Source organism: Streptomyces sp. NPDC059443 (assembly GCF_042750105.1).
Taxonomy (GTDB): Bacteria; Actinomycetota; Actinomycetes; order Streptomycetales; family Streptomycetaceae; genus Streptomyces.
Genome location: NZ_JBHYVM010000004.1, coordinates 1 through 56835, shown reverse-complemented (window position 1 = coordinate 56835; position 56835 = coordinate 1). Strand labels below are relative to the sequence as shown.

At 72.1% G+C, this 56835-nt stretch carries 49 protein-coding genes and 1 pseudogene (1 of these 50 only partly in view); 25 read left to right on the top strand and 25 right to left on the bottom strand.

Features of this window, described 5'->3' with window-relative positions; genetic code table 11:
• The 6 genes in view from ACFXDJ_RS04840 to ACFXDJ_RS04815 are tightly spaced (at most 26 nt apart) and all read left to right on the top strand, a layout consistent with a single transcriptional unit that may run on beyond the window.
• Positions 1-1001, top strand: the 3' portion of a protein-coding gene (locus ACFXDJ_RS04840; RefSeq protein ID WP_384651838.1) for an NAD-dependent epimerase/dehydratase family protein. The gene continues 19 nt to the left of window position 1, outside the view; 1001 of the gene's 1020 nt are visible here — the last part of the coding sequence; the start codon falls outside the window, past its left edge; it ends in the stop codon at positions 999-1001.
• A complete protein-coding gene (locus tag ACFXDJ_RS04835; protein ID WP_384651836.1) occupies positions 998-2185 on the top strand; it encodes a DegT/DnrJ/EryC1/StrS family aminotransferase in 1188 nt (395 codons plus the stop codon). Before ACFXDJ_RS04840 ends, ACFXDJ_RS04835 begins: the two co-directional genes overlap by 4 nt.
• Entirely contained in the window at positions 2182-2973 is a 792-nt protein-coding gene (locus ACFXDJ_RS04830; RefSeq protein WP_384847803.1) for a NeuD/PglB/VioB family sugar acetyltransferase, read from the top strand. The genes ACFXDJ_RS04835 and ACFXDJ_RS04830 overlap by 4 nt, the downstream gene beginning before the upstream one ends.
• Complete coding sequence (locus tag ACFXDJ_RS04825; protein ID WP_384651832.1) at positions 2970-4085, top strand: DegT/DnrJ/EryC1/StrS family aminotransferase; 1116 nt, start codon at positions 2970-2972, stop codon at positions 4083-4085. Before ACFXDJ_RS04830 ends, ACFXDJ_RS04825 begins: the two co-directional genes overlap by 4 nt.
• A 26-nt stretch (positions 4086-4111) precedes the next feature.
• Entirely contained in the window at positions 4112-7411 is a 3300-nt protein-coding gene (locus ACFXDJ_RS04820; RefSeq protein ID WP_384847800.1) for a DUF4082 domain-containing protein, read from the top strand.
• A complete protein-coding gene (locus ACFXDJ_RS04815) occupies positions 7408-8454 on the top strand; it encodes a glycosyltransferase (RefSeq protein WP_384651828.1) in 1047 nt (348 codons plus the stop codon). Before ACFXDJ_RS04820 ends, ACFXDJ_RS04815 begins: the two co-directional genes overlap by 4 nt.
• Before the next feature lie 68 nt (positions 8455-8522).
• Here the strand turns inward: ACFXDJ_RS04815 and ACFXDJ_RS04810 are convergent, their stop codons facing one another.
• Positions 8523-9212: a hypothetical protein gene (locus ACFXDJ_RS04810; RefSeq protein ID WP_384651826.1), complete on the bottom strand. Its 690-nt coding sequence runs from the start codon at positions 9210-9212 to the stop codon at positions 8523-8525.
• Positions 9213-9292: 80 nt separating this feature from the next.
• Between ACFXDJ_RS04810 and ACFXDJ_RS04805 the strand changes: the two genes are divergently transcribed.
• Both ACFXDJ_RS04805 and ACFXDJ_RS04800 read left to right on the top strand, forming a co-directional pair.
• A complete protein-coding gene (locus ACFXDJ_RS04805) occupies positions 9293-11335 on the top strand; it encodes an O-antigen ligase family protein (RefSeq protein ID WP_384651824.1) in 2043 nt (680 codons plus the stop codon).
• Positions 11281-12279 (top strand): glycosyltransferase, encoded by a 999-nt coding sequence (locus tag ACFXDJ_RS04800; protein ID WP_384651822.1) that lies wholly within the window; start codon positions 11281-11283, stop codon positions 12277-12279. Before ACFXDJ_RS04805 ends, ACFXDJ_RS04800 begins: the two co-directional genes overlap by 55 nt.
• Before the next feature lie 8 nt (positions 12280-12287).
• On the opposite strand, the gene ACFXDJ_RS04795 is transcribed toward ACFXDJ_RS04800, so the two are convergent.
• From ACFXDJ_RS04795 to ACFXDJ_RS04755, 9 genes are all read right to left on the bottom strand, one after another.
• Positions 12288-13094, bottom strand: coding sequence for a glycosyltransferase family 2 protein (locus ACFXDJ_RS04795; protein WP_384847797.1), 807 nt, complete (start codon positions 13092-13094; stop codon positions 12288-12290).
• 52 nt (positions 13095-13146) lie between these two features.
• Complete coding sequence (locus ACFXDJ_RS04790; RefSeq protein WP_384651818.1) at positions 13147-14265, bottom strand: hypothetical protein; 1119 nt, start codon at positions 14263-14265, stop codon at positions 13147-13149.
• A gap of 4 nt (positions 14266-14269) precedes the next feature.
• Positions 14270-15757: an oligosaccharide flippase family protein gene (locus ACFXDJ_RS04785; protein WP_384651816.1), complete on the bottom strand. Its 1488-nt coding sequence runs from the start codon at positions 15755-15757 to the stop codon at positions 14270-14272.
• Positions 15754-16536, bottom strand: a complete 783-nt coding sequence (locus ACFXDJ_RS04780) for a chain length determinant protein (RefSeq protein WP_384847794.1) — start codon at positions 16534-16536, stop codon at positions 15754-15756. Before ACFXDJ_RS04780 ends, ACFXDJ_RS04785 begins: the two co-directional genes overlap by 4 nt.
• Positions 16537-16619: 83 nt before the next feature.
• The gene (gene wecB / locus ACFXDJ_RS04775) at positions 16620-17735 is read right to left on the bottom strand and encodes a non-hydrolyzing UDP-N-acetylglucosamine 2-epimerase (protein WP_384651812.1); all 1116 of its coding nucleotides are present in this window, start codon (positions 17733-17735) and stop codon (positions 16620-16622) included.
• Between the two features lie 4 nt (positions 17736-17739).
• Positions 17740-18996 (bottom strand): nucleotide sugar dehydrogenase, encoded by a 1257-nt coding sequence (locus tag ACFXDJ_RS04770; protein ID WP_384651810.1) that lies wholly within the window; start codon positions 18994-18996, stop codon positions 17740-17742.
• On the bottom strand, positions 18996-19766 hold the full coding sequence (locus tag ACFXDJ_RS04765; protein ID WP_384651808.1) for a WecB/TagA/CpsF family glycosyltransferase: 771 nt from the start codon (positions 19764-19766) through the stop codon (positions 18996-18998). The genes ACFXDJ_RS04770 and ACFXDJ_RS04765 overlap by 1 nt, the downstream gene beginning before the upstream one ends.
• Complete coding sequence (locus tag ACFXDJ_RS04760; RefSeq protein ID WP_384651806.1) at positions 19763-20932, bottom strand: hypothetical protein; 1170 nt, start codon at positions 20930-20932, stop codon at positions 19763-19765. Before ACFXDJ_RS04760 ends, ACFXDJ_RS04765 begins: the two co-directional genes overlap by 4 nt.
• 436 nt (positions 20933-21368) lie before the next feature.
• Positions 21369-21968 (bottom strand): DapH/DapD/GlmU-related protein, encoded by a 600-nt coding sequence (locus ACFXDJ_RS04755; protein WP_384651804.1) that lies wholly within the window; start codon positions 21966-21968, stop codon positions 21369-21371.
• Positions 21969-22270: 302 nt separating this feature from the next.
• Between ACFXDJ_RS04755 and ACFXDJ_RS04750 the strand changes: the two genes are divergently transcribed.
• The 5 genes from ACFXDJ_RS04750 (at position 22271) to ACFXDJ_RS04730 (ending at position 28391) form a co-directional block, all read left to right on the top strand.
• Complete coding sequence (locus ACFXDJ_RS04750; RefSeq protein ID WP_384651852.1) at positions 22271-23359, top strand: pentapeptide repeat-containing protein; 1089 nt, start codon at positions 22271-22273, stop codon at positions 23357-23359.
• A gap of 177 nt (positions 23360-23536) precedes the next feature.
• Positions 23537-24853, top strand: a complete 1317-nt coding sequence (locus tag ACFXDJ_RS04745) for an erythromycin esterase family protein (RefSeq protein ID WP_384651802.1) — start codon at positions 23537-23539, stop codon at positions 24851-24853.
• Between the two features lie 181 nt (positions 24854-25034).
• The gene (locus ACFXDJ_RS04740; protein WP_384651800.1) at positions 25035-26555 is read left to right on the top strand and encodes a cellulose binding domain-containing protein; all 1521 of its coding nucleotides are present in this window, start codon (positions 25035-25037) and stop codon (positions 26553-26555) included.
• Between the two features lie 115 nt (positions 26556-26670).
• Positions 26671-27714 (top strand): DJ-1/PfpI family protein, encoded by a 1044-nt coding sequence (locus tag ACFXDJ_RS04735; protein ID WP_384651798.1) that lies wholly within the window; start codon positions 26671-26673, stop codon positions 27712-27714.
• A gap of 191 nt (positions 27715-27905) precedes the next feature.
• Positions 27906-28391 (top strand): rhodanese-like domain-containing protein, encoded by a 486-nt coding sequence (locus ACFXDJ_RS04730; RefSeq protein ID WP_384847791.1) that lies wholly within the window; start codon positions 27906-27908, stop codon positions 28389-28391.
• Positions 28392-28424: 33 nt separating this feature from the next.
• Here ACFXDJ_RS04730 and ACFXDJ_RS04725 read toward each other — a convergent pair whose 3' ends face one another.
• Together ACFXDJ_RS04725 and ACFXDJ_RS04720 are read right to left on the bottom strand one after the other, a co-directional pair.
• Entirely contained in the window at positions 28425-29432 is a 1008-nt protein-coding gene (locus tag ACFXDJ_RS04725; RefSeq protein ID WP_384847789.1) for a hypothetical protein, read from the bottom strand.
• Positions 29433-29449: 17 nt separating this feature from the next.
• Entirely contained in the window at positions 29450-30475 is a 1026-nt protein-coding gene (locus tag ACFXDJ_RS04720; protein WP_384651792.1) for an LGFP repeat-containing protein, read from the bottom strand.
• 292 nt (positions 30476-30767) lie between these two features.
• Here ACFXDJ_RS04720 and ACFXDJ_RS04715 point away from each other — a divergent pair, with 292 nt between their 5' ends.
• Entirely contained in the window at positions 30768-31778 is a 1011-nt protein-coding gene (locus ACFXDJ_RS04715) for a helix-turn-helix domain-containing protein (RefSeq protein ID WP_384847786.1), read from the top strand.
• Here ACFXDJ_RS04715 and cynR read toward each other — a convergent pair.
• Complete coding sequence (gene cynR / locus ACFXDJ_RS04710) at positions 31751-32653, bottom strand: transcriptional regulator CynR (protein WP_384656988.1); 903 nt, start codon at positions 32651-32653, stop codon at positions 31751-31753. The genes ACFXDJ_RS04715 and cynR overlap by 28 nt on opposite strands.
• Positions 32654-32776: 123 nt before the next feature.
• On the opposite strand from cynR, the gene ACFXDJ_RS04705 reads away from it, so the two are divergent.
• The 3 genes from ACFXDJ_RS04705 (at position 32777) to ACFXDJ_RS04695 (ending at position 34525) form a co-directional block, all read left to right on the top strand.
• Positions 32777-33376: a carbonic anhydrase gene (locus ACFXDJ_RS04705; protein WP_384656985.1), complete on the top strand. Its 600-nt coding sequence runs from the start codon at positions 32777-32779 to the stop codon at positions 33374-33376.
• Positions 33377-33439: 63 nt separating this feature from the next.
• Positions 33440-33910: a cyanase gene (cynS, locus tag ACFXDJ_RS04700; protein ID WP_384656982.1), complete on the top strand. Its 471-nt coding sequence runs from the start codon at positions 33440-33442 to the stop codon at positions 33908-33910.
• Between the two features lie 114 nt (positions 33911-34024).
• On the top strand, positions 34025-34525 hold the full coding sequence (locus ACFXDJ_RS04695) for a VOC family protein (RefSeq protein WP_384847783.1): 501 nt from the start codon (positions 34025-34027) through the stop codon (positions 34523-34525).
• A gap of 42 nt (positions 34526-34567) precedes the next feature.
• Here ACFXDJ_RS04695 and ACFXDJ_RS04690 read toward each other — a convergent pair whose 3' ends face one another.
• A complete protein-coding gene (locus ACFXDJ_RS04690) occupies positions 34568-35842 on the bottom strand; it encodes a glycosyltransferase (protein WP_384656976.1) in 1275 nt (424 codons plus the stop codon).
• Positions 35843-35985: 143 nt separating this feature from the next.
• Positions 35986-36972, bottom strand: coding sequence for a helix-turn-helix domain-containing protein (locus tag ACFXDJ_RS04685; RefSeq protein WP_384656973.1), 987 nt, complete (start codon positions 36970-36972; stop codon positions 35986-35988).
• Between the two features lie 104 nt (positions 36973-37076).
• Here ACFXDJ_RS04685 and ACFXDJ_RS04680 point away from each other — a divergent pair, with 104 nt between their 5' ends.
• Entirely contained in the window at positions 37077-38117 is a 1041-nt protein-coding gene (locus ACFXDJ_RS04680; RefSeq protein WP_384656970.1) for a saccharopine dehydrogenase family protein, read from the top strand.
• Between the two features lie 49 nt (positions 38118-38166).
• Here the strand turns inward: ACFXDJ_RS04680 and ACFXDJ_RS04675 are convergent, their stop codons facing one another.
• From ACFXDJ_RS04675 to ACFXDJ_RS04665, 3 genes are all read right to left on the bottom strand, one after another.
• The gene (locus tag ACFXDJ_RS04675) at positions 38167-39615 is read right to left on the bottom strand and encodes a beta-propeller fold lactonase family protein (protein ID WP_384656967.1); all 1449 of its coding nucleotides are present in this window, start codon (positions 39613-39615) and stop codon (positions 38167-38169) included.
• A gap of 147 nt (positions 39616-39762) precedes the next feature.
• Complete coding sequence (locus tag ACFXDJ_RS04670) at positions 39763-40956, bottom strand: aromatic amino acid transaminase (protein WP_384656965.1); 1194 nt, start codon at positions 40954-40956, stop codon at positions 39763-39765.
• Positions 40949-41971, bottom strand: a complete 1023-nt coding sequence (locus ACFXDJ_RS04665; RefSeq protein ID WP_384656962.1) for a DMT family transporter — start codon at positions 41969-41971, stop codon at positions 40949-40951. The genes ACFXDJ_RS04670 and ACFXDJ_RS04665 overlap by 8 nt, the downstream gene beginning before the upstream one ends.
• Before the next feature lie 127 nt (positions 41972-42098).
• Between ACFXDJ_RS04665 and ACFXDJ_RS04660 the strand changes: the two genes are divergently transcribed.
• Positions 42099-42575, top strand: coding sequence for an Lrp/AsnC family transcriptional regulator (locus ACFXDJ_RS04660; RefSeq protein ID WP_384656959.1), 477 nt, complete (start codon positions 42099-42101; stop codon positions 42573-42575).
• Between the two features lie 34 nt (positions 42576-42609).
• Here ACFXDJ_RS04660 and ACFXDJ_RS04655 read toward each other — a convergent pair whose 3' ends face one another.
• Complete coding sequence (locus tag ACFXDJ_RS04655) at positions 42610-45261, bottom strand: SpoIIE family protein phosphatase (RefSeq protein ID WP_384656957.1); 2652 nt, start codon at positions 45259-45261, stop codon at positions 42610-42612.
• Between the two features lie 317 nt (positions 45262-45578).
• On the opposite strand from ACFXDJ_RS04655, the gene ACFXDJ_RS04650 reads away from it, so the two are divergent.
• Positions 45579-46838 (top strand): MFS transporter, encoded by a 1260-nt coding sequence (locus ACFXDJ_RS04650; protein ID WP_384656954.1) that lies wholly within the window; start codon positions 45579-45581, stop codon positions 46836-46838.
• 23 nt (positions 46839-46861) lie between these two features.
• Here the strand turns inward: ACFXDJ_RS04650 and ACFXDJ_RS04645 are convergent, their stop codons facing one another.
• Genes ACFXDJ_RS04645 through thpR form a run of 3 tightly spaced genes read right to left on the bottom strand, consistent with a single transcriptional unit; the run spans position 46862 to position 48672 of the window.
• A complete protein-coding gene (locus tag ACFXDJ_RS04645; RefSeq protein WP_384656951.1) occupies positions 46862-47065 on the bottom strand; it encodes a hypothetical protein in 204 nt (67 codons plus the stop codon).
• Between the two features lie 31 nt (positions 47066-47096).
• Positions 47097-48038, bottom strand: coding sequence for an NAD-dependent epimerase/dehydratase family protein (locus ACFXDJ_RS04640; protein WP_384656948.1), 942 nt, complete (start codon positions 48036-48038; stop codon positions 47097-47099).
• A gap of 49 nt (positions 48039-48087) precedes the next feature.
• On the bottom strand, positions 48088-48672 hold the full coding sequence (gene thpR / locus ACFXDJ_RS04635) for an RNA 2',3'-cyclic phosphodiesterase (RefSeq protein ID WP_384847780.1): 585 nt from the start codon (positions 48670-48672) through the stop codon (positions 48088-48090).
• A 347-nt stretch (positions 48673-49019) separates the two neighbouring features.
• Between thpR and dacB the strand changes: the two genes are divergently transcribed.
• The 5 genes from dacB to ACFXDJ_RS04610 all read left to right on the top strand — a co-directional run bounded on the left by dacB (position 49020) and on the right by ACFXDJ_RS04610 (position 54072).
• Entirely contained in the window at positions 49020-50465 is a 1446-nt protein-coding gene (gene dacB / locus ACFXDJ_RS04630; RefSeq protein WP_384662427.1) for a D-alanyl-D-alanine carboxypeptidase/D-alanyl-D-alanine-endopeptidase, read from the top strand.
• A 74-nt stretch (positions 50466-50539) separates the two neighbouring features.
• Positions 50540-51133 carry a TetR/AcrR family transcriptional regulator gene (locus tag ACFXDJ_RS04625; protein ID WP_384662429.1) on the top strand — a complete coding sequence of 198 codons (594 nt, stop codon included), beginning with the start codon at positions 50540-50542 and terminating at the stop codon, positions 51131-51133.
• Positions 51130-51984, top strand: a complete 855-nt coding sequence (locus tag ACFXDJ_RS04620; protein ID WP_384662431.1) for an alpha/beta fold hydrolase — start codon at positions 51130-51132, stop codon at positions 51982-51984. Before ACFXDJ_RS04625 ends, ACFXDJ_RS04620 begins: the two co-directional genes overlap by 4 nt.
• Positions 51985-52095: 111 nt before the next feature.
• Positions 52096-53727: a VWA domain-containing protein gene (locus tag ACFXDJ_RS04615; RefSeq protein ID WP_384662434.1), complete on the top strand. Its 1632-nt coding sequence runs from the start codon at positions 52096-52098 to the stop codon at positions 53725-53727.
• Between the two features lie 93 nt (positions 53728-53820).
• A complete protein-coding gene (locus ACFXDJ_RS04610; protein ID WP_384662437.1) occupies positions 53821-54072 on the top strand; it encodes an EF-hand domain-containing protein in 252 nt (83 codons plus the stop codon).
• Between the two features lie 63 nt (positions 54073-54135).
• Here ACFXDJ_RS04610 and rox read toward each other — a convergent pair whose 3' ends face one another.
• From rox to ACFXDJ_RS04595, 3 genes and pseudogenes are all read right to left on the bottom strand, one after another.
• The gene (gene rox / locus ACFXDJ_RS04605) at positions 54136-55581 is read right to left on the bottom strand and encodes a rifampin monooxygenase (protein ID WP_384662440.1); all 1446 of its coding nucleotides are present in this window, start codon (positions 55579-55581) and stop codon (positions 54136-54138) included.
• A gap of 190 nt (positions 55582-55771) precedes the next feature.
• The gene (locus tag ACFXDJ_RS04600) at positions 55772-56611 is read right to left on the bottom strand and encodes an ABC transporter permease (protein WP_384847777.1); all 840 of its coding nucleotides are present in this window, start codon (positions 56609-56611) and stop codon (positions 55772-55774) included.
• A pseudogene (locus ACFXDJ_RS04595) lies at positions 56608-56835 on the bottom strand (ABC transporter ATP-binding protein); the annotation flags it as partial. The gene ACFXDJ_RS04600 and the pseudogene ACFXDJ_RS04595, both read right to left, overlap by 4 nt.

Below are 56835 nucleotides of genomic sequence, written 5' to 3'. Positions count from 1 at the left end.
AGAAGATTCTGGTCACCGGCGGAGCGGGCACGATCGGCTCCCACCTGGTCGACCTGCTGGTGGACAACGGGGCGCGCGAGATCGTGGTCCTCGACAACTTCGTCCGGGGGCGGACCGCCAACCTGGCGCGGGCCCTGCCGAGCGGCCTGGTCAACCTGGTCGAGGGCGACATACGGGACGCGGCCACGGTGCACAAGGTGACCGAGGGCGCCGACCTGGTGTTCCACCTGGCGGCCATCCGGATCACCCAGTGCGCGGCGGAGCCGCGGCTGGCGAACGAGGTGATGGTCGACGGCACGTTCAACGTGCTGGAGGCCGCGGCCGCCGCCGGGGTGGGCAAGGTCATCGCCTCCTCCTCGGCGTCCGTCTACGGGCTCGCGGAGTCCTTCCCGACCACGGAGCGCCACCACACGTACAACAACGACACCTTCTACGGGGCCGCGAAGGCCTTCAACGAGGCGGTGCTGCGCAGCTTCCACTCCATGTACGGGCTGGACTACGTGGCGCTGCGCTACTTCAACGTGTACGGCCCCCGGATGGACATCCACGGGCTCTACACCGAGGTGCTGATCCGCTGGATGGAGCGGATCGCCGACGGCGAGCCGCCGCTGATCCTCGGCGACGGCACCCAGACCATGGACTTCGTCGACGTCAGGGACATCGCGCGCGCCAACCTGCTGGCCGCCGAGTCGGATCTGACCGACGAGGTGTTCAACATCGCGAGCGGGTCCGAGACCAGTCTGCTCGGCCTGGCGAACGGCCTCCTGGAGGCCATGGACGCGCAGGGCATGGTCCCGGAGCACGGGCCGGCCCGCGCGGTCAACGGGGTGACCCGCCGTCTCGCGGACACCTCGCAGGCCGCGGAGCGCCTCGGCTTCAGGGCCGAGATCGACCTGCGGACCGGGCTGCGCGACCTGGTCGACTGGTGGCGGGCCGAGCGCGCGGCCGACGCGGCCGCGGCCGCCACGCGCGCCGCCGCGGCCGAGGGAGCCGCCCGATGAGTGCGCAGGACGCCCCCGCGCAGGACGCCCCCGCCGCCGCGCAGGACGCCCCCGCCCGCATCCCGGTCATGATCCCGTGGCTCGGCGAGGAGGAGGCGAAGGCCGCCGCCGACGCGGTCCTCTCCGGATGGGTGGCCCAGGGCCCCAGGGTCGCGGAGTTCGAGCGGGCCTTCGCCGAGCGGGTGGGCGCCGAGCACGGCATCGCCGTCAGCTCGTGCACCACGGCCCTGCACCTGGCCCTGATCGCCCTGGACCTCGGACCGGGCGACGAGGTGATCGTCCCCTCGCTCTCCTTCATCGCCACCGCCAACGCGGTGCGCTACGTAGGGGCCCACCCCGTCTTCGCGGACGTGGAGGAAGCCACCGGGAACCTCACCCCGGTCACCGTGGACGCCGTGCGCACCCCGCGCACCAAGGCGGTGCTCGCCGTCCACCAGGGCGGGGTGCCGGCCGATGTGCACGCGCTGCGCGAGGCCTGCGCCGACTGGGGCCTCCCGCTGGTGGAGGACGCGGCCTGCGGCATCGGCGCCACCGTCGGAGGCAAGTCCGTCGGCCAGGGAGCACTGCTGGCCGCCTGGTCCTTCCACCCCCGCAAGGTGATCACCACCGGCGAGGGCGGCATGGTGACCACCGACGACGCCCGGTGGGCGGAGCGGCTGCGCCGACTGCGCGAGCACGGCATGAACGTGTCCGCGGCGCAGCGGCACGCGAGCAGCAAGCCGATCGCCGAGAGCTATCTGGAAGTCGGCTACAACTACCGGATGACCGACATCCAGGCCGCGGTCGGCCTGGTGCAACTGGGCAAGCTGGACGAGATCGTGGCCCGGCGGCGGACCCTCGCCGCCCGGTACGCGGAACTGCTCGACGGGATTCCCGGCCTGCGCCCCGTCCAGGACCCCGCCCACGGTGAGGGGAACTTCCAGTCGTACTGGGTGCTCCTGACCGAGGAGTTCCCCGTGGGCCGGGACGAGCTGCTCGCGGTGCTGGCCGAGGCCGGGATCTCGGCCCGGCGCGGGATCATGGCCTCGCACCTGGAGCCGGCGTACGCCGGTCACGGAGCGGCGCCGCTGCCCGTGACCGAGCGGATCAGCCGGGACTCGCTGATCCTGCCGCTGTTCCACACGATGACGCGCGACCAGCAGGACCGGGTGGTGACGGTGCTGCGCGGACAGGCCGCCGGATGAGCGGGCCCCGCACCGGTACCGCCGGAGCCGCCGCCGTCACCGAGGACCTGCTGGTCGTCGGCGCGGGCGGATTCGCCCGCGAGGCCGCCCAGGCCGTACGGGACGCGGCCGCCGCAGACCTGGCGGGCGGCCGCGTACCGCGCTGGCGGCTGGCCGGGCACCTGGACGACAACCCGGCCCTGCACGGCCGGGACGTGGACGGCGTGGAGGTGCTGGGCGGCTGCGACCTGGTGCACAGCCGCCCGGCCGCCCGCGTGGTGGTCTGCGTGGGCAGTCCCCGCGACTACGCGGTACGGGCCCGGCTGGTACGCCGCCTCGCGCTGCCCGAAACCCGCTACGCGACGGTGGTCCACCCCACCGCTTCGGTCTCCGGATCCTCGGAGCTCGGCGCGGGCTCGGTGCTGCTCGCGCACTGCGTGCTGACGGCGGCCGTACGCGTCGGGGCCCACGTGGCGGTCATGCCGCACACGGTCCTCACCCACGACGACACGGTCGGGGACTTCGCGACCCTCGCCTCCGGGGTCCGCCTCGGCGGCGGGGTGCGCGTCGGCCGGGGCGCGTACGTGGGCGCGGGCGCGCTGGTGCGGGAGTACACCACGGTCGGCGCCTGGTCGCTGACCGGGATGGGAAGCACGGTCCTGGCCGACGTGCCGCCCGGCGAGGTCTGGGCGGGAAGCCCGGCCCGCCGGCTGCGCGAGGCCGGTGGCCCGGCGCTCGAAGAGCTGCGGGCCGATGTCTTGGAGACCGGCCGGAGGCCGGAGACACGGATGGGGAGCACAGCCCGATGAACCAGATACCGCTCGTAGACCTCAAGGCCGCGCACGCCGAGGTCGCCGATGAGATACGCGCCGGATTCGACCGCGTGCTGGCCGGCACCGCCTTCATCGGCGGCGAGGAGGTACGCGCCTTCGAGCGCGAGTACGCGGCCTTCGCCGGGACCGGCCACTGCGTCGGCGTGGCCAACGGCACCGACGCGCTGGAACTGGCCCTGCGCGCCGTGGGAGTCGGCGTCGGCGACGAAGTGGTGCTGCCCGCCAACACGTTCATCGCCACCGCCGGGGCCGTCGCCCGCATCGGAGCCCGGCCGGTCCTGGTGGACTGCCACCCCGACACCCTGCTGATCGACCCGGGGGCCGCGCTGGACGCGGTCGGGAAGGCCACGCGCGCCGTGGTCCCGGTCCACCTGTACGGACAGTGCGCCGACGCCGGGGAACTGGCCGCCGCGCTGCCCCCGCACGCCAGGGTCGTGGAGGACGCCGCGCAGAGCCAGGGCGCCACCCGCGCCGGCCGGTCTCCCGGCACCGGCGGGATCGCCGCGACCAGCTTCTACCCGGGCAAGAACCTGGGTGCGTACGGGGACGCGGGCGCGGTGGTGACCGACGACGAGGAGACCGCCGACCTGGTGCGGGCGCTCGCCAACCACGGCGGCATCGCCAAGTACCGCCACGACGTGGCCGGGTTCAACAGCCGCCTCGACGGGCTCCAGGCCGTCGTGCTGCGGGCCAAGCTGGCCCGGCTGGCCGAGGGGAACGCGGCCCGCCGCGCCGCCGCCGCCCGCTACGACGAGCTGCTCGCGGACCTCGCCGCCGACGGAAGCCTGATCCTGCCGGTCACGGCGGAGGGCAACGTCCACGTCTGGCACCTGTACGTCGTCCGGGTCCGCGCGGCGGACCGCGACGCGGTCGTGGGCAAGCTCAACGCGGAGGGCATCGGCGCGGGCGTGCACTACCCGGCCCCCGTCCACCTCACTCCGGCCTTCGCCCACCTCGGCCACGGACGCGGGGACTTCCCGCACGCAGAGCTGGCCGCGGACCGGATGCTGTCCCTCCCGCTCTTCCCCCAGATCACGCCCGCTCAACAGCAGCGGGTCGTGGAAGCGCTCACCGACGCCCTGCGCTGACGCCAGAGACGCATAAGAAGGTACAGATGAACAGACGGACAAGGCTGCTCCGATACGGACTCTTCACCGCCATCGTGGCTCTGATGGCCACGGTTTTACCTCCGGCCGCGGTGGCGGGTGCGGTGGACCCCTGCGGTCCCGGCACGAACGCGATCGTGTGCGAGAACTCCAAGGCGGGCACGCCGATGTCCGACTGGTTCGCACCGAGCGCCTACGGTGACATCAAGGGCTTCAGCGCCCAGATGAGCGTCCAGACGGGCGACACCGTGCAGTTCAAGGTCCAGTCGCCGACCCCGTACAAGGTGTCGGTCTACCGGCTGGGCTACTACGGGGGCAACGGGGCCCGCCTGCTGTCCACCCCCGCGCAGGCGGCCCAGACCTACCCGGCGAACTTCCAGCCGGGCGGCAAACCGCGCAGCTGCACCACCAAGGCCGCCACCGGCCTGGTCGACTGCGGCAACTGGCCGGTCACGGCGTCGTGGACGGTGCCCCCGGACGCCGTCTCCGGCCTGTACGTCGCCAACTTCGACCAGGCGGACGGCAACGGCGTGATGCCCTACCCGTTCGTCGTCCGCAACGACTCCAGCCACTCCGACGTCGTCGTGCAGACCAGCGACGAGACCTGGCAGGCGTACAACGACTACGGCGGCCAGGACCTGTACGGCGGCGGCGGCCCGGCGCCCGACGGCCGGGCGTACGAGGTCAGCTACAACCGGCCGATGGACATCGGCGGGGAGAACGGGATCTACGGGTCCGAGTTCCAGATGATCTCGTGGCTGGAGCGCAACGGGTACGACCTGAGCTACATGTCCGGCATCGACATGTCGACCCGCGGCGCCACCCAGCTCCAGAACCACAAGGTCTTCATGTCCTCCGGGCACGACGAGTACTGGACCCAGGACCAGTACACGAACGCCCTGAACGCCCGCCACGCCGGGGTCAACCAGACCTACTTCAGCGGCAACGAGGTCTTCTGGAAGACCCGGCTGGCCCCCAGCATCGACGGCGCCAACACCGCCAACCGGACGCTGGTCTCCTACAAGGAGACCAAGCTCTCCTTCCCCCAGCCCAACGGCATCCCCGACCCGAGCGGGATCTGGACCGGCACCTGGATGGACCCGGCCAGCTCCACGAACGGGCGGCCCTACCAGCCGCAGAACCAGGTGACGGGCTCGCTGTTCAGCGTGAACGGCTACCGGAGCGACGCGATCACCGTGCCCGGATCCTTCGCCAAGATGCGGCTGTGGCGCAACACCACCGTCGCGGGCCTGACCCCCTCCCAGACCGCCACCTTCCCGGTCGGCACGCTCGGCTACGAGTGGGACAGCGACGTGGAGGACGCGGCCCGCCCGCCCGGGCAGATCGACATGTCCTCCACCACCGTGGACATCAACGACGGCAAACTCCGGCTCGACTACGGGAACACCTACGGGAACGGCACCGCCAAGCACAGCCTGGTCGCCTTCCGGGACCAGACCTCGCACGCCCTGGTCTTCGGCGCCGGCACCGTGCAGTGGTCCTGGGGCCTGACCAACATGCCCACGAGCGATCCCGGCAGCACCGTGGTCACCGCCGACAAGCGGATGCAGCAGGCGACGGTGAACGTGTTCGCCGACATGGGCGTCCAGCCCAAGTCCCTGCAGAGCGACCTGGTCGCGTCCACCGCCTCCACCGACACGACGGGCCCGGCCATCACCGTGACCAGCCCCGCGGCGAACGCCACCGTCCCCGCGCTGCGCCCGGTGACCGTCACCGGCACGGCGAGCGACAGCGGCGGCGGCGTGGTGGCCCGCGTGGAGGTATCCACCGACGGCGGCACCACCTGGAAGGCGGCTTCGGGCGTCGGGTCCTGGAGCTACACCTGGACCCCGACCGCCCCCGGATCCGTACAGATCAAGGTCCGCGCGGTGGACGACAGCGTCAACATCGGCGCCACCACCACCGTGCCGCTGACCGTGGGACCCCAGCAGTGCCCCTGCACCGTCTGGCCGGCCGCGGCCGTGCCCGGCACCGTCAACGCCGGTGACGGCAGCGCCGTCGAGCTCGGCGTCAAGATCCGCTCCTCGGCGCCCGGTTCGATCACGGGCGTCCGCTTCTACAAGTCCCCGGCCAACACCGGCACCCACACGGGCAGCCTGTGGAGCAGCACGGGACAGCGGCTGGCCACCGGAACCTTCACCAACGAGACGGCGTCCGGCTGGCAGCAGCTGAACTTCTCCTCGCCGGTGCCGGTCAAGGCCAACACCACCTACATCGCCTCCTACTTCGCCCCGGGCGGCGGGTACTCCTTCGACAACACCTTCGCCTCCTCCGACGCGGGACTCGCCCCGCTCACGGCCCTGCGCAACGGAACCGACGGCGGTAACGGCGTGTACCGCTACAGCACCACGGGCGGATTCCCGGCCACCGCCACCTCGGGCAGCAACTACTGGGTGGACGCGGTCCTGGACACCGCCACCGCGAGCACGACACCGCCCACCGTCACCTCCACCACCCCGCAGTCGGCGGCCACCGGAACCGCGATCACGGCCACGGTGAAGGCCACCTTCAACGAGGCCGTCGACCAGGACGCGCTCGCGTTCACGCTCAAGGACCCGGGCGGCGCCAGCGTCCCCGGAACCAAGGTGCTCACCGCTTCGAACAGCGCCACCTTCACCCCCTCCACCGAACTGGGGCTGAACACCACCTACACGGCCTCCGTGCAGGCGGCCGACCTGTGGGGCAACAACATGGCCGCACCGGTCACCTGGACCTTCACCACCAGTACGAGCCCGCCCGCGGTGAACTGCCCCTGCACCCTGTGGGGTCCGACCGCCGAGCCCACCACCGCCAACGTCGGCGACGACATCAACTCCGTCGAACTGGGCACCCGCTTCGAGTCCACGGTCGCCGGCTACGTCACCGGCATCACCTTCTACAAGGGCCCCGGGAACACCGGCACGCACACCGGCAGCCTGTGGAAGACGGACGGCACGCTCCTGGCCACCGGCACCTTCGGCAGCGAAACCCTGTCCGGCTGGCAGCAGCTCCACTTCGCCACCCCGGTGGCCATCACGGCGAACACCGGCTACGTGGCCTCGTACCACGCGCCGAACGGCAAGTACTCGGTGGACGGCGGCTACTTCACGGCGGCGCACCGCTCCTATCCGCTGGTCGCTCCGGCCGACGGCACCGGCGGGGCCAACGGCCTCTACAAATACGGTGCTTCCTCCGTCTTCCCCAACAACACCATCGGCTCCGTGAACTACTGGGTCGGCCCGGTCTTCAGCACCACCGCGCCGGCCGCCCTCGACGCGACGGCCGCGACGGAGGTGCCCGTCAAGTGAGCACCGTCAGCGTGGTCATCCCCTGCTACAAGTACGGGCACTTCCTCGCGGACTGCGTCAAGAGCGTCCTCGACGAGCAGGAGGGCGTCGACGTCCGCGTCCTGATCATCGACGACGCCTCCCCGGACGATTCCGCGAAGGTCGCCCGGGCGCTGGCGGCCGCCGACCCCCGGATCGAGGTCCGGGTCCACGAGAAGAACCAGGGCCACATCGCCACGTACAACGAAGGCCTGCTGGAATGGGCCGACGGGGACTACGTGGCCCTGCTCTCGGCCGACGACCGCCTCGTCCCGGGGGCCCTGGTGCGCGCCGCGGCGCTGCTCGACGCCCATCCCGAGGCCGGCTTCGCCTACGGCAGGCCGCTGCGGTTCCAGCACGGCGGTCCGCTTCCCGAGGCCCGTACCCGGAGCACCGGTTCCGTGGTCTACCCCGGCCGGTGGTGGTTGGAGCGTCGCTTCCGGGAGGGCACCGGGTGCATCACCTCGCCCGAGGTGGTCGTCCGCACCAGCCTCCAGCGCAAGGTCGGGGGATACGACCCGGAGCTCCCGCACGCCGGGGACATCGAGATGTGGATGCGGCTCGCGGCGCACGCCGACGTGGGCTACGTGAGCGGGGCCGACCAGGCCTTCTACCGGGTCCACGGCAACAACATGTCCACCACGGACTTCGGCGGACAGCTCGACGACCTCCGCCAGCGCCTCGTCGCCTTCGACTCGGTCCTGGAGAAGTGCGGCGGGCTGCTCCCGGAGGCCGCCCGGCTGTCGGTCCTGGCGCGGACCCGGCTCGCCCGGTACGCGCTGCGCCGTGCCTACCGGGCCTACGACCGGGGGCGCACCGGGGTGGTCCCGGTCGAGGAACTGGAGGCGTTCGCCGCCGAATGCGTGGCGGACTACACCTCGCTCGCCGAGTACGGGGCCCTGCGCAGGCGCCGGCGGATCGGGGCCCGCGTGATGCCGTACCTCCAGCCGCTGGTGCTCTCGGCCGTCGCCGACCGGGGGCGCGAGTGGCTGTGGTGGCGCTCGTGGAAGCGCCGAGGGATTTAGTCAAGGGATTCAGGGATTCGATGAACCACCAGCACCACCCGCACCACCAGTACGACCGGCCCGCGGACTCAGCGGGCCGCCGCGGCCACGGCCATCCGGCTTGCGGCCGCATCTCCCGGACCGGTGTCGGCGCTCTCGCGCCGGCGCCGGTTCCGGCGTGCCAGGAGCCGATCCGTCCACAGCGCGCAGGCGACCCCGCAGACCGCGGCCAGCAGGGCCGCCCCGGCCAGCCCCCGGCTCTTGTCCGGCATCAGCGGACTGGCGGCCGGCGGTACCAGCAGGGTCGCGCTCATCCGCGCCGCGGCCGGGATCCGCTGCTCGTCCTGCATGTCCGTCAGGTGTTTGCGGTAGGCCTCGACGACCTGGAGCACGGACCGGTCCGCCACGGCGGGATCCGTGTGTTCCACCTGGACCTGGAGCGAGGGGATCAGATAGCGGGGGGTGACGCTGGTTCCGCTGTTGCGGGGGATCAGCTTGTACTTCCCGACCACCCCGCCGGCCCGCAACTCGGCTTCCCCGTCGGGGGAGTCGAGCTGCTCGATCGCCGCGAGGGAGACGGCGGCGAGCGGCGGTTGGAGATTGGCGAACTGGTTCGGCTGGTTGCCGGTGACCGGCGGTTTGAGCACGACGATCGCCGCGCTCACGTAGATCCGTGTGGGGTGGAGCACCTGCATGGCCCCGGCGGCCGCGAGCGCCGCCGCCAGGACCAGGACGTACCAGCGGCGGCGCAGCGTGCGGAACAACTCACCAGGCGACACAGGATTCCTTCCGTCGCGATTGATCTTCCCAGGACGCAGGTCGCCCCGCCATCGGTTCCGGCAGCTCGCGGGGGACGCGCGTGAACATCGGTGAGATAGGCGCGGTGCTCCGGCGCCGCTGGTACGTGATGCTGCCCCTGACGATGATGGGACTCCTCGCCGGCTTCCAGCTGTACGAGTCGGTGCCGGTGTCGTACCAGTCCCAGAGCTCGGTGGCGCTGCTCGACTCCACGGCGGTGGCCGAACTGGCCCCCACCTTCGGCAACCCCATCGCGAACGCGGGCGGTTCGCTGGTCGTCACCGCCGACGTGCTGATCAGGACCCTGTCGGGGGCTGATGCGGCGCGGGACCTTCAAGGGCTCGGGGTGACCGACCCGTACACGGTCGGCTTCGCCGCGAACACCTCGGGCCCGATGCTCACTTTAACCGTCACGGGCACGGACCGGGAGAAGGTGCTCAAGGAGACCAGCACGCTCACCGCGTTCGCAGGTGAGCAGCTCAACGCCCTCCAGACGGCGGCCAAGATCAAGCCCGCCTACTTCGTGCAGACGGCGCCCGTCGTACTGCCGCAGACCCCGAAGCCACAGCTCAAGGCCCGGTACCAGCAGGTGTTGGCCGTGGTCATCGCCGGTCTGGTGGCGGGCTTCACCGCCTCCTTCCTGGCGGAGAGCCTGCTGGCGGCCCGCCGCCGCCGACGGGAGGCCGCCGAGGCCGCGGCCGGCGCCGACGCCGGGGCCGGCGGGTTGAAGGCCCGCCTGCGCAGGCGGACGCGGGCCCGGCAACTGGACGCCACGGCCCTGCTCACGGGCTACCTGGGGCTGGCCTTCTTCATCCCCTCGAACCTGACCCTGCCGGGACTGGGCGGGGTCGGCACTCCGGCCAACGTGTTCGCGCTGCTGGCCCTGTTCTGGTACCTGGCGACCTGGCTGACCGGCCGGGTCCGGGCGGCCCCCGGCACCCGGCTGCCCAGGGTCGTGATGTGGCTGCTTGCCGTCTCCGTACTGGCCTCGTACCTTGGCAACGCCGCCCGGGGCTCCACCCACAAGGAGGTGCTCGGGGCGGACCGGGGGCTCATCGGACTGCTCGTCTGGGTCTCGATCGTGGTGCTGGTCTCGGCCGGCATCCAGGACCGGGCCCGCCTGGACGTACTGCTGCGGCGCACCGTGGTGATGGCGGCGGTGGTGGCCGCCATCGGCTACTACGACTTCTTCACCGCCACCAACATCGCGGACAAGATCAGCATCCCCGGACTGCAGTCGAGCGTCGCCCAGATCACCACGCTGGACCGGGGGGCCTTCACCCGGCCCCGCTCGACCACGGCGCAGCCGCTGGAATTCGGCGGGATGCTCGCCCTGCTGCTGCCCTTCGCGGTGCAGCAGGCCTTCGACCCGGTACGCGCTCACCTGAAGGCCTGGCGCCGCTGGGCGCCCGTGGCGCTGATGGGCGGCTCCCTGCCCCTGACGGTGTCGCGCACCTCCATCATCGGGGCGGTCATCGTGGTGATGGTGATGGTGCCGCGCTGGAAACCGCAGCGCCGCTGGACCACCTTCGGCCTGCTGCTGGGGTCCGTGGCCGTCTTCAAGGTCATGGTGCCGGGGCTGATCGGCACGATCACCGGCCTCTTCGCCTCGTTCCTGACCAACTCCGACAGCAGCACCCAGGCCCGCACCGTCAAGTACAGCGCGATCGTGCCCTACTTGCAGGAGCGCCCGCTGTTCGGGCGGGGCCTGGGGACCTTCATTCCCGAGCTCTACTTCTTCACGGACAACCAGTACATGCTGACCCTCGCGGAGATGGGCCTGCTGGGCCTGGTCGCGCTCCTGGCGCTGTTCCTCACCGGAATCCACCAGGGCGGCGCCATCCGCCGGCTCGCCGCCGACGAATCCGACCGGGAGCTCGGCCAGGCGTTCTTCGCGTCCGCCCTCGTCGCCCTGATCAGCGGCGCCACCTTCGACGCCCTCAGCTTCCCGATGTTCGCCGGGATGTTCTTCCTGACGATCGCCGCCGGAGGCAGCTACCTCGGCTTCATCCGGCGCGCCGCGCCGAAGCCCCGAACCGTGGAGTCCCCATGCCCTCCCGTCACCCAGACACACCGGCCCGGTCCCAGGCAGCCGGTCCCGTAGCCGCTCCCGTAGCCGTGCTCGTCGTCACCTGGAACAGTGCCCGGGTGATACCCGAGTTCCTCGCCTCCCTCCCCAAGGGCATGGCCGGGACCGACTGGCGCCTGGTCGTCGCCGACAACGATTCCGCCGACGACACCGTGGCCCTGATCCGCCGCCTCGCCCCGGAGGCCACGGTCGTCCAGACCGGCCGCAACGCCGGGTACGCGGCCGGGGTGAACGCCGCGCTGGCCGCGGCCGCCGGATGGGACGGCGGCTTCCGGGCCGCTCTGGTGTGCAATCCCGACATCCGGATGCGGCAGGGCGCGGCCGGGCTCCTCGTCGACGCGCTCGGAGCACCCCTCGACGGGCGCGAAGGCGGCGGCCGGGCCGGCCGGGTCGGGATCAGCGTCCCGCTGCTGTACGAGGAGGACGGGACGCTCCACCACTCGCTGCGCCGGGAGTCGCGGGTGACGCGCGCCCTGGGGGAGGCGGTCATCGGCAACCGCCGGGCGGGGCGCTTCCCGCTCTGGAGCGAGCTGGTGACCGATCCGTCCGCGTACCGCCGTGCGACGGTCGCGGACTGGGCTACCGGCGCGCTGATGGCCATCTCCCGGGAGTGCCTCGACGCCTGCGGCGCCTGGGACGAATCGTTCTTCCTGTACTCGGAGGAGACCGAGTACTGCCTGCGCGCCGGCGACCGCGGCTTCGCCACCCGGCTCGAACCCGCTGCCTCGGCCGTCCACCTCGGCGGGGACTCCCAGGTCTCGCCGCGCCTGTGGACGCTGCTGACCCTCAACCGCGTACGGCTCTACGGGCGCAGGCACGGCGCGGCGGCCACCGCGGCCTTCCGCGCGGCCGTCCTGCTGCGGGAGACCTCTCGGGCGGCCCTCGGCCGGCCCGCCAGCCTCGCGGCCGCGCGGGCCCTGGCCAGCCCCTCCGCGCTGCGCGCCACGCCGGGACCCTGACCGGGGCCTCAGCCGGAGGGCTTCGGCCCCTCCCAGGCGGTGTAGAAGCTCTCCGGGTTGACCAGGTAGCGGACGGTGGGCCGGGGCACGTGACGGACCTCGTGGCGGCGGCTGTAGCGGCGTACGAGCTCCCAGTCCTCGCGCGGCAGTACCTCGGGGGTGCGCAGCAGCCGGCTGAAGTACAGGGACCGGCTGCGGCGCGCCACGAAGGCGTTGGTGTCGAGGAAGGCCTCGTGGGCGGCGCGGCGCCGGTCGAAGGGCACCGACAGGACGTCCCGCTCGGAACCGTCGGGAAGCACCCTGCGCAGCGCGGTGTACACGGCTCCGGGCCCGCCGGGGGCCTCCAGCACCGCGAGGGCCTGCTCCAGGTGGTCGGGCTCCCACAGGTTGTCGTCGTCCAGGAAGGCCACGTAGCGCGAGCGGGTCAGCCGGATCCCCACATTGCGCACGACCCCGGCCGTGGCCGTGTTGCGGGCCAGCGAGACCGCGAACAGCCGTGGATCCGAAGGCAGCTCGGGGAGTCCGGCGCCGTCGTCCACGACGATGACCACCTGGTCGGCCACGGTCTGCCCCAGGGCGGAGCGGACCGCGGCGCGCAGCGCCTCGGGGCGCCGGTGGGTGGCGATCACCGTGGCGACCAGGGCGGCCGGGGGTTCGCCCAGAAGGGCGGCGAGCCGGGTGGTCTCGGCGTCCTCGAAGCGGCGCAGCCGCACGGCGGAGGGAGCGAGCAGGAGCTTGTTCCTGGCCTCGAAGAGCACCAGCCAGCCGAAGACCCGCTTGAGCAGCTCCCAGGGGGCGCGGGCGATGCGGCGCATCATGTCCTCTTTCGGTCTTCGATCAATCGTGTTCGGTGTTCGGTCTTCGTGATCAAGGGGAGGGCTCGGGCACCACGGGGCGTCCGTCGCTCATGCGGTTTCCGCTCCACACGTTCCCCGCGCCGCCCGAGTTCCAGGCGGCGACCGGACCGTAGACCCCGCCGCCCGGGTGGTACTGGGTGGAGAACACGTTGTCCGTGACCTGGATGCCCGTGGCCCCGGGGCCGCCGCCGTAGAGCGCGTACGCCCCGCCGGCCAGCCAGTTGGAGTCGACGGTCACGGAGGAGACGGAGCCGGTGTCGGCGAAGAGCCCGAGGGCCGCGGAGGCGCCCCGGTCCACCGCGACGGAATTGAGCAGGGTGTTGTGGCGGATGGTCAGCCGGCCCTTGTTGCCGCCGCCGCTGATGACCGCGTCGGTGTGCTGCCACTCGCCGCCCTGGTTGCGGAAGGCGGCGATGTCGTGCACGTAGTTGTCGTGCAGGTTGCCCTGGCCCATGGAGAGGGCGTTGCCGAACACCGAGACGTCGCACCAGCCGACCTCGACCGAGCTGTCGCCCATGTTGGAGATCGCGTAGTCGACGCCGCCGTTGTCGGGTCCCTTGCCGGGAACGGCGGTGATCGTGGTGTGCAGCACCCGCAGGCCCTTGAAGCCGGGACGGAGGTTGATCCCCCACCAGTTGGCCGAGGTGATCTTGCTGTCGATGACGGTGACGTCGTCGGCGTAGATGTCCAGCGAACCGTGGATGTCCCAGCCCTTGATGACCATCCCGTCGGTCTTGACGGACATGTTCCCCGTGTCGTGCCGCTCCAGGGCGATCCGCGGGCCGGTGGTGCGGGCGTCGGGGAATCCGCAGGCCCCCGGCGAGGAACAGGCGGAGCCCGGCGCGGGCGATCCGCTGCCGCTGCCGCTGCTCCCCGGCGAGGGGGTGGCGGACGGCGAGGGCGAGGGCGAGGAGGCGGAGGGGCTCGGGCTGTCCGAGGCGGACGGATCCGCCGAGGGGCTCGGGTCGGGCTCGGGGCTGGGGTGGCCGCCGGGGCATACGAGGGCGGCGTCCGGGCAGGACCCGGTGTCGGTGGTGCCGGTCCGCTCGGCCTGGTAGAGGACGAGCGCGGCGATCAGGACGAGCCCGGCCGCCAGCCAGGCTAAGAGACGTTTGCGGCTACGGGCCATGGCTCTACCCCTCTGCCGGGACGGTCGCGGCCGGAGCGGAGCCGCGCAGGAAGGAGCGGCTGGGCAGCACGCACAGGACGTAGCCCAGGGTGCCCGCGATCCCGGTCGCGAACAGGGCGGGGACCCCGTCGCCGAGGAGCCGCTCCAGGCCGAGGAGCACGGCGGCCATCACCGCGCCGCCGAGGAAGGGCCAGGCGCAGGCCCGCGCGATGGAGCCCAAGCCGATGCCGCCGCGGTGCAGCGCGACGAGGAACACCGGCACCACCACGGCGCCGGCCACCAGGACGTGCCCCTGGGCCACCCCCACGATCCCGCCGGCCCCGGCGCCGATCACCAGGGCCGGGACCAGGACGACCAGCCACAGCCCCTGGACCCCGATGAGGGAGCGGCGCCGGCCGATGGCCACCAGGCAGTCGTAGGCCAGTTCGCAGCCGATGCGTACGAGTCCCAGCCCCATCAGCCAGGGCAGCGCGGCGGCCGCCGGGAGCCAGCGGGCACCGTAGACGAGCTCGACGATCGGCCCGGCGAGCACGGCCAGCAGCACGCACAGCGGCACGGTGCCCGTCATCACCACCCCGAGCGCGCGGCCGAATCCGCCGGCCAGGGCTCCCGGCGTCTCGGCGAGCCGGGAGAAGCCGGCGAAGGAGACGCGGCGGGCCGCCTCGGAGATGATCCGCACGGGCCAGCCGGAGATGTTGAACGCCAGCACGTAGAAGCCCAGGGCCAGTTGGTCCAGGGAGGAGCCCACCACCATGGTGTCCACGTTGACCACGCCGAGGGCGAGCATGCTGGCCCCGGCGAGCGGGAGCCCGAAGCGGAGCAGGGCGCGGGCCTGCTCCCGGTCCCAGCCGAACCTCAAGGTGCCGGGAGCGGCGAGGCAGCAGCCGATCAGGGCGGCCACGTTGCCCGCGACGGAGCCCCAGGCGAAGCTCATCGCGCCCCAGCCCTGGACGGCGAGCAGTAGGGTCACGGCCGTGCTGAGGACGAAGTTGAGGGCGTCGATGGCCATCCGCCGCCCCTGAGCGAACTCCCGGGTGAGGAATCCGGCGGGGACCTGCGAGAGGCCGTCGAGGACCACGCACACGCACATCACCCGCAGTACGCCCGAGGCCTCGGGGGAGCCGAGCACCCGGGCCACCGCCGGGGCCGCCGCGAAGAGCACGGCGTAGAGCAGGCAGCTGGACGCGGCGCTCAGGGTGAGGACGGTCGGGGCGAAGCGGCGCGGGTCGCCCTCCCAGCGGACGAGGGCGAGGGAGACCCCGAGCTCGTTCGCGGAAAGCAGGACCAGCAGGACCGTCTGGGCGATCCCGTAGACGCCCCAGGCCTCGGGTCCGAGGAAGAAGCGGGCGAGGACGATGCCGGTGACGAAGTTGCCGAGGCGCATGACCACGGTGTTGACCAGGCTCCACCGGGCGGCGGAGCCGACCTTGCGGCCCAGGGAGGGCGGCTCGGGCGGGGTCCGGGTGCCGGTCTCCGTGGCGGGCCCGGTCACGGGGATCCGCTGGAGCGGTAGGCGGCCGAGGCCGGCAGGACCTTGAGGGCCATGGTGGCCGTGGGGTCGGCGGAGCCTGCGGCCCCGGCGGTACCGGCAGCCCCGTCGGGGCCGGCGGACGGCTCGGAGCCGCCCGTGTCGGCGCCGCCCGGCGCGGGCCGCCGCCGGCCCGGACTCTCCGCCTTGCGGCGGCGGGCCTCGACGAAGAAGGTGGCCACCAGGCTGAGTACGAAGCCCAGGGCCCCGGCCATGATGAGGTACTGGAGCCGGGTCTTGGTCTGGGCCTCGGGCTTCTGGGGCGGGACGATCGTCGCCATGCGAATCATGGCCTCCGGTTGGACGGACTGCTGGGCCTGGAACTCCTGGAGCCGCTTCTCCGCGTAGGCCGTGAAGACCTGGTCCGACTTGAGCACGGCGGCCTGGTCGGTGCCCGTGACACTCAGCCACATGAATGGCCCCTGGGCGTTGTCGGCGATCTTCGCCTCGTAGACCCCGGTGAGGCCCTGGGCCTTGAGGTCGGCCTTGGAGTCGTCGGAGTTGAGGTTGCGGGCCAGGCCGTCGGCCATGCCGGTGAGCGAGGCCTGGGTGCTCAGGAAGGGGTTGCCGTCGAAGGCCACCGTGGCCTTCTTCGAGTTCAGCAGCGTCACCGTGCTCTGCGACCGGTACTCCACCGGGACCAGCAGGTACACGCCCGCGATGAGCGCGGCCGTGAGCAGCAGTCCGGGCAGCAGCACGTACCAGCGCCGGCGCATGACCCGCCAGATCTCCGCGAGATCCATGGTCTCTTTCCCCCTCGCGGCGGCGTCGTGTCCTGCACGCGCCGCCGCCCTGTCTTTGCGGTGATTACGGTCGTTGCGGTGATCTACGGTTGCGGGACGAGATCGGTGGGCCGAGGGCGGTCCGACGCGGCCGGTCCGTCCAGCAGGACCGAGGCGATGCGCTCGCTCGCGCGGCCGTCCCAGAGCTCGGGACAGCGCGGGGCGGGCGGATCGTCGAGCACCCGGTGGACCGTGGCCGTGATGCGGTCCGGGTCGGTGCCCGCCAGGACGTTGGTGCCCTCCTCGACGGTGATGGGCCGCTCGGTGTTCTCCCGCAGGGTCACGCAGGGGACGCCCAGCGCGGTGGTCTCCTCCTGGATGCCCCCGGAGTCGGTGAGCACCACGCGGGCGGAGTCCTGCAGCGCGATGAAGTCGAGGTACCCGGCGGCCGGCACCAGCCGGATTCCGTCGGGGACGCCGATCTCGGCCAGCCGCTCGGCGGCCCGCGGGTGCACGGGCAGGAGCAGCGGGCAGCGTCCGGCGATCTCGCCGAGGGCCTTCAGGAGGCCGCGCAGGGCGGCGGGATCGTCCACGTTGGCCGGCCGGTGCAGGGTGACCAGGCCGTATCCGCCGCGGGTGAGCCCGTACCGGTCCAGGACGTCGGACTTCCTGGCCCGCTCCAGGTTGGCGAACAGGGTGTCGATCATGACGTTGCCGACCACGTGGATCTGGTCCTCCCGGTACCCCTCCGCCCGCAGGTTCGCGGCGGCGTCGGGGGAGGGGGCCAGCAGGTAGTCGCTGACCCGGTCGGTGGCGACCCGGTTGACCTCCTCGGGCATGCTCCAGTCCCGGCTGCGCAGGCCGGCCTCCACGTGGGCCAGCAGGGGGCCGGCCTTCGCGGTGACCAGGGCGCAGGCGAGCGTGGAGTTGATGTCTCCGACCACCACCACCGCGTCCGGGGCCAGTTCTTCGACCAGCGGCTCGAAGGCCGCCATGACCCGGCCGGTCTGCTGGGCGTGGCTGCCGGAGCCGGCCCCCAGGTACCGGTCGGGGGGACGGATGCCGAGGTCGCGGAAGAAGACGTCGTTCATGGACTCGTCGTAGTGCTGGCCGGTGTGGACCAGGACGACCTCCGCGCCGCGGCGCTCCAGTGCGTCCATCACCGGTTTGATCTTCATGTAGTTGGGCCGGGCACCGGCCACGCAGATGAACCTGGCCATGAGGTCAGAGCACCTCCACGGTGGGCCCGGACAGCCGGTTGCGGCAGTCGAGGATCAACGAGGCGTGCTCGCTGATCATCCGGTAGTCGAAGGAGTCGTGGTCCGTCAGCAGGACGACCACGTCGGCCGCGGCCAGCTCCTTGCGGGTCGGCTCCACCCGCGAGAGGCGGGCGTCGACCTTGATGCTCTCCACCACGTGGGGGTCGGCCGCGCGGACCTTGGCTCCCATGTCGAGGAGCAGCTGGGAGACCCGTACCGCCGGGGACTCGCGGGCGTCACCGGTGTTCTTCTTGTACGCCAGCCCCAGCAGCAGGATCCGGGACCCGTTGACCGAGCGGCGCTTCGCGTTGAGCGCGTCCATGACGCGGCGGGCGACGTACTCGGGCATGTGGCTGTTGATGTCGTTGGCCAGCTCGACGAAGCGGAAGTTCTGGCCCAGTTCCCGCTGTACCCGCCAGGACAGGTACGAGGGGTCGATCGGCAGGCAGTGGCCGCCGACCCCGGGGCCCGGGGTGAACTTCATGAAGCCGAACGGCTTGCTGGCCGCGGCCTCGATGGTCTGCCACACGTCGATGTCGAGGTGACGGGCGAACATGGCTATCTCGTTGACCAGGGCGATGTTCACGTGCCGGAAGGTGTTCTCCAGCAGCTTCGCCAGCTCGGCCTCCTTGGGCGAGCGCACCGGGACCGTCTTGTCGACGAGGCCCGCGTAGAAGCTCTCCACGGCCTTGAGGGAGGCCGCGTCCACGCCGGAGACGACCTTGGGCGTCTGCTGGAAGCCCCACACCGCGTTGCCGGGGTCGATGCGCTCGGGGCTGTAACCGAGGTGGAAGTCGATGCCGGCGGTGAGACCGGAGCCGTCCTCCAGGATCGGGCCGAACATCTCCTCGGTGGTGCCCGGGTAGGTGGTGGATTCCAGTACGACGGTGGCGCCCGGCCGCAGGAAGCGGGCGAGCGTGTGCGCGGACTCCTCGATGTAGCTGAGGTCGGGGGCGCCTTCGCGCAACGGGGTCGGGACGGTGACGACCGCCACGTCGAAACCGCCGCAGTCGCGGGCGAGTTCGCTGGCCTGGTAGGTCCCCGCCTCCAGCGCCCGGACCAGCCGCTCGGAGGAGACGTCCTCCACGTACGACTCGCCGGCGGCGAGGCTCTTGACCCGCCGCGAGTCCACGTCGTAGCCGACCACTTGGTGTCCGACCTCGGCGGCCCTGATGGCCAGCGGGAGGCCGACGTATCCCTGTCCCACGACGACTACGCGCATCAGTGACTCCTGTTCGCGGAAGGGGCAGACGGTGTACGGCGGATGAGTTCCCGGACCGTCATGAGGAGGAAGGCGGCATTGGTGGTGAGGTAGCGCTTTCCGAGGCGGCGCGGTTCCTGGAGGGTGCGGTAGAACCATTCGAGGCCCATCCGCTGCCACACCAGGGGGGCCCGCTTGGTGATGCCGGCCAGGATGTCGAAGGAGCCGCCGACCCCGTGCACCACGTGGGCGCCGGTGCGCTTGCCGTAGCCGGCGGTGAAGATCTCCTTCTTGGGCGAGGTCATGCCGAGGAACAGCAGCTTGGCGCCGCTCTCCGCGACCGCGTCGGCGATCGCGCCCTGGTCGGAGTCCTCGAAGTAGCCGTTGCGGCTGCCGGCCACGCGCAGCGCCGGGAACCGCTCGGCGATCCGGGCGAGCATCAGGTCGAGTACGTCCTGCCGGGCGCCGAGCAGGTAGACGGGGACCTCTTCGGTCTCCGCCGCCGCCAACAACCGCATGAACAGGTCGATTCCCGCGACCCGTTCGGGCAGCCGGACCCCGAGGACGCGGCCGGCCCACACCACGGCCTGGCCGTCGGCCAGGACGAGGTCGCAGCCGGCCACCGCCGAGGCGAGGCGGGGGTCGCGCCGCATGTTGACCAGCTTGGCGGCGTTGACCATGCCGATCTCGATCTGTTCACCGCGCCGCACCGCTTCGAGGCAGCGCCGCACGGTCTCGTCCATGGTCAGGGCGTCGAGCGAGACCCCGAAGAGGGACTGTCTGTGGTTCATCCCCCGAGCCCCCCGAGCCAGGCGTGGAGCAGCCAGCCGAACTCGTAGGGCCTGCACTCGCGGTCCACCGCCAGGGGGCGGAAGAGCCGGTCGAGCGGGGTGAGCCTGGCCTGCGGCACCACCCGGGTGGTGAGCCCGCGGGCGGCCCGGACGGCCTTGGCGGGGTCGCCCCGGTAGACCTTGCGCCAGGTGACCCCGTACTCCTCCAGGATCATGGGCTCGCGCGGGGTGCCTTCGGGCCCGCTGATCTCGGGTACGTCCGTCATCCAGCGCAGTCCGCGGCGGATCGCGGGACCGAAGTCCGTGCCGCCCGCGTCGGCCAGATCGAAGAGGGCGGTCGGGGCCATGGCGTGCTGGTGCACGCTGTAGACCGGGTAGCCCTCCACCACGCCGCCCGTGCGGGCGTCGTAGTGCCACCACCACTGGCCGCCGTCGCCCTGGAGGTCGCAGATCCTGGCGGCGCAGGCGTCGGCGGCCGCCAGGGCCCGCGGGTCCGGGCCGCTCGCGTGCAGCCGGGCCAGCGCCTGGAGCGGATACGTCTGGTCGGCGAAGCAGGCCACGTGGGAGCGGTATCCGGGGACCAGCCCCGGCCCGGTGGCGTGCGGGAACAGCGGACTCGTCCCGACCCGGGCCGCCAGCAGGCGGTCACGGGCGGCCGTCAGCCGGTCCTCCACGTCCACCGCCGCGCGGGCTGCGGTGAGGGCGGAGAGCACCCAGGCCGCTTCCACGGTGTACTGCGGCCGTCCGGGGAGGTCCAGGGCGGTCACCCGGGCGAGGGCGTCCGCCAGCTTGGGGTGCCCGGTCTCGGCGGCTGCCCAGGCGATGAGCGCCGCGTCGCCGAGGTTCGTCACGGCGGGCAGCCGCTCCACGAGCAGCCCCGTGAACTCGGCGGCGGTGTGCCCGCCGAACAGCGGACGCTGCCGCTCCTCGGGCAGGTACCGGGCCCCCAGCGCGGTGATGGCCGCGTACCGGGTACTGGTTCCCCGGCTCTCCACGTGGCGGGCGCCGCCGGAGGTGACGGTCCCCACCCGGGTGAACACGAAGGTCTCCGCGCCCGGCAGGTACATGCGGGGCAGCCCCGCCTCCGCGAGCGCGAGCAGCCGCTCGGCGAGCGAGTGCAGCGAGGGGTCCTCGTGGGCCAGTGCTCCTAATCGTGCCGTGGTCACCGGGTCCCCACCTCGGCTTCCCGTGTGCTGCGCACACCCCGTATGTCCGAGCTGTACGGCTCCAACACACCTACCCCCTCTGCTTCTTCGCTCCTCGGACGGACCTGTCAGCCGTCGTGCGGCGGAAGGGGATTGCGCATGACGGCGCGCGTGCCGGCGGTGTGATCCCCCCGATGGCGCGAGCCGTCCGGGACCGCCCACTGGATCCCCACCCAGCGGTGTCCCGGACCGGGCACGCGCGGACGGCAGCGTCGGACGGGCGCGGTCCGCGCGCCTGCCGTCACTTTGTCCGCGATGTCCGCGTCGTGTACAACCCCCCACTGAAACACGGCCTGTTGCCGGTTCAGATCACGTGTACAGGGACAAGGTATGCCCAAGGATGTTCATTGATTGTGGTTTTGAGGAAATGACGATGACCCAGATTGCCGACGTTCCGTCAGGTTCGCTCGGTCAGGGCTCCGTTGATCTCCTCGTGCAGCACGCCGGTGCGCGGGCACTCCCATACGCCCGGCTCGCCCTCGACCTCCACCAGGCGGACCCCGGCCCTCCCCACCCAGCCGATGCGGCGGGCCGGAACCCCTGCGACCAGTGCGAAATCGGGCACGTCCCGGGACACCACCGCACCCGCCGCGACCAGGGCCCAGCGTCCGACGCGGACCCCCGCCACGCACACGGAACGGGCTCCGAGCGAGGCCCCTTCGGCGACCACGACCCCGGCGGCCTCCCAGTCGCCGCCGCGCTTCTGGCGGCCGTCGGGGTCGACCGCCCGCGGGTAGAAATCGTTGGTCAGGACGACCGCCGGGCCGATGAAGACCCCGTCGCCCAGCTCGGCGGGCTCGTATACGAGCGCGTAGTTCTGCAGCTTCACGTTGTTCCCGATCCGCACGCCGGGTCCGACGTAGGCCCCGCGCCCGACGATGCAGTCGCGGCCGAGCCGTGCGTCCTCCCGTATCTGCGCCAGATCCCAGATCGCGGTCCCGTCCCCGAGTTCGGCCGACTCGTCGACCTGGGAGGAGGGTTGAATACGGACACTCACGGGGCGGTCCCCTTACGGCTCGCGCGGCGTTCGGACGTGGGGAGCATATGCGCCGCCGGGTCTGCCCGCCCCGAAGATCAACCGACTGCTCACGGAACGGACTTGGCGGGTCCGGTGGTCCGCCCGGCTAAACTCCCCCAACACATAAGGCCGTTCTCAGGGCGCGAGGCCAGTGCCACAGCACTCTTGATCGGCTACTAAGTGGAGCCTAAGCTCCTGTGCCCATGGAGATGGGGGAACCGGACCGCGGGCCTCGGGCATGGCGCGACGGGCTGGTCAGGTGTGGTGTAGCCGTGGCTCTGCTGTCCGGGGCGGCGGCGGGGCTGGTTGTCCTGGGCGCAGTGTTCGTCCTACTGCCGGGTGTGGTGGTCGACCACGATCTCGCCGGGGCGAGTGTCGCCGCACAGGATCGGCTGAAGGCGGTGAACGATGTCCGTACGACGCTTCTGCAGGTGGTCGGCGGCCTGGTCGTGCTCTTCGGCGCGTACGCCACCTGGCGGCAACTACGGGTGAGTCAAGACGGTTTGCGCGCCACCCAGGAGGGTTACGTCACCGACCGGTTCAGCCGGGCCGTCGACCAGCTCGGCAGCGACAAGCTGGATGTGCGCATCGGCGGGTTGCATGCGCTGTGGCGAATCGCGGAGCAGTCCTCCCGCGACCGGGAGGCCATCATCTCCATCCAGGCCGCGTATCTGCGTACGCACCTGCCCTGGCCACCCGCCGGGCCGGAATCCCCGGCGGCAGACGTGCCCATCAACGACATCGCACCCCTGGAGACTCGCGCCGCCGACGCCCAGGTGGCGCTGACCGCGCTCGGCGTACTGTGCCAGCACCGGGAGCAGTCCTGGGTCAATCTCAGCATCACCGACTTGCGCCGGGCCGACTGCGACGGACTCTGGTTCCCCGAGGTCAACTTCGACCGCGCTTGCCTGGAGGCCGCGGGCCTCTACCACGCCAATCTGACCCAGGCCTCCCTGGTCTCGGTCAACCTGCGGCACGCCGACCTCACGACTGCGATTCTCCGCCGGGCTCGCTGCGTTCTGGCCGATCTACGGGGCGCGAAGCTGGTCGAAACCGACTTGCGTGACGCCGACTTCACTGAGACCGACCTGCGCGAGGCGAACCTGCGCAAGGCAGTCGCCCACGGCGCGGTCTTCCAACGTGCCGATCTCCGCATGGCCGACTTGCGCGGCACCGACTTGAGCACCGCCAACCTTGTCGAAGCACGCCTGACCGGCGCCGTGGCCAGCGAGCACACCCGCTGGCCCGTCGACTTCGACCGCACGGCCGCCGGAGTCGTCGACACCGATGACCCCGGCCCCGAACCCTCGCCCCTGCTCCAGCCCCCGGGGATGACGCGGCAGGCGCCGCAGCTGCGGTCCACTCCCTGACCAAACGCCGCGGCGCCACGAGCCGTCCACCTTTGGGGGGGTACCCCCCGTACGTCCCGGAGGTTGACCCCCTTTCGTTCCCCATGCATGCGAGGCAAAAATGCTTTGAGCAAGAGAAACGCAATTTGAGGAACAAAGCACATGGGTAGACGCTGGAATGGTATTGGCCGACGGGGAATGCTGGCCACCGCAGTGGCGGCGATGGGGATGGTCCTCATCCCTGTGGCGGCTCACGCGGCACCCGTCGACAGGGCTCAGGAGAAGCAGGGCGAGGTCCGTGCACTGGAGCGCGCGGCCCACCCCCTGCGCTCGACGGAGCCCGGAGGAAACACCGCTGACCTGCGTCCTCTGGCCGCGATGATCGGCGACGCCAAGGTGGTCGGCCTCGGTGAGGCCACACATGGCTCCCATGAGTTCTTCACCATGAAGGACCGGGTGTTCCGCTACCTCGTGGAAAAGAAGGGGTTCACCACTTTCTCCCTCGAAATGAGCTGGCCCGCAGGTCTCCAGATCGACGACTATCTCCAGAGCGGCAACGGCGACGCTCGCGAGATCGCCAAGGAGACGCTGGGTAACTCCCCTTGGGAGCGGGAGGAATTCGTGAGCCTCGTCGAATGGATGCGAGATTACAACCGCGGCCACCCCGGCCGTACCGTCCACTTCATGGGCAATGACATCGGCGCACCCAAGCTGAGCGACGCGTTCTTCGGCAGGGTGACCGGCTACGTGCGGCTCAACCATCCAGCGGCGCTGCCACAGCTCAACGAGTTCTACGCCGGCCTGCGCCCGATCGACGACGTCTTCGCCTACCTGGCCAAGCCGCTGGGGGAACGCCAGCAGCTCGCCGCGAAGGCGCAGCAGGCCCTGGAACTGGTAAGCAGCCACAAGGGCTCGGACGCGGAGGCCTTCACGTGGGCTGAGCAGCACGCCCGTTCCATCGCCCAGACCGCCGAGTTCCTCACGATGGACCTCGCCGACCCCAACTCGGTGGCCGCCTCCCAGCGCTTCCGCGACGAGGTGATGGCCCAGAACGTCACTTGGTGGCAGCGGCAGACCGGCGGCAAGGTGCTGCTGTCGGCACACAACGACCACGTCGGCTACATCGCCAGTGACGCCAAGATGTATCCCAAGACTCAGGGAGCATTCCTGCGCGACGCGATGGCCAGCGACTACCTCCCGATCGGCTTCACCTTCAACGAGGGCTCCTTCCTCTCGAAGGACGCGGCCCTCGGCGGCGAATGGAAGAAGTTCACCGTGGGCGCCGCCGGCCCCGGCAGGAACGAGCACACCCTCGACCAGGTGCGTTACCGAGACTTCTACCTCGACATGCGCCACGCCCCGGCCACCGCGCGTGCATGGCTGGACATCGCCCGGCCCACGCTCAACCTCGGCACGCAGTTCCCCGCCGTACCGCGCGATGTCGCGCTCGCCAAGTCTTTCGACGTCCTTGTCCACCTGCGGAAGGTCCGGGAGGCCGACACTCTGAAGCCGTGACCGAGGTCCCCCGCTCGTGAGCGACCGACGGCTTCGTCGGGACCTCTTAAAGCCACCCCATCGCTTCCTTAAGCGGAACCTAAGGCTCATGCAGCCCGCCCCTATTCGGATGGATGTCCGTTTCGGGGCGGCTAGCGTTCCTCCGTATCCCACCCCCCGGCAATACAGAGGCAGGCACGCGATGGGCAGCACGACCGGTCACCGGCGTACGGCGAGCAAGAAGGCGAAGGCGGTGGGCGGCATCGCGGTGGCGGTGCTGATCGGTGGCGCCGCCTTCGCGTTCACGGGTACGGCGCAGGCCGCCGCAGTTGGGGCGGTCTACGCGAAGTCCAGTTCTTGGAGCGGTGGTTACACCGGTCAGTACGTGATCACCAACGGCAAGGGGCAGGCGCAGCAGGGGTGGACCCTCGAATTCGACCTGCCCGCCGGGACGAAGATCGACTCCCTGTGGAACGGCACCCACACCGTCTCCGCCGACGGGCGCCACGTCACCGTGAAGCCGGCGGAGTGGAACGGGGAGCTGGCGGCGGGGGCTTCCGTCACGGTCGGGTTCGTGGCGAGCGGGACCGGCACCCTGGGCGATCCGACGGCCTGCCGCATCAACGGGGCGAAGTGCTCGGCGGAGCAGGGGACGACGCCCCCGCCGGGAGGCCGCCCCACCGGCACCCCGACGGCCAAGCCGAGCGCGAGCGCGAGCCCGAGTGCGAACCCGAGCGCGCCCGTGACCTCCGCGCCCTCCGGGCAGCCGACCCGCACCGCGTCGCCGTCCGCGACCGCCACGCCGCCGCCGGCGACCGGAGGCCAGGCCGGGGGAGCGCGCTTCGCCCCGTACGTGGACACCTCCCTGTACCCGGCCTACGACCTGGTCGACACCGCGGCGAAGACCGGCGTGAAGGAGTTCCACCTCGCCTTCGTCACCTCCGGCGGCGGCTGCGCCCCGCTGTGGGGCGGAGTCACGGACCTCGCGAGCGACAAGGTCGCCGCCCAGATCGGGGCCCTGCGGGCCAAGGGCGGCGACGTGCGGGTCTCCTTCGGCGGAGCGGCCGGCCGTGAGCTGGCGCTGAACTGCGCGACCTCCAACGAGCTGGCCGCCGCGTACGGCAAGGTCATCGACCAGTACCGGCTGACCAAGGTCGACTTCGACATCGAGGGCGCGGCCCTGCCCGACACCGCGGCCAACACCCGCCGCGCGCAGGCCGTAGCCCAGTTGCAGAAGTCCCGGCCGGGCCTGGACGTGGCCTTCACCCTGCCCGTGATGCCGGAAGGGCTCACGCAGCCGGGCGTGGCCCTGCTGGCCGACGCGAAGAAGGCCGGCGTGCGGATCGACGGGGTCAACATCATGGCGATGGACTACGGCCCCGCCTATGGCGGGAGCATGGGGCAGTACGCGATCCAGGCCGCGACGGCCACGCAGGCGCAGATCAAGGGGGTGCTCGGACTCTCCGACGCGGCCGCCTGGAAGGCGGTGGCCGTCACGCCGATGATCGGCGTCAACGACGTCGCGAGCGAGATCTTCACGGTGTCCGACGCGACCCGGCTCGTGGACTTCGCGAGGACGAAGGGGATCGGCCGGCTGGCGATGTGGTCCGCGGCCCGCGACAAGCAGTGCCCGGCCGGAGCCGTGAACTACGCCGACCCGACGTGCAGCTCGGTCCTCCAGCAGCCGCTGGCCTTCACCAAGGCGTTCGGCGCACTCGGCTAGCGGACCCCCGTCCCTCGATCGCCGTCCCCCGACCGCCGTTCACTCCCCGTGGGGTGGACGGCGGCCGTGCGTTCGCGCACCGCTCGCCCACGTACGGCCTGGTTAAGGTACGGCCATGACTTCCGCTCCCGCCCCGCACACCCCGACCGCCGTGGACATCGAGATCAAGAAGCCGTCCCCGGCCCACAAGGTGGCGGTCCTCGCCTTCGACGGGATGGCCCCGTTCGAGCTGGCCGTGGTGGTCGAGGTCTTCGGTCTCTCCCGGCCCGAGCTGGGCGACATCCCCTGGTACGAGCTCCAGGTCTGCTCGGCCGAGCCCGGCCGGGACCTGCGCGTGGTCGGCGGGTTCACCCTCCGTGCCGAGCACGGCCTCGACGCGCTCGCGGCCGCGGACACCCTGATCATCCCCGGGGTCTCCCGGGCGGGCGGCCCGATAGCGCAGCCGCTGGTCGACGCCCTGCGCACGGCGCACGCCCGGGGCGCACGGCTGGTCTCGATCTGCTCGGGGGCCTTCGCGCTCGCCGCGACCGGCCTCCTGGACGGCCGCCGCGCCACCACCCACTGGCGCTACGCCCGCACCCTCGCCGAACGCCATCCCGGGATCGAGGTCGACCCGGACGTCCTCTACGTGGACAACGGAGACGTGCTGACCAGCGCGGGCAGCGCCGCCGGCATCGACCTCTGCCTCTACCTGGTCCGCGCGGACCACGGCGCGTCCGTGGCCAACACGGTGGCCCGCCGCTTCGTCGTACCGCCCCATCGCGAGGGCGGGCAGGCCCAGTTCATCGAGGCGGCGGTCGGCGAGATCGGCCCCGACGCGGCCGACGACGGCATCAGCCAGAGCATGACCTGGGCCCTGCAGCGGCTGCACACCCCGCTCTCGGTCTCGACGCTGGCCCGCGAGGCCCGTATGTCGGAGCGGTCCTTCCTGCGCCACTTCACCCGCCGCAACGGCGTGAGCCCGATCCGATGGGTCATCTCCCAGCGGGTCTCCGCGAGCCTGCCGCTGCTGGAATCCGGGGAGGGCACGGTCGACGAGGTGGCCGCCGCGGTCGGCTTCGATTCCACGGCGACCTACCGGCACCACTTCACCCGGCAGATGCGGACCACGCCCACGGCCTACCGGAAGGCCTTCGTCAGGGTCGCCGTACGCATGTGACGGGGCCTGCGACGAGCCTGTGACAGGGCCTGCGACGGGCCCTGCGGGGGCTGGCGGGATCTTGACGAACGGAGGCGTTCACGCCACTCGTTCCGTAGGGGCGTGCGACAGAGGATGGGGTCATCGCCGCAAGGGAAACCACCCGGCCGGCGCCCGATCCCGCCCGTTCCGCCCCGTACGAGGAGTCCGAGATGTCCGCCACCCTCACCGCCCAGATCCCCAGCGCCGTCCTCTCCGTCCCCGCCGCCGACCCGGTCCAGGCTGCCGCGCACTACGCCGCCCGGCTCGCCTTCGAGGCCGACGTCTCCGACGTGCGCGCCGACCTGCTCGCCGGGGTCTGCGGCCTGGTCGTGGTCGACTCCCGCAGCGACGCGTCCTGGGACCAGGGCCACATCCCCGGCGCCCTGCACATCCCGACGGCGCGGATCGCCGAGCTGGCGCCGTCGCTGATCGCCCCGGGCACGACCGTGGTCACCTACTGCTGGGGCCCCGGCTGCAACGGCGCCACCCGCGCGGCCCTCGCCTTCGCCCGGCTCGGCTACCAGGTGAAGGAAATGATCGGCGGCTTCGAGTACTGGGTCCGCGAGGGCTTCGCCTTCGAGACCGCCGAGGGCACCGACCAGCGCCGGATCGACGACCTGACCGCCCCGCGCTCGGGCATCTCCTGCGCTTGCTGAACGATGCCGGAGGCGCGGGGCGGCGGGACGGGATCAGTTGGTGGTGATCCAGGTGCCCCTGGACGGGTTCCAGTGGATGGTGGCCTTCTGGAACTGCTGTGCCTTGCCACCCGCCTCGTCGAACTCATCGGTGCGGGGGTAGCCGAGCGCCCCTTCGTGTCCGGCGGCGTGGAACGCGTCGTAGATCGCCCCGTGGACGATGTGCGTGCCGGTCTGAGGAGACCAGAGGAACAGTCCCCGTTCGAAGAACTGGTACCGGCCGCGGGTCCCGTCGGGCGCCTTGGCGGCGTCGGCCTCGTCCATCGTCGGGAAGCCCCAGCTCCGTTCGGCGTCCGTGGCCCAGAACTTCTGGAGGATGTCCCCGTGGACGGCGTATGCGGCGTCGGGGTGCCAGAGGATGATCCCGTTCTGGAACTGCTGGAACCGTCCGCCCAGCGAGGAGTCGCGTTCACCCGTGACGGGTGAGCCCAGCAGACCGCCCGCCCCGCCCAGGCCGTCGTACTTGGCCCCGATCGAGCCGTACGGCATCAGGTCGTCCAGCCGGTTGTACCGGCGGGGCGAGAACCCCCGGAGCCCGTCGCTCCAGACGCGCTCCTCGGCCACGTGCCCGAAGTCGTACTCCTCGCGCACCACCGGCTTCGTCCGGGCCGCGTCCGCCCACCGGACGAACAGCGCCACGTGGTCCGTTCCGCCCGAGTCGCGGAGCAGGGCGTCCCCGGGCTGGAGGTCGCCCGCCGGTATGTCGAAGGTGACGTTCCAGAGGTCCCAGGTGGTCAGGGACGTGTTCAGGTGCCAGGCCATCGACACGAAGCCCGAGCAGTCCGGGCGGTAGCAGCCGAACTGGTTGGCGTGGCACCCGTCCCAGCTGTATGGCACCTGCTCGGCGACCCAGGACCACGCGCGGTCCATCGTCTCACCGCGCCCGATCGTCCCGCCCGGCTCCGAGGCGCTCGCGCCCGAAGCCGTGGCGAAGGTGAGGGCGACGGCCGCGAACGTCAGCGCCACCGCCCCGGTCATGCGCCTGAGGATCAGCGATCCCATGATGTGTCTCCCCCTCGTCAGTTGGTGGTGATCCAGGTGCCCTTGGACGGGTTCCAGTGGATGGTGGCCTTCTGGAACTGCTGTGCCTTGCCGCCCGCTTCGTCGAATTCGTCGGTGCGGGGGTAGCCGAGGGCGCTTTCGTGTCCGGCGGCGTGGAACGCGTCGTAGATCGCCCCGTGGACGATGTGGCTGCCGGTTTGCGGGGACCAGAGGAACAGTCCCCGTTCGAAGAACTGGTAGCGGCCGCGGGTCCCGTCGGGCGCCTTGGCGGCGTCGGCCTCGTCCATCGTCGGGAAGCCCCAGCTCCGTTCGGCGTCGGTGGCCCAGAACTTCTGGAGGATGTCCCCGTGGACGGCGTACGCGGCGTCGGGGTGCCAGAGCACGATCCCGTTCTGGAACAGCTGGAACCGCCCGCCCAGCGAGGAGTTCTCCTCGGCGCGCAGCGGCCGGCCGAGCAGACCGCCCTGCCCGCCCAGGGCCTCGTACTTGGCCCCGATGGTGCCGTACGGCCAGAACGCCTCGTCACGCAAGGTCCGGGCCACGCCCTCCGCCTGGGGGTAGCGCTCCGGATAGCCGGAGCGCTGAACGGCCTGGGCCAGTTCCCCGGAGCTCGCGCCCGGCATGGTGGGCTCCATCTGTAAGGCCACTTCGAAGAACTTGCCCGCCGCGTAGTCGACGTCGAGGACCTGCTCGGGTGAGCCCCAGCCCTGCGAGGGCCGCTGCTGGAAGACGCCGAGCGAATCGCGGTCCCCGCAGTCGAGGTTGTTCATGCGGGACTCGACCCAGCCCGTCTCGAACCCGGCGAGCATCACCTTCTCCGACACGTTCATGCGCTGGCCCACCTCGTAGACCTTGCGGGTCACCGCGATGTCCCGGTTCGCGGGGATGTCGCAGTAGAGCTCGGCCGAGGCGGTGTGGCCCAGCGGACCGGGCGCGTCCCGCGGGCCCTGTGCCCGCGCCGGACCGCCGAGGGTGGTCATGGCCACGGCGGCCAGCAGGACCGTGACGGATAAGCGTGTCCGTCGCACGGCAAAGCCGTTCATACGTCTTCTCCTTGGGGTTCGGTCTTCCGGGGTGCACCGCGGGAGGGGCCTCGGACGCCGCACGGCACGGCAGGGGCCCGATGGGGCCGAAACCTGCGTTGTCTTGCGCGGAGCCGGGTTGGATGATCTTGGCGAGCCAGCCCGCAGCTGTTCCCGGGTCGCCGTTTCGTCGGGGTGAGCCGGGCACATTCAACCCGGCCCCGCGCCCCTCGTCCCGGCCCTGTGACCTCGTCGGACAGCTCTCGGACAATCGCCGGACAAATCCGGCTCCCCTCATGGAGAGGCACGGGAGATGGGACGCCAGGAACAGCCGCTCGATCCCGGACAGGGGCCCCTGGCCCGGTTCGCCTGCGACTTACGGGAACTGCGGCGCCGGGCCGGCAGCCCGCCCTACCGGGAGCTCGCCGCCCGGACCCACTACTCGGCATCCACCCTGGCCGCGGCCGCCGCCGGACACCGGCTGCCCGGGCCCGCCGTGCTGGAGGCCTTCGTACGCGCCTGCGGCGGCGACCCGGACGACTGGGAGCGGTGCCGCATCCGGACCTACGAACTCATCACGAGCCCGCCGGCGGACCCGGACCCGCACTTGGAGCCGACCCCGGGCCCGTCCTTGGAGCCGGCCCCGGCCCCGGCGGCGTCGCGCCGGGTCTTCGGGAGGCTCCGGCGGGCGGCCCCGCGCCGGTCCACCGGGTTCGCGGTCGTCCTGGCCGTCGTGATGACGTTCGCGGCGCTGGTACCCGGGGATTCGGCCGCGCTGGAGTCCGTATCCGGTACCGGCCGGCCGCAGGACGCGGCCCTCGCCGCGGTCGGCCTCCGACTCCGGGGCGACGCCCGGTGGTTGCGCACCGACAGCGACATCCCGACGCGCTACCGGAGCCTGATCGTCCAGGCCGGCACCCTGTGCGGCGTCCCTCAGATCACACCCGCCCTGATCGCGGCCATGCTCCAGGCCGAGAGCGGGTTCGACCCCGGACTGAGCGACCCGGACAAGGACGAGTACGGCATCGCCCGCTGGACGCCCCGCGTGCTCCGGTACTACCTGCCGCCCGACCGGCAGAGTACGGTCCCCACCCCGCCCCTCACCCCCGAGGACTCCATCCCGGCGCTGGGCAGGATGCTCTGCGCCATCGCGCCGGAGCTCGAAGGGGTCCCCGGCGACCCGGCGCTCAACCTCGCCGCCGCCTACCGCACCGCCACCTGGACCGTGCGGCAGCAGGACCCCGGGCTCCGCCGCATCCAGCCCTACCTCGACCGGGTCCGCGCCAACGTGCAGCGCTACCGCCCCGAGCCGAACGCCTCGTAGGCCTGGCGGGTGAGCCGGGTGAAGGCGTGGGCGGCGGCGCTCTGGTAGGCGCTGTCCCGGCGCAGCAGGGAGACGGTGCGGGCCGGGAGGGCGGGGGTCAGGGGGACGGGGCGCAGGCCGGTGTGGTCGTGGGTGAGGGCTTCGGGGAGTACGGAGGCCAGCGGGGTGCGCCGCACGATCTCGGTCAGGGCGTTGATGGAGTTGGCCTGGACCGCGATGCGCGGCTGGACGCCGTGCTCGGCGAGGTAGCCGTCGATGTGGGTCCGGGTGGCGAAGTCACCGCTGAGTAGGGCCAGTTGCTGCCCGGCGAGCTCGCGCACCGGCAGGGGAGCGGTACGGCCGGCGTACGGGTGCGCGGTGCCGACCACGAGGCCGAGGGTCTCGGTGAACAGCTCGGTGGCGGCGATGCCGGCGGGATGGGGCCGCTGGAAGGCGATGCCCAGGTCGAGTTCGTCGGCGAGGAGCGAGGCTTCGATCCGGTCCTGGGTCATCTCCCGGACGTCCAGGGTGATTTCGGGGTGGCGGGTGTGGAACTCCGCGGCGAGGGGGCCGATCAGGTAGGAGGTGAAGGTGGGGGTCATCGCCAGGCGCAGGTTGCCGCGGGAGAGATCGGCCAGATCGCTGACGGCGCGCTCCGCGGCGGCGAGGTCCTGCAGGGCGTGGCGCGCGTAGTGGACGTAGGCCTGACCCGCGTCCGTGAGCAGCACGGTGCGGCCGGTGCGGTCCAGCAGCTGGGCGTTCACGGTCCGCTCCAGCTGTTTGATCTGGTGCGACAGGGTCGGCTGCGAGACGCGCAGCTCTTCGGCGGCTCGGGTGAAGCTGCCGTGTTCGGCGACGGCGAGCAGGTAGCGGAGGTGACGCAGTTCCGGGGCCATGCGGTCAACTATAGATGGCATCGATAGGAGGCATGGATATTGCGTCTTGGACGCTATAGGGGCAGGTCATGCATGGTGGATCTCGTCAGCCCGAACGGGCGACACACACCGAAGGGAGTGACCATGCGAGACCTCGCCACGGGCGTCGCGCGCTTCCGGCAGGACGTCTTCCCGGCCAAGGCGGACCTCTTCGCCCACCTGGCGGCCACCCACCGGCCGACGACGCTCTTCATCAGCTGTTCCGACGCCCGCGTAGTCCCCGAGCTGATCACGCAGAGCGAGCCGGGGGAGCTGTTCGTCATCCGGACCGCGGGAAATCTGGTCCCCGCCCACGCTCCGGGCTCGGACGGGGTCGCGGCCAGCATCGAGTACGCCGTCGCCGTCCTCAACGTTTCGGAGATCGTCGTCTGCGGCCACTCCGCCTGCGGTGCGATGACCGCCATCGCCGAGGGCCACGACCTCACCGCGCTGCCCACGATCGCCGACTGGCTGCACCACGCGGACGCCTCCGGCTCCGGCTCGGGCTCCGGTGCCGACAGGGTCGACGCGCTGGTGCGAGCCAACGTGGTGGCCCAGCTGGCCAACCTGGCCACGCACCCCTCGGTGGCCCGCGCCCTGGCTCGGGACGCGGTCACCCTGCGCGGCTGGGTCTACGACATCCCCACCGGAACGGTCGTCGAGCTCGGCCCCGCCACGGCCCGGCCCGCCCCTCTCGCGGTCTGACCCCACCTCCTACTTCTTCCCCCCACATCCGGTATCCCGGACACAAGACAAGGAATCCATCCCATGGTGCACGCCCAGTTCGACCCGACCGCCCGCCAGAACCTCGCCGTCGCGGCGGTCGAAGCCAAGACCCGCAAGGACCTCTCCTGGCAGCAGATCGCCGACGTGACCGGCCTGTCGGTGGCGTTCGTCACCGCCGCCCTGCTCGGTCAGCACCCGCTGCCGGCCGAGGCCGCGAAGGCGGTGGCCGGCCTGCTGGGCCTGGACGAGGACGCCACGATGCTGCTCCAGACCATCCCGACCCGCGGTTCGATCCCGGGCGGCATCCCGACGGACCCGACGATCTACCGGTTCCACGAGATGCTCCTGGTCTACGGCACCACGCTCAAGGCCCTGGTGCACGAGGAGTTCGGCGACGGGATCATCAGCGCGATCAACTTCAAGCTCGACGTGAAGAAGGTCGCCGACCCCGACGGCGGTCACCGCGCCGTCATCACCCTGGACGGCAAGTACCTCCCCACCCGGCCCTTCTGATCTGACCGGCTGCTGGGGTCCGGGCTCCCTGGACCCCAGTAGTTCGAATTTGAACGGTAGGATGGAGGTCACCCAGCCGAGCCAGTCCCTCCGAATCAGCGGGAGCCCCGTCGCATGTCCGTCCGCCGCCTGAACCACGCCGTCCTCTGGATCCGCGAGGTCGACCGTTCCGTCGAGTTCTACACCGAGGTCTTCGGATTCCAGGTCGACCACCTCATACCCGGCCGGGCCGCCTTCCTCAGCGCCCCGGGCAGCCTCAACGACCACGATCTCGGGCTCTTCGCGCTCGGCGCCGACGCGCCCGGCCCCGAGCAGGGCCGGGTCGGCCTCTACCACCTGGCCTGGGAGGTCGGCACGCTCGGCGAGCTCGCGGAGCTGGGCCGCGTGCTCACCGAGCGCGGGGCGCTGGTCGGCGCCTCGGACCACCTGGTGTCGAAGTCCTTCTACGCCAAGGACCCGGACGGCAACGAGTTCGAGCTGATGTGGCGCGTCCCCCGCGAGGACTGGCCCGCCGAGGACGCCGACCTGCGCCCCGGAGCGCTCGACCTGCAAGCCGCGATCGAGCGCTGGGGTGCCGATCTCGCGACGGGTTCGGCGGCGGGCTCCGCCAGCTGAGCGGCCCGTTCCGCCGCGACGCGCCCAGGAGGCCCCGCGGGCTCACGCGGACGGCGTCGGCGGCTCCGCCCGTCCCACCGTGTCGAGCAGCAGCTTCGCCGCCACCGTCGTCCCGTCGGTACGGATCGTGCCCGCCACGGCGGCCGCCCGGGCGTGGATCTCGGGGGTCAGGGCGCTCTTGAGCGCGGCCGACAGGGATTCGAAGGTCGGATTCGGCCCTTCGTGGGCCGCGCCGATGCCGAGCGATGCCACCCGGTCGGCCCAGTACGGCTGGTCCGCCAGCTGCGGGACGATCACCTGCGGCGCGCCCGCCCGGGCGGCCGTCGTGGTCGTGCCCGCGCCGCCGTGGTGTACGACGGCGGCCACCCGGCCGAACAGGGCCTGCTGGTTGACCTCGCCGACGGCCAGGCAGTCGTCCCGGTCGTCGGCGAGGGCGAGGTCCGCCCATCCGCGGGAGACGAGCACGCGGTGGCCCTGCGCGCGGACGGCGCCGACGGCCGCCGCGGCTACCTCCTGCGCGTCGCGCACCGGCATGCTGCCGAAGCCCACGTACACCGGCGGTGCGCCGGCCTCCAGGAACGCCTCCAGCTCGGCCGGGAGCGGCCGCTCGTCCGGCTTGATCCACGCGCCGGTCTGCACCACGCCGGAGCCCGCGGGCTCCGGCTCCTGTTCTTGCTCCAGCTCCGGCCAGGGGCCGAGGACGGGGTCAGCGGCCAGCCACGGGCGGTCCGTGAAGACGTGGTCGCGGACGTCGTCCACCGGGGGCAGGCCGATCGACGCCCGGAGGGAGTTGATGCCCCCGCCGAACAGCTCGTTCATGTTCTCGGCGTTCAGGTCCCACAGCACCTGGTTGTCGGTCACCTCCGGCGGGACCTGCCGGCCCGGCCACACGAGCGGAGGGTGGTGCGGAGACGGCAGGTAGGTCGGGAAGTAGGACACGAACACATAGGGGATGCCCAGCTTGTCCGCCACCGACCGCGCGGCGGCCGCGGCCGGCATCAGGCCGGTCGCCACCACTGCGTCGAACCCCCCGGCCACCGCGGCGAGCGACGCGTAGGTCGCGGCGGTGATCCGGGCCGCGCGCTCGGGCAGGGTCAGCGCCACCTGCGGCTTCGGCTCCCTCACCGCCTCCGTCGCCATCTCGCGGATCGACTGGCCGAGCGGCACCAGCGGGAGGCCGGCGCCGTCCAGCAGCTCCGCGAAGTCCGGCGGCGCGCACATCTGCACCTCTGCGCCCAGCGCCCGCAATCGCAGCGCGAATCCCGCCATCGGTTCGATGTCCCCGCGAGACCCGTACGCCACCAGCAACACCCGCATGCGCAGCTCCAACTTCGGTTGATTTCCACCTAGTCGGACGATTGTGCGGCAGGAAGGGGATCTTGCCGCAAGCCCCCCTGTGCGCTATATCTTGAGAGTGGAAAGGAGCGGGCATTGCCCCCTTTCCCCATCCCCCTTCTCCCTCATTGCGAAGACCCGCCGCGGAACGTCCGGCGGTAGGTGTCCGGGGGCACGCCGACCGTCCGGTTGAAGTGCCGGCGCAGCGTCGTCGCGGTGCCCATGCCGGTGGCCGAAGCGATCGCGTCGACACTGTTGTCGGAGTTCTCCAGCAACTCCTGTGCGAGGCGGATCCGTTGGGTCAGCAGCCATTGCAGGGGAGTGGTCCCGGTCGCCGCCTTGAAATGGCGGCCCAGGTGACGCGAGCTCATCCGGGCCCGGCGGGCCAAGTCCTCCACGGTCAGCGGCTGGTCGAGCCGTTCGATCACCCAGGGCAACAGCTCGGACAGCGGGTGGTGGTCCTCCTGGGTGGGCACCGGGCTGGTGACGAACTGGGCCTGACCGCCGGCCCGGAGCGGCGGCACGACCAGGCGGCGGGCGGCCGCGTTGGCGATGGACGAGCCGTGGTCGAGGCGGACGAGGTGCAGGCACAGGTCCAGCGCGGCGGCCTTGCCGGCCGAGGTGAGCACGCTGCCGTTGTCCACGTAGAGCACGTCCGGGTCGACCTCCACCCGCGGGTAGCGGGCGGCCAGGGCCTCGGTGTGCGCCCAGTGCGTGGTCGCGCGCTTCCCGTCCAGCAGCCCGGCCGCCGCCAGCACGAACGCGCCCGTGCAGAGCGAGGCCACCCGGGCGCCCGCCTCGTGGGCCGCGCGCACCGCGTCGACCAGGTCGCCGGGTGGCTCCACGTCCACGTCGGCCCAGGCGGGGACGATCACGGTGTCGGCGCGCCGCAGCCGGTCGAGCCCGTGGCCGGGCTCCAGCCGGTACGGCCCGATCCGCACGGAGCCCGTCCCGCAGACGGAGACCTCGTACCAAGGATCGACCACACCGGCCGGGAAGGCGGCGGAGGCGGCGGAGGCCGGGGCGGCCGGCGGTGAGCCGAAGATCTCGTACGCCACGGACAGTTCGAAGTGCAGCATCCCGTCGGTGACGGCCAGCGCGACAGTATCCATGTCCGAAAGTGTACGCGTCACGTCGTTCCAGACACTCGTGCGAGGTGTCCGCCGCTGCCAGGATGGCCGCAGTGGATCATTCGGGCACGAAGGGGGAGAACCCAATGGGAACGGCGCAGACGGTGACGGTGTTCGGCGCGTACGGGCACACCGGGCGGTTCGTGGTGGCCGAACTGCGGGAGCGCGGCTTCCTCCCGGTGCTCTCGGGCCGCGACCCCGGCAAGCTGAAGGAGCTGGCGCGGTCCCATCCCGGCCTTGACGTCCGGCCCGCGTCGGTGGACGATCCGGCTTCGCTCGACCGGGCGCTGGCCGGTGCGGCGGCCGTGGTCAACTGCGCCGGGCCCTTCGCCACGACCGCCGCCCCGGTGATCGAGGCGGCGCTGCGCGCCGGGATCCCGTACGTGGACGTCGCGGCCGAGATCGAGGCCAACGTGGACACGTTCGCCCGGTTCACCGACCGCGCCCGTGCCGAAGGAGCGGTGATCCTCCCCGCGATGGCCTTCTACGGAGGCCTCGGCGACCTGCTCGCCACCGCGGCGATGGGGGACTGGACCGGGGCCGACGAGGCGCACGTCGCGTACGGGCTGAACAGCTGGCACCCCACGGAAGGGACGCGCGCCGCGGGCAGGGTGTCCCGGGAGCGGCGCGGCGGCCGACGCGTCCGGTACGCGGGCGGGCGGCTGGAGTACCGGGACGACGCGCCGCCCACCCTGGAATGGGCCTTCCCCGACCCGATGGGCACCCGGCCCGTCATCGGGGAGTTCACGATGGCCGATGTGGTCACCATCCCCAGTCACCTGGCCATCCCCGAGGTGCGCAACTACATGGCGACGGAGGCGGCCACGGACCTGTCGGCCGCGGACACCCCGGCCCCGACCGCCGTCGACGCCAGCGGCCGATCCGCACAGACCTTCCTCGTCGACGTACTCGTGCGCTCCGGCGGCGCCGAACGGCGCGCCGTGGCCCGGGGCCGGGACATCTACGCCGTCACGGCGCCGCTCGTGGTGGAAGCCGTGTCCCGCATCCTCACGGGACGGACCAGGACGGTCGGCGTCGCCTCCGCGGGTGAGCTCTTCGACGCGCCGGACTTCCTCCGCGCGCTGTCCTCTCACATCTCCTTCGAACTGCGCCCAGAGACGACCTAGCGCGGTGCCCGCAGCCCGGACCCTGCCGGTCCTGCGGGCACCCGCCCGGTCAGTTGCAGTTGACGATGAGCGAGGTGAGCGCGGTGCAGGTACGGCTGCTGCTGTCGTTGGCCGGGTTCGGGTCGGCCGGGCTGCTCGCGGTACGGGTGGCGGTGACGGTGTAGGCGGTGCCGAGGCTGAGGAGCGCGACGGGCGCCGTGAAGCGCCGGGTGGTGCTCGCGCCCGGGGCGAGGTTGGTCACGGTGCAGGTGACGGCGCCCGCGCCGACGGTGCAGTTGGGGCTGGTGGCGCTCATGGGGGCGGTCAGAGGCGCGGTGACGGTGCCCGTGGCGGCCGTGGCGGGCCCGTTGTTGGTGACGGTCAGCGTGTAGTCGATGTGCCCGTTCAGCAGGCCGGGCACGGCGGTGGCCGTGAGGGTGACCCCGAGGTCGGCGGCCAGTGTGGGGGTGATGGTGAGGGAGACGGGCGCGTAGCCGGTGGCGAGCGTCCCGGTGACGGCGTTGGTGACGGTGTCGATCACGGACAGGCTGTCGCCGCGGTAGTTGGCGACGTACAGGTGTTTGCCGTCGGGGGTGAGGGCGGTGTCCACGGGTGAGGATCCGACGGGCACGGTCGCCAGGACGGTCCCGCCGGCCGTGTCGATGACGGAGACCGTGGCGGAGAGCACGTTGACGACGTAGACGCGGGTGCCGTTGGGAGAGACGGCCACGGCCTGCGGGTATTGGCCGCCGGTGCCGAGCGTGCCGACGACGGCGTTGGTGGCGGTGTCGATCACGGAGACGGTGTTGCTGGAGTTCCCGGTGACGTAGAGGCGGGTGCCGGCCGCGTTGACCGCGAGTCGCCGGGGATCGCCCGCGACGGGAATGCTCGCGGTGACGGTGTTGGTGGCGGTGTCGATCACGTCGACGCGGGCGTCCGCGGTGCGGGTGACGTAGACGCGGGTGCCGGCCGGGTTCACCGCCACGTACGACGGGTTCCCGGCGACGGGGATGCCGGCGGTGAGGGTGTTGGTGTCGGGGTTCAGGACGTTCACCGACTGGGCCGACCGGTCGGCGACGTAACCGCGCTTGCCGTCCGGGGTGAAGGCGATCTGGGCCGGGGACTGCCCGAAGGGGAACGTGGCCGTCGCGGTGTTGGTGGCGGTGTCGATCGCCGTCAGCGTGGCATCGGCGGAGTTCGAGACGTACACCCGGGAGCCGTCCGGGGTGGTCGCGGCGTGGGTGGGGCCGTCGCCGACGGGGATGGTGGCGAGGGTCGCACCCGTGACGGTGTCGATCGCCGACACGCTGTCGGCGTCGTTGTTCGCGACGTAGACGGTCGGGTGCGCGGGCGCGGCGCCCTGCGCCGAACCGGCCGCCGCGGTCAGCGTGCCCGCGGCGAGCACCGTGGCCGCCGCCCAGGTCGTGACGGTGCGGGGCAGCCCGGATCGGCGCAGCCCGAATCGGTGCGGCCCGAATCGGTGTAAGGCCGCGGGTCTGATCGTCGCGTCCATGCTCATGGTGATGGTTCCTCCCCAGTTGGGCCCCTGCCTTCGGAGTCGGGGGCCCGTCATGCGGGCGCCGTGCCGTCGAGTCGCCGGCACGCGTCGCACATGATTTTGGCCGCCCGGAGCCGGAGACGAGGGGCTCTTGGGGCACCCGTTACGTCAGGCCGCGGCCTCGCCGAGCACTCCGGCTATGCCCTGGGCGAGGCAGGGGATCCGGTCCGCCCCGATGCCCGCGATGTTGACCCGCCCCGAGGTCGTCCCGTAGACGGCGTACCGGCTGCGCAGCCGGATCATCTGCTCCGGGGTGAGCGGCAGCATCGAGAACATCCCCTTCTGTCGCGCGAGCACATCCGCCTGCGCGCCCCAGCCCAGGGCGCTCAACCGGGTCGTCAGTTCGGTCCTGTTGGCGGTGATCCGGCGCCGCATCCCGTCCAGTTCGGCCTGCCAGACGGCCCGCAGCCCCTCGTCCCCGAGGACGGCCGTGACGATCGCCGCGCCGTGCTCCGGCGGCATCGAGTAGAGCGTCCGGGCGGCGTTCTGCAAGGCCGTCTCGGCGTGCCGCAGGGACTGGCGGGACGCGCCGAGCACGACGGCGCAGCCGGTGCGGTCGCTGTAGAGGCCGAAGTTCTTCGAGCAGCTGATGGCGAGGAGCATCTCCGGAACCCGGTCCGCGAGCATCCGGGTCGCCGCCAGGTCGGCCTCCAGGCCGTCGCCGAGCCCGTGGTACGCGAGGTCGACGAACGGAACCCAGCCGTCGCGGACGGCGAGCGCCGCCAGCGCCTCCCAGGTGTCCGTGTCCGGATCGACCCCGGTGGGGTTGTGGCAGCACCCCTGGAGCAGGACGACGTCGTCGCGGCCGGCGCCCTCCAGGTCCCGCAGCATGCCCGCGGCGTCGGAGCGGCCCGCCGCGTCCACCCAGCTGTACGTGCGCACCCGCAGCCCGGCGGCCTCCAGGATGGGCCGGTGGTTCACGTACGCGGGATCGCTGATCCACACCGTGGTGCCCGGCCGGGTCCGGCAGATCAGATCGGCCAGGAGCCGCAGCGCGCCGCTGCCCGCGACGGTCTGGACCGCCACGGCCCGCTCGGCCGCCGCGCCGGACCCGAACACCATCGACAGCATCGCGCGGTTGAAGGCGGTGTTGCCGGAGAGCCCGCGGTACTCCTTGGACTCCGAGCGCTCCGCCAGGCGTATCTCGGCCTCGCGCACGGCCGCCATGACCGGGGTGGCGCCGGCGTCGTCGCGGTAGACCCCGAGGACGAGGTTCAGGCGCTCGGGCCGCGCGTCGGCGTGGAAGGCCTCGGTCAGGTCCCAGAGCGGGTCGACGGGCGGGGGGAGGAGCAGCTCAAGCATGTACGGGACCCTTGGAGTCGGGGTGCGGGCTGGGGTCGGGGAGGGAGTGCGGGAGGGAGCCGGGCCGGGGGCGCCGGTTGGCGAGCACGACGCCCGCGGTGATGAGGGGTACGCCGATCAGCACGGTCGGGGTCGGCGACTCGCCGAGCAGCGGCACCGCGAGCAGGACGACCGCGACGGGACTCAGGCTGCCGAAGACGGAGCTGCGCTCCGCGCCGAGCCGGCGGATGGCGAACGCGTACAGCAGGCCCGCGCACAGACCGACCCCGAGCCCCTGCACCACCAGGAACAGGGCGATGTCGCCGCCCGCCGCCGAAGCCAGGCCGGTGGGAAGCACCCCGGTCAGCACGAGCACCGCGATGACCACGAAGGAGGGCAGGCACAGCAGGCCTATCGACCCGACGGGGTCGAGGTCCACCTCCTTGAGCCCGACCGTGTACAGGGCCCACAGTCCGCTGGCGACGAGGAGGATCCCGGCGCCGGCCAGTACGTGCGTGTCCAGCGGGACGACGTAGCGCCAGACCAGGGCGACCACGCCGGCCGCGATCAGTACGAGCCCGGCCGCCTGCGTCCCCCGGGGTGCGCCGCGCCCGGCGGCCACCATGAGCGCGCAGACGAAGAGCGGGACCATCCCGGGGACGATCGAGCCCACGAAGGCGGCCGAGGTCAGGGAACCCCCGTACATCGCCGCCAGGAAGAACGGCACGCCCGCACCGCAGATGATCTTGGCCGCGGTGGCCGGGCGCACCGCCATGATGCGGCGGCGGCGCCGCCACAGCGCTGGGGCCAGGACGAGCACCGGGACGCCGAAGCGCAGCAGGGCGGCGTCGGCGGGCAGCAGGGAGGAGGCGCTCAGGGCCCGCGCGCTGAGCGCGAAGGCCGCCCAGATGGCCACGGTCACCAGCAGCGCCACCATGCCCCGCGCCTGCGGGGAGAGCCGCGGGGAGAACCGCCCGCGGCCTGCGGCCCCGGTGTGCGGGGGCGTCGTCGCGGGTCTGGCGTTGGTGGTGACCAAGGAGATTCCTCCAGCCTCAGGGGCCGGATCCGGCCATGGGGCAACGCTAGGCCTTTCCTCGGGGCAGTCGATTGCGAGTTCTGCCACTCAGGCATAGCTTTGGGGCAGAATCTGCCAAGGAGTGACCATGGACGCAGTCGATCTGCACATCATTCGCGAGTTGCAGGCCGACGGGCGGCTCTCCAACCAGGACCTCGCCGACCGGGTCCGGCTCTCCCCGTCGCCCTGTCTGCGCAGGGTGCGGCGCCTGGAGGAAGCGGGCCTGATCAGCGGATACACGGCGATGGTCGACCAGGTCGGCTTCGGACTCCCGATCACCGTCTTCGTGCGGATACGGCTGGAGCGCCACACGGGTGAGGCGGTCAGGGTCTTCGAGGAGCACGTCGCGGTCATCGAGCACATCCAGGACTGCTACCTGATGGCCGGAAGCAGCGACTACCTGCTCCGGGTGGTCATCGAAAGCCTCCAGGCGTACGAGGCCCTCGTGCGCGACCGGATCCACGCCATCCCCGGAATCGCCTCGATCGAATCGAGCTTCGCGTACGGCAGCGTGAAACAGTCCCGGATCTACCCGAGCCCGAGCCCGAGCCCGAGCGCCCGGTGAGCCCCGGGCGCCGGGGGCTCCCCGTGAGCCCCGTTCAGAGCTCCCCGGCGTCCGGCAACTGCTGCTCGGACCAGATGATCTTCCCCTCGGGGGTGTAGCGGACCCCCCACCTCCGGCTGATCTGAGCCACCAGGAAGAGCCCGCGGCCCCCCTCGTCGGTGGTGGCGGCGTACCGCAGGTGCGGCGTGGTGCTGCTGCTGTCGAAGACCTCGCAGGTCAGCACCCGGTCATGGAGCAGGCGCACGCGCACCGGAGCCCCGCCGTGGCGGATGGCGTTCGTGACGAGTTCGCTGAGCACGAGCTCCGTGCCGAAGGCGAGCTCGGACAGCCCCCATTCCTCCAGCCGCTCCACCGCCCGGGCCCGGACGGCCCCGACGGCGCTCGGTTCGAAGGGCACCTCCCACTCCGCGATGTGCTCCGCCCCCAGTGCCCGGGTCCGCGCGACCAGGACGGCCACGTCGTCCCGGGGCCGCACGGGCAGCAGCTTCTTGAGGATCGCCCGGCAGGTCTCCTGGGGCCCCCGGTCGGCGTGGGCGAGGGCCGAGCGGAGCAGGTCGAGCCCCTCCTCGATGTCGCGGGCGGGGTCTTCGATCAGCCCGTCGGTGTACAGCACGAGCTGGGTGCCCTCGCTCAGGTCCAGCTCCGCCGACTCGAAGGGGAAGCCGCCCAGCCCCAGGGGCGCGCCCGGGGGCAGGTCCGGCATCTCCACCGTGCCGTCCGGCCGCACCAGGAACGGTGGCACGTGCCCCGCGCGGGCCACCGTGCAGCGCTGGGTCACCGCGTCGTACACGGCGTAGAGGCAGGTGGCTCCGAGCAGTCCGTCCTCGACGTCGCCCTCCACGCTCTGGTCGATGTACTGGACGAGGTCGTCGAGCCGGGCGAGGAGTTCGTCGGGAGGCAGGTCCAGGGAGGAGAAGTTGAGCACGGCGGTGCGCAGCCGGCCCATGGTGGCCGCGGCGTGCAGGCCGTGGCCGACGACGTCGCCCACGACGAGCGCGACCCGGCCGCCGGGGAGCGGGATCACGTCGAACCAGTCGCCGCCGACCCCGGAGTGCGCGGGCAGGTAGTAGTGCGCCACCTCCACGGCGCTCTGCTCTGGCAGGTCGCGCGGCAGCAGGCTGTGCTGGAGCGTCACGGCCAGGGCGTGTTCGCGGGTGTAGCGGCGGGCGTTGTCGATGGTGATCCCGGCCCGCGCCACGAGCTCCTCCGCCAGCGACAGGTCCTCCTCGTCGAAAGGGGCAGGTTTGCGCGCGCGCCAGAAGTTGACCACGCCGAGGACCACGCCGCGGGCCTTGAGGGGGGCGGTGATCAGCGAGTGGATCCCGTAGTCGATGATCTGCTGCGCCCTGGGAGGGTCCTGGGCGTGCCAGCCGGGTGCGTCGGCCAGGTCGGCGACCACCTCGGCCCGGCCGCTGCTGAGGCCGCGCGCCTGGGGCGTGGAGGGCAGGAAGTCGATCAGCTTGCCCATCGGGTAGAGGGGCGAGTCCTTCCGGATGCCGCTGACCCCGGTGCGGCGCAGGTCCGCCGACGGGGTGGGCTCGTCCCCGTGGAGGACGGGCTCCGCCAGATCGACGGTCACGTAGTCCGCGAAGCGCGGTACGGCGACATCGGCCAGCTCCTGGGCCGTCCGTTCCACGTCGAGGGTGGTGCCGACGCCGACGCCGGCGTCGTACAGCAGCCTCAGCCGCCTGCGGGCCGCGTCGGCCCTGGCGCTGAGGACGCGCATGTCGGTGGAGTCGCGGATGGTGACGGCCGAGCCCTCGGGCCCGCCACCGGGTCGGGTCGGCCGCTGGTTGATCACCAGCAGCCGCTCCCCGGCCTCGTGCACCTCGTCGGTGGCCTCCCGGCCGGACAGCAGCAGGTCGGACAGCTGCCGGTCGAGCCCGGGCAGGTCCCGGACGTACGCGCCTTCGGCTCCGGGCCCCAGCCTGAGCAGCCGCTTCGCCTCGTCGTTCGCGAGCAGCAGCCGCCGGGCGCCGTCGATGATCAGCACGCCCTCCCGCACGGAGTGCAGCACCGCGTCGTGGTGCTCGTACATCCGGGTCATCTCCAGCGGGCCGAGTCCGCCGGTCTGCCGGCGCAGGCGCCTGCTGATCAGCGCCGCGCCCGCGGTGGCCAGGGCGAGGCCCGCGGCGCTGGCGCCGAGGATGACGGGGAGCTGCCGGTCGAAGGCTCCGGTGACGTTCTCCACGGTGAGGCCCGCCGAGACCAGCGCCACGACCCGGCCGTCCGCGCCGTTCCCGGAGAAGACCGGCACCACGGCCTGGATCTCGTTGCCCAGGGGGCCGTGCACGCTCTCGGTGTAGACCCGGCCGGCCAGCGAGGGGCCGATCGTGCCGACGAACCGCTTGCCGATGCGGTCGGGCAGCGGATGGGTGTAGCGGATCCCCTGGGTGTCCATCACCACGATGAAGTCCACTCCGGAGGCCTTGCGCGTCGCCTCGGTGATGGGCTGGAGGATGGCGGAGGGATCGGGGGACCGCAGGGCCTCGCGCAGCCCGGGTGCGTGGGCGAAGCTCTCCGCGACCGCCACGGAGCGGGTGCGGGCCTCGCGGTCGATGTCGCGGCGCGACTGGAGTACGAGGGCCAGAACGGCGGCGGCGGCGAGCAGCACCACGATCGCCACCTGGAGGACGAATACCTGGCGGGCGACGCTTCGCGGGCGCGTTCTGCTCAGTGACCGCACCGACGTCCCCGGTACGGGTTGCAAGGACCGGTCACGAACCAGTTGTAGCACTCCCGGTCGCCCGGGGTGCGGCGGCCGGGCGCCGCGCGCCGCGGGGGGAGGCGTACCGGAGCCAAACTATCTTGACGTCAAGATTATTTTGGGGCAGGCTGCGCGATGTATCTCGACATCGAGATACATTCGCGAGCGTGTGGGGGACTGGGATCGTGCGGGGGACTGGGATGCGGCGGGGCACGGAGACCCGGAAGGACGAGCGGGGCCAAGCCGGCCTGCTGGCGCAGTTGCGCCGGCCACCGGGAGGCAGGGACGCGCGCATCATGCTGTTCGCCCAGCTGCTGGACCGGACCGGTACGGGGGTGTGGGCCGCGTCCTCGGTCCTGTACTTCACCTTCGTGGCCGGACTGGACGCCCGGCAACTGGGTCTGCTGCTGGGCGCGGCCGGAGTGGCCGGCATCGCCGGCTCACCGCTCGCGGGCCACCTGGCGGGGCGGTTCCCGGTGCGCTCGCTGCTGATCGCCAGCCACCTCCTGCGGCTCGTGACCCTCTGCGCGCTGCTCGTCGTCACCAGCTTCCCCCTGCTGCTGCTCGTGGTCGCCGTCACCTCCCTCGGCGACCGGGCGGCCAAGACGCTGGAGATGCTCTTCGCCACCCGGGTGGCGGGCGAGCGCCGTTCCACGTACCAGGCGCTGTCGCGCAGTTCGGCCAACGCCGGCTACGGGATCGGCGCGGGCATCGCCGCGATCGGTCTGGCCGTGGGGACCGAGGGTGCCTACCAGGCGCTGATCCTGGGCAACGCGCTGTCGTTCCTGGCGGCCGCCGCGCTGGTCTGGCGCACCCGGGAACCGCGCGGCCACGGGCACGTGGCGGCGCGGACCGGTGACGGCGCCGCCGCGGTGGACGGACCGCCCGCCGAAAGCCCCTGGCGGGACCGCGGATACCTCCGGTTCGTCCTGCTGGACATCCCGCTGAGCCTGGACGACTCGATCCTCAACGTCGGGCTGCCGCTGTGGCTGGTGGACCACACCGACGCACCGCACGCCCTGGTCCCGGCCTTCCTCGTGATCAACACCGTGCTCGTCGTCCTGCTCCAGATCCGCGTGTCGGCCAGGGTCGAAGGGCCGCGCCGGGCCACGGGAGCGGTCCTCGTCTACGGGCTCACGCTGCTCGCCTGCTGCGTCCTCCTGGCCGCGTCGACGGGAGGAGGCTCCTGGACCGCCTCGGCCGCCCTGCTGGCCGCGGCGGTGCTGGTCACCGCGGCGGAGCTGATGCGCTCGGTGACCTCCTGGGAGCTGGCGGTCTCCCTCGCGCCCGAGCGGGCGAGGGCCTCCTACCTCGGAGTGGCGGGCATGGCCCAGTCCGTCCAGAAGTCCGCCGGGCCGCTGCTGCTGACGGGCGCGGTGATGACGGCCGGACCGGCGGGCTGGCTCGTACTCGGGGCGGCGGTGGCGGGCCTGTCCGTAGTACAGCGGCGCTCCAGTGTACGAAGGCTCGCGGCGATGACCTCGGCGGCCGAGAGCGCCGCCGAGTCCGCCGAGGCCGCGGACGGCGCCGGCACCCCCGGACACAGGGTCGGTTGAAAATCCCCGACCGCCCGGAGGGTTCAGGCGGGAGGAGAGGCGAGGCGGGACGCGAGGCGGAACCGCATCTCGGCCGCGGTCCGACGGACGTCCTCGGGCTGGCCGTCGTCGTCCAGGAAGCCCAGGAGCACCATCAGGGCCCTCGCCTCGTCCCCGCTGATCAGCTTCAGGCGCTGCTCGGTGGCGCCGTCGAGCAGGATGTCGAGGAGTTCGGAAGTCTCGTCCATACCGGCAACAACGCCGACGGCGCCGGGCGGGTCACGCGGTGGCGGCCCGCCGCTCGCGCCACCAGTCCACGGTCGTCTTGACCTGTTCGCCGACGGGGGTGGCCCGCAGGGCGAACTCCGCCTCGTAGGCGCTCGAATCAACGACGAAGGGACGGTCGAACTGATACCGGATCTCCTTCAGTTCGCGGATCATCGGGGAGAACAGCGAGGACACACCCAGCACTGCCGGCGGGATCCGGCGCACCGCGACCGGTCCCGATCCCGCCTGGGTGGAAAGGAGGCCGGTCATCTCCCGTACGGACAGGGCCGGTTCCGTCGGGACGTGCCAGGGCCGCCCCCAGGCCCGTTCCTCCGCGGCGACCTCGACCAGCGCGCCGGCCACATCGGGGAGGTAGGTCCAGCTGTGCGGGGCGTCCGGGTCGCCGAGCGCGGAGACCGGCTTGCCGCGCAGCAGCCCCGGCATCACCCGCGCCGCCAGGTGGCCGCCATCGGTCACCGAGGGCCCGAAGAAGTCCGAGGCCCGCACCTCGACCGCGCGGATGCGGCCCTGGTCGTGCAGGTTCCGCGCCTGCTCCCACACGGAGGCGCGCACCCGGCCCTTGGGGCCCGTGGCCGCGAGCGGCAGGTCCTCGGTCATGGGAACGTCCACCGGGCCGTAGCCGTAGAGGTTCCCCAGCATGACCAGCACCGCCCCGGTCGCCTCGGCGGCGGCGCAGAGCGAGGAGGCGAGCGGCGGCCAGGCGCTCGCCCAGCGCGGGTAGGGATGCCCGGCGCAGCTGTAGATCGCGGCCGCGCCCCGCGCGGCTTCGGTCAGCCGCCCGCTGTCCGACGCGTCGAACGCGACGTGCTCGATCCCCGGTTCGGGGCTTCGGCCCGACGAGGTGACGACCCGCACCGTATGGCCCTGCTCGGCCAGCAGCCGAGCCGTGGCGGCACCGGCGGGCCCGAATCCTATGACGACATGAAAGCTCACGCCCAAACCCTAAACGGTCTCGGGGAAGTGGGTTACGGCCGTTGCCCGTTCAGCGCTCGCCGTCGAAGCTCCACGCCTCGATGTCGCGGTAGTGGATCGGCCCCGGGCCGCGGCCGATGTTGCTGCCGACCAGGTGCAGGCGTTCGGCCGGCCACCGGCGCCCCGTGAACGCGGCGAGCCCGCTGGCGGCCTCCGTGGCGCTGGACCGATCGTCGCGGCGGGAGCGCGCCAGTGTCAGGTGGGGGCGCAGCGGGCGGCCCTCGTAGGGCACGCCGATGTCCCTGACCACGTCACGGACCTCGGCGGCGAGCTGGTGCAGCCCTTCGAGCTCTCCCTCGATGCCGGTCCACAGCACCCGCTCGTCGAAGTGCCCGCCGCCGCGCATGGCCAGTTCCAGGGGCCGGCGCGTCGCCGCGAGGCCCGCGAGCGGCGGCCGCAGGAGCGCGGCCGTCGCGACGGGGAGCTCGCCGAGGAACGCCAGGGTGATGTGCCAGTCCTCGATGCGGTTCCAGCGCATGCGCGGGTACGCCTCGTAGGCGGGCCGCAGTTCCCGGGCCAGCTCTTCCTTCGCGTCGTCGGGCGGGGCGAGCGCTATGAAGACGCGGATGGTCGGGGGCTGGATCTGTTCGTTCACGAAGGAATTCGTACACCATCGGCCACCCCGCCCACAGGTCCCGGTGACGGGCGAGCCGATCCGTGCCGTGCCACGCTGTTCACATGCCCCGGGGTCCGGGGAGACGGCAGCCGCGACGAACGGAGCGTGCTGTGGGAAATCCGATCCGCGGTGCGGCGCCGTGGCGCCGTGCGGCCGCCGGGTGCGCCGCCCTCCTGCTGGTGACGCTCGCACTGAGTACGGGGGCCCGCGCGGCCCCGTCGCCTTCCCCTTCCCCTTCCCCTTCCCCTTCCCCCTCCCCCTCCCCGTCGCCGTTTCCGTCCGGCGTGGGGGATCCGGGCCGACTCGACCCGCGCATCACGGAGATCATGCGGAAGCCGGAGTACCGCGATGCCCAGTGGGGCCTCCTGCAGAGCGAACCGGCCGGCGGGCGGGTGGAGCACAGCCTGTTCCCCGGGCAGTTCTTCATCCCGGGCTCCACCGCGAAACTGTTCCCCGTCTCCGGCACCTGGCGCACCCTCGGCACGGACCACCGCTCCGTGACCCCCGTCTACGCGGTGGGGGAGCGCAACGGGACCACGCTGACCGGCGACCTCGACCTCGTCGCCCAGGGAGACCTCACCCTCGGCGGCCGGACGCGCCCCGACGGCACGGTCGCGTACACAGACCTCGACCACACCTACGCCAACGACTTCCCCGGGGCGACGCTCACCCCGCAGAACCCGCTCGCCGGCATCGACCAGCTCGCGGCGCAGGTCCGCCACTCCGGCATCACGCGCGTCGACGGCGACGTGCTCGTCGACAGCCGGCTCTTCGACCCCGACCCGGTCCTCGTCCCCACCCCGACACCGCTGATCGTCAACGACAACCTCATCGACCTGCTGACCACGCCCGGGGCCGGTCCGGGCGCGAAGGCCCGGGTCGACTGGCGGCCCAAGGTCGCGCCGTACGAGGTCACCTCCACGGTGACGACCGTCGCGGCCGGGAAACCGGCCGGGGTCACGGTGACGGCCACCGACGGCGGCACCCGGATCCGGCTGTCCGGCACCATCGCGGCCGACGCCGAGCCGCTGCTGCGCACCTCCCCGATCACGGATCCGGACGCCTTCGGCCGGACCGCGCTCATCGAGGCGCTGGGCCGGGCCGGGGTGAAGGTCACCGCCGCCGCGACGGGACCCAACCCGGCGGCCCGACTGCCGCGCGACTACGCGGGCCGCCCGCGGGTGGCGGCGTACACCTCACCGCCGTACGCGCAGTACGCGAAGCTGATCCTCAAGGTCAGCCACAACCTGGGCGCCAACCTCGGCATCTGCCTGATGGCCGTCACCACCGGCAGCCACCAGTGCGCCGACGGCTTCCCGGTGCTGGCCGCCTTCCTCGACCGGGTGGGCGTCGACCGAAGCCAGGTACAGCTCATGGACGGCCGGGGCGGCAACCCCGCCGACCGGGCCACGCCCCAGGCACTGGTGCAGATGCTGGCCTATTGGCAGCGCACCCCGGACGCCAAGCTCTTCCGGGAGGCCCTGCCCGTCCTCGGGGTGGACGGTCTGCTGGCCGACAACTGCCGGAGCTGCCCGGCGCGCGGCAAGGTCTTCGCGAAGACCGGCGCGGCCGTCGGAGGGGACTCCCTGAACGACCGGTTGGCCGTCGGCGCCATCACCATCGCCGGCTACCTCGACAAGGGCGGCGGCCGCTTCGACACCTTCTACGCCGGGGTCAACGGGGCGTCCACACCGACCACGAACCCCGCCGGCATCTTGTCGATCGCCAACGACCTCGCCCTGATTGCCGCCTACCTCCAGGAGTCGCCCTGACCGTCGGCCCTCCGGCAGTTGCTCGCCTAGGACTCTTAGGTTAAAACTAGGAACCCTAGGAAAGGTGGAGGCGTATGGCGCGGGCAGGGCTGACGCCGGAGCGGGTGACGATCGCGGGCGCCGAGCTGGCGGACGAGGTCGGACTCGACCGGGTGACCATGTCGCAGGTGGCGCGGCGGCTGGGCGTGAAGGACGCGAGCCTCTACGCGCACGTGCGCGGCCTGGAGGACCTGCGCGGAAGGATCGCGCTGCTGGCGGCGGACGAGAAGACCATCCGCATCGCGGAGGCCACCGCCGGGCGGGCGGGCAAGGACGCGCTCGTCGCGTTCGCCGACGCCTGGCGGGAGTACGCGCACAGCCACCCCGGCCGCTACGCGGCGACGCAGGCCGGGATCCGCATCGACCCCGAACTGGCCGCACGGGCGCCCGGACCGCGGCGCGCGGTCGAGCTGACCTACGGAATCCTGCGCGGGTACGGACTGGCCGAGCCCGACCTGACCGACGCGGTCCGGTTGCTGCGCAGCACGTTCCACGGGTTCGTCGCCCTGGAGGCAGCCGGCGGGTTCGCGCACGAGCGCTCGCCCCAGGACTCCTGGATCCGCGCCCTCGACGCCCTGCACACCCTCCTGGAGCACTGGCCCCCGTCCCGAGAAGGAGTCCCCTCATGACCGCCCCGACCATCGGCAGCCTGCGCGTGAACGGCGCGACCCTGCACTACGAAGTGCGGGGCCGGGGCCCGCTCCTGCTGCTGATCCCCGGAGGGACGGGCGGCGCGGCCGCCTTCGACGGGGTGGCGGAAGAGCTGGCCGCCGAGTACACCGTCGCGACCTACGACCCGCGCGGCATTCACCGAAGCCCACTGGACGATCCCGAGGCCGAGCAGCGGGTGGAGGAGCACGCCGACGACGCCCTGCGCCTGCTGGAACTGCTGTCGCCCGGTGAACCGGCCCGGGTGTTCGCCGCCAGTTCGGGCGCGATCGCCGCCGTGCACCTGCTCACCGCCCATCCCGGCTGCGTCGAACGCCTCGTAGCGCACGAACCGCCGCTGGTGGAGGTCCTCCCGGACGCCGCCGCGCACCGCGCGCTCCTCGCACGCGTGCAAGAGGCGTTGCGCACGCAGGGGCTCATGCCGGCCATGGCGGTGTTCGCCGCCGGACTGAAGAAAGCCGGCGAGACCGGCGACACCGGCGACAGTGACGGGCCCAAGGCCGGGGTGCGGCTTCCGCCCCAGGCCGCGGCACGGGCCGAGCAGACGATGGCCGACCTGCCGTACTTCGTCGGGCGCATCGTGCCCGCCTTCATGTCCTACACCCCGGACATCCGCCGGCTGGAGGCGGTGTCGGACCGGCTCGTGCTCGCCTGCGGCCAGGACTCGCGCGGCGAACTGCCGTACCGTCCGGCCGAGTTCCTGGCCGGACGGCTCGGTACGGAACTCCTGCACTTCCCCGGTGGACACACCGGCCTGACCACGCACCCCGCCGAGTTCGGCGAACTCCTCCGGAAGGTCTTCCGGGGGTAACCCCGGCGGCGCGTTCCGAGTTGAAATCGATGCCAGACCTTGATGTTCCGCCTGCCGTTGTCGCTTCGATATCCGTTCGGAATGACTTCGACAGCTCCAACAGCCCCTCTCATGCGTCCAATTCAACACCGACGACGCTTCGAGGGAGCAGCTGTGACGCCTCATCAGGACCGCGCACCTCGCACACCCCGCCCAGCCCGGAGAAGAAGGCGCGGCAGGCTGATCGCCGGACTCGCCGCGGCCGGACTGCTGCTGACCGGCTGCGGATACAGCGGAGGCGGAGGCTCGAACGGGGCCTCCGCCGAACGCGGCTGGAACGGCGGCGCCGCGAGACCGAGACCCGCGGCACCCTCCCCCGGAGGCGGCGCCGAAGGAGAGTCCGACGGACGGCTCCCCACCGCCCCGCCCCCCGACTACCTCTCCACCTTCGGGCTCGACGTGGACACCGCCAGTTACGGGTACGCCCGCCGCACGCTCGCCGACGGCCACCTCCCCGACCCCGCCACCGTCCGCCCCGAAGAGTTCGTCAACAGCTTCCGGCAGGACTACCCGGAGCCCGACGGCGACGGCTTCTCGGTCACCGTCGACGGCGCCCGGACCGACGACCCCGGCTGGTCCCTGGTCCGCGTCGGCCTGGCCACCCGCTCCGCGGGACACGGTGCGGACGGCGAGGAGCGCCGCCCGCCCGCCGCCCTCACCTTCGTCGTCGACGTCTCCGGCTCCATGGGGGAGCACGGCCGACTCGACCTCGTCCGCACCTCCATGAACCTGATGACCGACCAGCTGCGCGACGACGACTCGGTCGCCATCGTCGCCTTCAGCGGCAAGGCCCGTACCCGGCTCGCGATGACCCGCGTCGAGGGCCACCGCGACCAGATCCACCGGATCGTCGACGGACTGAGCGCCGACGACTCCACCAACGTCGAGGCGGGCATCACCCGCGGATACGACGAGGCGGTCAAATCGCTGCGGCCCGGAGCCACCAACCGGGTCGTCCTGCTCTCCGACGCCCTCGCCAACGTCGGCGCCACCTCCGCCGACGCCATCCTCAAGCGGATCTCCGGCGCCCGTACCGAGCACGGGATCACCCTGTTCGGCGTGGGCGTGGGCAGCGAGTACAACGACGCCTTCATGGAACGCCTTGCCGACCGGGGCGACGGCCACACCACCTACGTCTCCGACACCGAAGGCGCGCGCAAGGTCTTCTGCGACGAACTCCCCGCGCAGATCGAACTGCGGGCCCGGGACGCCAAGGCGCAGGTCTCCTTCGACCCGCAGACCGTCGAACGGTTCCGGCTCATCGGCTACGACGACCGCAAGGTCGCCGACGAGGACTTCCGCAACGACAAGGTGGACGGTGGCGAGGTCGGTGCAGGTCATACGGTGACCGCCCTGTACGCGGTACGGCTGCGCCCCGGCGCGACCGGGCACGTGGCGACGGCGACGGTGCGCTGGTTGGACCCGCGCACCCGCGCCCCGCACGAGGCGTCCGGCGGGGTAGAGGAGACTGCGCTACGGGGAGACCTGTGGACCGAGGCGCCCCCGCGCCTCCAGGTCACGGCGGTGGCGGCCTACTTCGCCTCCGCGCTGCGGGAGCGCGGCGGCGGCTGGGAGCGGGTGCCGGGCGCAGTCTCTCTGGACCAGCTCGCCGGTCACGCACAGCGGCTGGCGGACCGCACGGAGGACCCCGAAGTGCGTCAACTGGCGGAGTCGGTCCGTCAGGCCGGCCGACTGCCCGGATGACGTGGTGCGCCCCCCTCGTCCCGCGGGGCGGGTCGTAGGCTGATGGTCCGGCGGATCTCCGTCCCGCCGGACCCCCGGTGAAAGGACCACGTCATGAGCGCCAAGGCCCGCAAGCTCTTCGACGCGCTGGATCTCAACAGTGACGGCGTCCTGACGCGCGCCGAGGTGATCAGCGCCCTGCGTACGAAGGGACCCACCCTCGCCGCCGCAGGGGACCTGCCCTTCTGGGGAGTGGGTGACGCGGACGCCTCCTCGGCCCTCTTCGACCGGGCCAACCTGGACGGTGACGGGGTCCTGACCTTCGAGGAGTTCGAGCGCGAGGTCGACCGCCGCTTCGGCTGGTAGCCGGCCCGGCCCGGCGAGGCGAGGCGAGGCCCGGCCCGGCGCGTGCGTCACGTCACCGCGCGCTCAGCCCGTGGCGGCGCCGAACCACCGGGGCAGGTGGTCGAGCAGGTCCCGCTGGTCCTCGCCGGCCCAGGCCACGTGGCCGTCCGGCCGCAGCAGCACCGCGGGAACGTCCAGCTCCTCGCTGACGTCGACCACGTGGTCGACCCGGTCCGCCCAGCCCGCCACCGAGAGCCGGCCGGTCTGGTCGAGCAGCAGTCCGCGGCCGCCGTGCGTCAGCTCGTAGAGGCGACCCCGCTTCAGCCCGATGTCCCGCAGCCGGCGACCGAGCAGTTCGTGGCCCTCGCCGAGGTCGTAGCGGATCCCGATCGCGATGATCTTCTCGGTCAGGTGCCGGTTCACGTTCTCGAATTCCATCAGTTCCGAGAGCAGCCGGCGCAGCGCCCTGGCGTTCGGTTCGGGGGACATCAGCTGCATCTGCGCACGGGTGTTGTCCAGCACGTCGGCGGCCACCGGGCGCCGCTCGGCGTGATAGCTGTCCAGCAGCCCCTCCGGTGCCCAGCCGTTCACCTCGGCGGCGAGTTTCCAGCCGAGGTTGAACGCGTCCTGGACACCGAGGTTGAGCCCCTGCCCGCCCACCGGCGGGTGTACGTGCGCCGCGTCGCCGGCCAGCAGCACCCGGCCGGTCCGGTAGCGCTCGGCCAGCCGGGTGGCATCGCCGAAGCGGGACAGCCAGCGCGGTGAGTGGGCGCCGAAGTCCGTGCCGCCGGCCTCCCGCATCCGCTGCTTCAGCTCGTCCAGGGTCGGTGGGACCCTGCGGTCCTCGGCCACCCCGGCGGCGGGCGCGACCACGCGGTACGTCCCGTCCCCGAGGGGCATGGCGCCGAACCACAGCTGGGTCTTGCGGACTTCGGCCACCACGGCGCTGACCGTCTCCGGCGGCGCGGTCAGCTCCACCTCGCCCAGCAGCGTATCGGCCCTGGTCGGCTCGCCGGGGAAGTCGACGCCGAGCAGCTTGCGCACCGTGCTGCGGCCGCCGTCGCAGCCGACGAGGTAGCGCGAGCGCAGCTCCGTACCGTCGGCCAGCCCGACCGTCACACCGTGTGCGTCCTGGCTCAGCCCGACCAGTCCGCAGCCGCGCCGGATCTCGACGCCGAGCTCGGTGGCGCGCTCGGTCAGCAGGCGGTCGACGGTGGTCTGCGGGATGCCGAGGACGTACGGATGCGCGGTGTCCAGCCGGTCCGGCGCCGGCTTGGTGATGCCGGCGAAGAACCCGCCGACCGGGTACTGCCGGCCGAGCGGGAGGAACCGCTCCAGCAGCCCGCGCTGGTCCATCACCTCGACGCTGCGCGAGTGCAGCCCGAGCGCGCGCACGACCCTGGTCGGCTCCGCTTCCCTCTCCAGCACTACGACGCGCACACCGTGCAGCCGCAATTCGGCGGCCAGCATCACGCCGGTCGGTCCTGCGCCGGCAACGATCACGTCAATTACGTCAATTACGTCGGTCACGAATACCGCCCCATTCGACAAGCCGAATCCCTGATTTCCGCGGTTCTGGATTCGAATGGCGATTTTGCGGCATGAAGGGGGCCTTGCCGCAAGGCCCCCCGTGCGCTATATGTTGAGAAGGGCAAGGAGCGGCCAATCTCCTTGCCCTTGTCTTTTGCCCCGAGGTGTGGAAACGGTGGCCTCGGGACCCTCACACGTCGCGGCGGCGTACGACGACCACGGCGAGGGCGATGGCGATCAGCGGCCAGAGGGCGAACACGGCCCAGGCGCCGGGGAGGGTGGCGCTGTAGCCCAGGGAGTCGGGATTCGGCTCGTATGTCTGGACGAGGCGGGCCCAGGCGGACGACACCATCGTGTGCTTGACGTCCGCCGACCAGCGGTTGCTCTCGGAGAACATGGGGGCGAGCATCAGCAGGCCGAAGACGGTGGCAAGCATGGTCCCGGCGGCGTGCCGGATCAGGACGCCGAGGCCCAGGCCGGTCAGGGCGCACACCGGGGCCAGCAGCGCGGAGGCCAGCAGCGGGCGGAACACGTCGGGGTGGGTGATCGCGACGGCGGCGCCGTGCCCGTTCAGGATGGCCTGGGAGACGAGGAAGGATCCGAGGGCGGCGGCCGTGCCGACCGCGGTCCACAGCAGGGCGGTGACGACCGCCTTGGCCAGTACGACCGCGCCTCGGGCGGGGACGGCCGCGAAGGTGGTGCGGATCAGGCCGCTGCTGTATTCGCTGACGACGGTGAGGGCGCCCATGCTGCCGGCGAAGAGCATCAGCGTCATGTAGCCGGGCGACGAGAAGGAGTCGTAGGCCAGGAAGCTGCCGGGTTCGGAGCCCGCGGCCTTGTCGGCGAGCGTGGCCACGGCGGCGGATCCGATGACGAAGAGGGTGATGAATGCCAGGGCCCACGGGGTGGAGCGCAGGGACCGCGTCTTGATCCATTCGGAGGCGACCAGATCGCGGAAGCGGGCGGGCGGATCCAGAAGGTACGGCGTGGACGAGGAGGAGGACGCGGCGGAGGGGGCGAGTGTGGTCATCGGGGCTGTCCTGCCTGGTATTCGACGCTGTCGGCGGTGAGTTCCATGAAGGCCTCTTCCAGGGAGGCGGTCCGGGTGGTGAGTTCGGTGAGGAGGATTCCGTTCTCGAAGGCGAGCGTGGCGATCCGGTCCGAGGGGAGTCCGGTCACGGTGAGTTTCTCGGCGCCCGCCGAGCCCTCCGGCTCGACCAGGCCGCCCGCGGCGGTCAGTACCGCGGTCAGCTC

Bases quoted from the DNA above. Each gene is read 5' to 3' on its own strand.
- ACFXDJ_RS04800 (WP_384651822.1), top strand. From the start codon at position 11,281: ATGCCCTCCCGTCACCCAGACACACCGGCCCGGTCCCAGGCAGCCGGT.
- ACFXDJ_RS04740 (WP_384651800.1), top strand. From the start codon at position 25,035: ATGGGCAGCACGACCGGTCACCGGCGTACGGCGAGCAAGAAGGCGAAG.
- ACFXDJ_RS04695 (WP_384847783.1), top strand. From the start codon at position 34,025: ATGTCCGTCCGCCGCCTGAACCACGCCGTCCTCTGGATCCGCGAGGTC.
- ACFXDJ_RS04670 (WP_384656965.1), bottom strand. From the start codon at position 40,956: ATGCTTGAGCTGCTCCTCCCCCCGCCCGTCGACCCGCTCTGGGACCTG.
- ACFXDJ_RS04825 (WP_384651832.1), top strand. From the start codon at position 2,970: ATGAACCAGATACCGCTCGTAGACCTCAAGGCCGCGCACGCCGAGGTC.
- ACFXDJ_RS04690 (WP_384656976.1), bottom strand. From the start codon at position 35,842: ATGCGGGTGTTGCTGGTGGCGTACGGGTCTCGCGGGGACATCGAACCG.
- ACFXDJ_RS04660 (WP_384656959.1), top strand. From the start codon at position 42,099: ATGGACGCAGTCGATCTGCACATCATTCGCGAGTTGCAGGCCGACGGG.
- ACFXDJ_RS04705 (WP_384656985.1), top strand. From the start codon at position 32,777: ATGCGAGACCTCGCCACGGGCGTCGCGCGCTTCCGGCAGGACGTCTTC.
- ACFXDJ_RS04685 (WP_384656973.1), bottom strand. From the start codon at position 36,972: ATGGATACTGTCGCGCTGGCCGTCACCGACGGGATGCTGCACTTCGAA.
- ACFXDJ_RS04730 (WP_384847791.1), top strand. From the start codon at position 27,906: ATGTCCGCCACCCTCACCGCCCAGATCCCCAGCGCCGTCCTCTCCGTC.
- dacB (WP_384662427.1), top strand. From the start codon at position 49,020: ATGCGGAAGCCGGAGTACCGCGATGCCCAGTGGGGCCTCCTGCAGAGC.
- ACFXDJ_RS04820 (WP_384847800.1), top strand. From the start codon at position 4,112: ATGAACAGACGGACAAGGCTGCTCCGATACGGACTCTTCACCGCCATC.
- ACFXDJ_RS04625 (WP_384662429.1), top strand. From the start codon at position 50,540: ATGGCGCGGGCAGGGCTGACGCCGGAGCGGGTGACGATCGCGGGCGCC.
- ACFXDJ_RS04830 (WP_384847803.1), top strand. From the start codon at position 2,182: ATGAGCGGGCCCCGCACCGGTACCGCCGGAGCCGCCGCCGTCACCGAG.
- ACFXDJ_RS04600 (WP_384847777.1), bottom strand. From the start codon at position 56,611: ATGACCACACTCGCCCCCTCCGCCGCGTCCTCCTCCTCGTCCACGCCG.
- ACFXDJ_RS04745 (WP_384651802.1), top strand. From the start codon at position 23,537: ATGCTGGCCACCGCAGTGGCGGCGATGGGGATGGTCCTCATCCCTGTG.
- ACFXDJ_RS04725 (WP_384847789.1), bottom strand. From the start codon at position 29,432: ATGGGATCGCTGATCCTCAGGCGCATGACCGGGGCGGTGGCGCTGACG.
- ACFXDJ_RS04765 (WP_384651808.1), bottom strand. From the start codon at position 19,766: ATGAACCACAGACAGTCCCTCTTCGGGGTCTCGCTCGACGCCCTGACC.
- ACFXDJ_RS04715 (WP_384847786.1), top strand. From the start codon at position 30,768: ATGGGACGCCAGGAACAGCCGCTCGATCCCGGACAGGGGCCCCTGGCC.
- ACFXDJ_RS04610 (WP_384662437.1), top strand. From the start codon at position 53,821: ATGAGCGCCAAGGCCCGCAAGCTCTTCGACGCGCTGGATCTCAACAGT.
- ACFXDJ_RS04795 (WP_384847797.1), bottom strand. From the start codon at position 13,094: ATGCGCCGCATCGCCCGCGCCCCCTGGGAGCTGCTCAAGCGGGTCTTC.
- ACFXDJ_RS04790 (WP_384651818.1), bottom strand. From the start codon at position 14,265: ATGGCCCGTAGCCGCAAACGTCTCTTAGCCTGGCTGGCGGCCGGGCTC.
- cynS (WP_384656982.1), top strand. From the start codon at position 33,440: ATGGTGCACGCCCAGTTCGACCCGACCGCCCGCCAGAACCTCGCCGTC.
- ACFXDJ_RS04780 (WP_384847794.1), bottom strand. From the start codon at position 16,536: ATGGATCTCGCGGAGATCTGGCGGGTCATGCGCCGGCGCTGGTACGTG.
- ACFXDJ_RS04835 (WP_384651836.1), top strand. From the start codon at position 998: ATGAGTGCGCAGGACGCCCCCGCGCAGGACGCCCCCGCCGCCGCGCAG.
- ACFXDJ_RS04770 (WP_384651810.1), bottom strand. From the start codon at position 18,996: ATGCGCGTAGTCGTCGTGGGACAGGGATACGTCGGCCTCCCGCTGGCC.
- ACFXDJ_RS04620 (WP_384662431.1), top strand. From the start codon at position 51,130: ATGACCGCCCCGACCATCGGCAGCCTGCGCGTGAACGGCGCGACCCTG.
- cynR (WP_384656988.1), bottom strand. From the start codon at position 32,653: ATGGCCCCGGAACTGCGTCACCTCCGCTACCTGCTCGCCGTCGCCGAA.
- ACFXDJ_RS04645 (WP_384656951.1), bottom strand. From the start codon at position 47,065: ATGGACGAGACTTCCGAACTCCTCGACATCCTGCTCGACGGCGCCACC.
- ACFXDJ_RS04675 (WP_384656967.1), bottom strand. From the start codon at position 39,615: ATGAGCATGGACGCGACGATCAGACCCGCGGCCTTACACCGATTCGGG.
- ACFXDJ_RS04615 (WP_384662434.1), top strand. From the start codon at position 52,096: ATGCGTCCAATTCAACACCGACGACGCTTCGAGGGAGCAGCTGTGACG.
- ACFXDJ_RS04650 (WP_384656954.1), top strand. From the start codon at position 45,579: ATGCTGTTCGCCCAGCTGCTGGACCGGACCGGTACGGGGGTGTGGGCC.
- ACFXDJ_RS04720 (WP_384651792.1), bottom strand. From the start codon at position 30,475: ATGAACGGCTTTGCCGTGCGACGGACACGCTTATCCGTCACGGTCCTG.
- wecB (WP_384651812.1), bottom strand. From the start codon at position 17,735: ATGGCCAGGTTCATCTGCGTGGCCGGTGCCCGGCCCAACTACATGAAG.
- ACFXDJ_RS04680 (WP_384656970.1), top strand. From the start codon at position 37,077: ATGGGAACGGCGCAGACGGTGACGGTGTTCGGCGCGTACGGGCACACC.
- ACFXDJ_RS04735 (WP_384651798.1), top strand. From the start codon at position 26,671: ATGACTTCCGCTCCCGCCCCGCACACCCCGACCGCCGTGGACATCGAG.